Source organism: Pyxidicoccus trucidator, assembly GCF_010894435.1.
Taxonomy (GTDB): Bacteria; Myxococcota; Myxococcia; order Myxococcales; family Myxococcaceae; genus Myxococcus; species Myxococcus trucidator.
In genome coordinates this window covers 346,029-402,609 of the sequence record NZ_JAAIXZ010000006.1, presented here as the reverse complement: position 1 = coordinate 402,609, position 56,581 = coordinate 346,029, and the positions used below count along the sequence as shown (strand labels likewise).

50 protein-coding genes (2 of these 50 only partly in view) are annotated in these 56,581 nt (G+C 70.3%); 27 read left to right on the top strand and 23 right to left on the bottom strand.

From position 1 onward, the window contains the following. The 4 genes from G4D85_RS19755 to G4D85_RS19740 all read left to right on the top strand — a co-directional run. On the top strand, positions 1–190 hold the end of the coding sequence (locus tag G4D85_RS19755) for an RDD family protein (RefSeq protein WP_164014473.1). It extends 428 nt beyond the left edge of the window; the window shows 190 of its 618 coding nt (coding positions 429–618); the start codon falls outside the window, past its left edge; the stop codon is at positions 188–190. Next, entirely contained in the window at positions 175–2,391 is a 2,217-nt protein-coding gene (locus tag G4D85_RS19750; protein WP_164014197.1) for a D-alanine--D-alanine ligase family protein, read from the top strand. Before G4D85_RS19755 ends, G4D85_RS19750 begins: the two co-directional genes overlap by 16 nt. Positions 2,392–2,559: 168 nt before the next feature. Continuing rightward, the gene (locus tag G4D85_RS19745; protein WP_164014195.1) at positions 2,560–3,909 is read left to right on the top strand and encodes a DmpA family aminopeptidase; all 1,350 of its coding nucleotides are present in this window, start codon (positions 2,560–2,562) and stop codon (positions 3,907–3,909) included. Positions 3,910–3,955: 46 nt separating this feature from the next. Then, a complete protein-coding gene (locus G4D85_RS19740) occupies positions 3,956–4,072 on the top strand; it encodes an aminopeptidase (RefSeq protein WP_164014193.1) in 117 nt (38 codons plus the stop codon). Between the two features lie 30 nt (positions 4,073–4,102). Here G4D85_RS19740 and G4D85_RS19735 read toward each other — a convergent pair whose 3' ends face one another. Continuing rightward, positions 4,103–4,591 (bottom strand): hypothetical protein, encoded by a 489-nt coding sequence (locus G4D85_RS19735; RefSeq protein WP_164014190.1) that lies wholly within the window; start codon positions 4,589–4,591, stop codon positions 4,103–4,105. Between the two features lie 101 nt (positions 4,592–4,692). Between G4D85_RS19735 and G4D85_RS19730 the strand changes: the two genes are divergently transcribed. The 4 genes from G4D85_RS19730 to G4D85_RS19715 all read left to right on the top strand — a co-directional run bounded on the left by G4D85_RS19730 (position 4,693) and on the right by G4D85_RS19715 (position 8,735). Next, positions 4,693–5,856, top strand: a complete 1,164-nt coding sequence (locus G4D85_RS19730) for an AI-2E family transporter (RefSeq protein WP_164014188.1) — start codon at positions 4,693–4,695, stop codon at positions 5,854–5,856. A gap of 70 nt (positions 5,857–5,926) precedes the next feature. Continuing rightward, on the top strand, positions 5,927–7,027 hold the full coding sequence (locus G4D85_RS19725; RefSeq protein WP_240359378.1) for a hypothetical protein: 1,101 nt from the start codon (positions 5,927–5,929) through the stop codon (positions 7,025–7,027). Between the two features lie 99 nt (positions 7,028–7,126). Further along, complete coding sequence (locus G4D85_RS19720) at positions 7,127–8,191, top strand: hypothetical protein (protein WP_164014185.1); 1,065 nt, start codon at positions 7,127–7,129, stop codon at positions 8,189–8,191. A gap of 34 nt (positions 8,192–8,225) precedes the next feature. Then, positions 8,226–8,735 carry a hypothetical protein gene (locus G4D85_RS19715; protein ID WP_164014182.1) on the top strand — a complete coding sequence of 170 codons (510 nt, stop codon included), beginning with the start codon at positions 8,226–8,228 and terminating at the stop codon, positions 8,733–8,735. A 10-nt stretch (positions 8,736–8,745) separates the two neighbouring features. Here G4D85_RS19715 and G4D85_RS19710 read toward each other — a convergent pair whose 3' ends face one another. The 14 genes from G4D85_RS19710 to G4D85_RS19645 form a co-directional block, all read right to left on the bottom strand. Continuing rightward, a complete protein-coding gene (locus G4D85_RS19710) occupies positions 8,746–11,403 on the bottom strand; it encodes an ABC transporter permease (protein WP_164014180.1) in 2,658 nt (885 codons plus the stop codon). Positions 11,404–11,411: 8 nt separating this feature from the next. After that, complete coding sequence (locus G4D85_RS19705; protein ID WP_164014178.1) at positions 11,412–11,744, bottom strand: PadR family transcriptional regulator; 333 nt, start codon at positions 11,742–11,744, stop codon at positions 11,412–11,414. 126 nt (positions 11,745–11,870) lie between these two features. Further along, on the bottom strand, positions 11,871–12,311 hold the full coding sequence (locus tag G4D85_RS19700) for a hypothetical protein (RefSeq protein WP_164014176.1): 441 nt from the start codon (positions 12,309–12,311) through the stop codon (positions 11,871–11,873). A gap of 117 nt (positions 12,312–12,428) precedes the next feature. Then, positions 12,429–13,076, bottom strand: coding sequence for a hypothetical protein (locus G4D85_RS19695; RefSeq protein ID WP_164014174.1), 648 nt, complete (start codon positions 13,074–13,076; stop codon positions 12,429–12,431). A gap of 102 nt (positions 13,077–13,178) precedes the next feature. Next, a complete protein-coding gene (locus G4D85_RS19690) occupies positions 13,179–13,976 on the bottom strand; it encodes a nucleotidyl transferase AbiEii/AbiGii toxin family protein (protein WP_164014172.1) in 798 nt (265 codons plus the stop codon). Further along, positions 13,973–15,166: a non-canonical purine NTP pyrophosphatase gene (locus tag G4D85_RS19685; RefSeq protein ID WP_164014170.1), complete on the bottom strand. Its 1,194-nt coding sequence runs from the start codon at positions 15,164–15,166 to the stop codon at positions 13,973–13,975. The genes G4D85_RS19690 and G4D85_RS19685 overlap by 4 nt, the downstream gene beginning before the upstream one ends. A gap of 33 nt (positions 15,167–15,199) precedes the next feature. Then, positions 15,200–15,931: an RNA ligase family protein gene (locus G4D85_RS19680; protein WP_164014168.1), complete on the bottom strand. Its 732-nt coding sequence runs from the start codon at positions 15,929–15,931 to the stop codon at positions 15,200–15,202. A gap of 105 nt (positions 15,932–16,036) precedes the next feature. Next, entirely contained in the window at positions 16,037–17,236 is a 1,200-nt protein-coding gene (locus G4D85_RS19675; RefSeq protein ID WP_164014166.1) for an MXAN_6577-like cysteine-rich protein, read from the bottom strand. A 134-nt stretch (positions 17,237–17,370) separates the two neighbouring features. After that, positions 17,371–20,319, bottom strand: a complete 2,949-nt coding sequence (locus G4D85_RS19670; RefSeq protein ID WP_164014164.1) for a serine/threonine-protein kinase — start codon at positions 20,317–20,319, stop codon at positions 17,371–17,373. 94 nt (positions 20,320–20,413) lie between these two features. Beyond that, entirely contained in the window at positions 20,414–20,836 is a 423-nt protein-coding gene (locus tag G4D85_RS19665) for a hypothetical protein (protein ID WP_164014162.1), read from the bottom strand. Positions 20,837–20,929: 93 nt separating this feature from the next. After that, complete coding sequence (locus tag G4D85_RS19660; protein WP_164014160.1) at positions 20,930–21,265, bottom strand: Carotenogenesis protein CarS; 336 nt, start codon at positions 21,263–21,265, stop codon at positions 20,930–20,932. Next, positions 21,262–21,927, bottom strand: a complete 666-nt coding sequence (locus G4D85_RS19655) for a DUF1109 domain-containing protein (RefSeq protein WP_164014157.1) — start codon at positions 21,925–21,927, stop codon at positions 21,262–21,264. The genes G4D85_RS19660 and G4D85_RS19655 overlap by 4 nt, the downstream gene beginning before the upstream one ends. After that, on the bottom strand, positions 21,924–22,469 hold the full coding sequence (locus G4D85_RS19650; protein ID WP_164014155.1) for an RNA polymerase sigma factor: 546 nt from the start codon (positions 22,467–22,469) through the stop codon (positions 21,924–21,926). Before G4D85_RS19650 ends, G4D85_RS19655 begins: the two co-directional genes overlap by 4 nt. 152 nt (positions 22,470–22,621) lie before the next feature. Continuing rightward, positions 22,622–23,836, bottom strand: a complete 1,215-nt coding sequence (locus G4D85_RS19645) for a metallophosphoesterase (protein WP_164014153.1) — start codon at positions 23,834–23,836, stop codon at positions 22,622–22,624. A 155-nt stretch (positions 23,837–23,991) separates the two neighbouring features. On the opposite strand from G4D85_RS19645, the gene G4D85_RS19640 reads away from it, so the two are divergent. The 8 genes from G4D85_RS19640 (at position 23,992) to G4D85_RS19605 (ending at position 34,814) form a co-directional block, all read left to right on the top strand. Further along, positions 23,992–24,465, top strand: a complete 474-nt coding sequence (locus tag G4D85_RS19640; RefSeq protein WP_205525613.1) for an FKBP-type peptidyl-prolyl cis-trans isomerase — start codon at positions 23,992–23,994, stop codon at positions 24,463–24,465. A 187-nt stretch (positions 24,466–24,652) separates the two neighbouring features. After that, positions 24,653–25,843, top strand: coding sequence for a cyclic nucleotide-binding domain-containing protein (locus tag G4D85_RS19635; RefSeq protein ID WP_164014151.1), 1,191 nt, complete (start codon positions 24,653–24,655; stop codon positions 25,841–25,843). 51 nt (positions 25,844–25,894) lie between these two features. After that, positions 25,895–27,772 (top strand): tetratricopeptide repeat protein, encoded by a 1,878-nt coding sequence (locus G4D85_RS19630; RefSeq protein ID WP_164014150.1) that lies wholly within the window; start codon positions 25,895–25,897, stop codon positions 27,770–27,772. A gap of 361 nt (positions 27,773–28,133) precedes the next feature. After that, the gene (fusA, locus tag G4D85_RS19625) at positions 28,134–30,236 is read left to right on the top strand and encodes an elongation factor G (protein WP_164014148.1); all 2,103 of its coding nucleotides are present in this window, start codon (positions 28,134–28,136) and stop codon (positions 30,234–30,236) included. A 401-nt stretch (positions 30,237–30,637) separates the two neighbouring features. Then, a complete protein-coding gene (locus G4D85_RS19620) occupies positions 30,638–32,122 on the top strand; it encodes a DEAD/DEAH box helicase (protein WP_164014146.1) in 1,485 nt (494 codons plus the stop codon). 253 nt (positions 32,123–32,375) lie between these two features. Further along, positions 32,376–33,128: a VOC family protein gene (locus G4D85_RS19615; RefSeq protein WP_164014145.1), complete on the top strand. Its 753-nt coding sequence runs from the start codon at positions 32,376–32,378 to the stop codon at positions 33,126–33,128. A gap of 210 nt (positions 33,129–33,338) precedes the next feature. Continuing rightward, complete coding sequence (locus G4D85_RS19610) at positions 33,339–34,208, top strand: AraC family transcriptional regulator (RefSeq protein ID WP_164014143.1); 870 nt, start codon at positions 33,339–33,341, stop codon at positions 34,206–34,208. A 72-nt stretch (positions 34,209–34,280) separates the two neighbouring features. Next, entirely contained in the window at positions 34,281–34,814 is a 534-nt protein-coding gene (locus G4D85_RS19605; RefSeq protein ID WP_164014141.1) for a DUF2378 family protein, read from the top strand. A 39-nt stretch (positions 34,815–34,853) separates the two neighbouring features. On the opposite strand, the gene G4D85_RS19600 is transcribed toward G4D85_RS19605, so the two are convergent. Both G4D85_RS19600 and G4D85_RS19595 read right to left on the bottom strand, forming a co-directional pair. Further along, positions 34,854–38,456 (bottom strand): ABC transporter permease/M1 family aminopeptidase, encoded by a 3,603-nt coding sequence (locus G4D85_RS19600; RefSeq protein WP_164014140.1) that lies wholly within the window; start codon positions 38,454–38,456, stop codon positions 34,854–34,856. Between the two features lie 12 nt (positions 38,457–38,468). Then, the gene (locus G4D85_RS19595; RefSeq protein ID WP_164014138.1) at positions 38,469–39,350 is read right to left on the bottom strand and encodes an ABC transporter ATP-binding protein; all 882 of its coding nucleotides are present in this window, start codon (positions 39,348–39,350) and stop codon (positions 38,469–38,471) included. A gap of 66 nt (positions 39,351–39,416) precedes the next feature. Between G4D85_RS19595 and G4D85_RS19590 the strand changes: the two genes are divergently transcribed. After that, positions 39,417–40,655, top strand: coding sequence for a glycoside hydrolase 5 family protein (locus G4D85_RS19590; RefSeq protein WP_164014136.1), 1,239 nt, complete (start codon positions 39,417–39,419; stop codon positions 40,653–40,655). Between the two features lie 360 nt (positions 40,656–41,015). Here G4D85_RS19590 and G4D85_RS19585 read toward each other — a convergent pair whose 3' ends face one another. From G4D85_RS19585 to G4D85_RS19575, 3 genes are all read right to left on the bottom strand, one after another. After that, entirely contained in the window at positions 41,016–41,771 is a 756-nt protein-coding gene (locus tag G4D85_RS19585) for a response regulator (RefSeq protein ID WP_164014134.1), read from the bottom strand. After that, positions 41,768–43,051 (bottom strand): sensor histidine kinase, encoded by a 1,284-nt coding sequence (locus G4D85_RS19580; protein ID WP_164014132.1) that lies wholly within the window; start codon positions 43,049–43,051, stop codon positions 41,768–41,770. Before G4D85_RS19580 ends, G4D85_RS19585 begins: the two co-directional genes overlap by 4 nt. 110 nt (positions 43,052–43,161) lie before the next feature. Then, positions 43,162–43,644, bottom strand: a complete 483-nt coding sequence (locus G4D85_RS19575) for a hypothetical protein (protein WP_205525612.1) — start codon at positions 43,642–43,644, stop codon at positions 43,162–43,164. 125 nt (positions 43,645–43,769) lie between these two features. Between G4D85_RS19575 and G4D85_RS19570 the strand changes: the two genes are divergently transcribed. From G4D85_RS19570 to G4D85_RS19535, 8 genes are all read left to right on the top strand, one after another. Further along, positions 43,770–44,546: a HesA/MoeB/ThiF family protein gene (locus G4D85_RS19570; protein WP_164014129.1), complete on the top strand. Its 777-nt coding sequence runs from the start codon at positions 43,770–43,772 to the stop codon at positions 44,544–44,546. An 82-nt stretch (positions 44,547–44,628) separates the two neighbouring features. Beyond that, positions 44,629–44,868, top strand: coding sequence for a sulfurtransferase TusA family protein (locus G4D85_RS19565; RefSeq protein ID WP_164014127.1), 240 nt, complete (start codon positions 44,629–44,631; stop codon positions 44,866–44,868). Positions 44,869–44,871: 3 nt separating this feature from the next. Next, on the top strand, positions 44,872–45,144 hold the full coding sequence (locus tag G4D85_RS19560; protein ID WP_164014125.1) for a ubiquitin-like small modifier protein 1: 273 nt from the start codon (positions 44,872–44,874) through the stop codon (positions 45,142–45,144). Between the two features lie 8 nt (positions 45,145–45,152). Next, positions 45,153–45,794 (top strand): ThiF family adenylyltransferase, encoded by a 642-nt coding sequence (locus G4D85_RS19555; protein ID WP_164014123.1) that lies wholly within the window; start codon positions 45,153–45,155, stop codon positions 45,792–45,794. Continuing rightward, a complete protein-coding gene (locus tag G4D85_RS19550; RefSeq protein WP_164014121.1) occupies positions 45,791–46,219 on the top strand; it encodes a M67 family metallopeptidase in 429 nt (142 codons plus the stop codon). Before G4D85_RS19555 ends, G4D85_RS19550 begins: the two co-directional genes overlap by 4 nt. A 193-nt stretch (positions 46,220–46,412) precedes the next feature. Further along, complete coding sequence (gene cysC, locus G4D85_RS19545) at positions 46,413–47,213, top strand: adenylyl-sulfate kinase (protein ID WP_164014119.1); 801 nt, start codon at positions 46,413–46,415, stop codon at positions 47,211–47,213. A 99-nt stretch (positions 47,214–47,312) separates the two neighbouring features. Further along, on the top strand, positions 47,313–48,206 hold the full coding sequence (larE, locus tag G4D85_RS19540; protein ID WP_164014117.1) for an ATP-dependent sacrificial sulfur transferase LarE: 894 nt from the start codon (positions 47,313–47,315) through the stop codon (positions 48,204–48,206). 140 nt (positions 48,207–48,346) lie between these two features. Next, positions 48,347–51,064 carry a CARDB domain-containing protein gene (locus G4D85_RS19535; protein WP_164014115.1) on the top strand — a complete coding sequence of 906 codons (2,718 nt, stop codon included), beginning with the start codon at positions 48,347–48,349 and terminating at the stop codon, positions 51,062–51,064. Positions 51,065–51,148: 84 nt separating this feature from the next. On the opposite strand, the gene G4D85_RS19530 is transcribed toward G4D85_RS19535, so the two are convergent. After that, complete coding sequence (locus G4D85_RS19530) at positions 51,149–51,433, bottom strand: hypothetical protein (protein ID WP_164014113.1); 285 nt, start codon at positions 51,431–51,433, stop codon at positions 51,149–51,151. Between the two features lie 212 nt (positions 51,434–51,645). On the opposite strand from G4D85_RS19530, the gene G4D85_RS19525 reads away from it, so the two are divergent. Beyond that, positions 51,646–53,595 carry a peptidoglycan DD-metalloendopeptidase family protein gene (locus tag G4D85_RS19525; protein ID WP_164014111.1) on the top strand — a complete coding sequence of 650 codons (1,950 nt, stop codon included), beginning with the start codon at positions 51,646–51,648 and terminating at the stop codon, positions 53,593–53,595. Between the two features lie 136 nt (positions 53,596–53,731). Here the strand turns inward: G4D85_RS19525 and G4D85_RS19520 are convergent, their stop codons facing one another. Continuing rightward, positions 53,732–54,751 carry a DUF1801 domain-containing protein gene (locus G4D85_RS19520; RefSeq protein ID WP_164014109.1) on the bottom strand — a complete coding sequence of 340 codons (1,020 nt, stop codon included), beginning with the start codon at positions 54,749–54,751 and terminating at the stop codon, positions 53,732–53,734. A gap of 305 nt (positions 54,752–55,056) precedes the next feature. Between G4D85_RS19520 and G4D85_RS19515 the strand changes: the two genes are divergently transcribed. Beyond that, positions 55,057–55,803 (top strand): carboxylesterase family protein, encoded by a 747-nt coding sequence (locus G4D85_RS19515; protein WP_164014107.1) that lies wholly within the window; start codon positions 55,057–55,059, stop codon positions 55,801–55,803. 65 nt (positions 55,804–55,868) lie between these two features. Here G4D85_RS19515 and G4D85_RS19510 read toward each other — a convergent pair whose 3' ends face one another. Next, positions 55,869–56,581, bottom strand: the 3' portion of a protein-coding gene (locus tag G4D85_RS19510) for a hypothetical protein (RefSeq protein ID WP_164014105.1). The gene runs 10 nt beyond the window's last position; only the last 713 of its 723 coding nucleotides appear in the window; its start codon lies off the right edge, out of view — the gene reads right to left on this strand; its stop codon occupies positions 55,869–55,871.

Genomic DNA, 56,581 nt, shown 5'->3' with positions numbered 1-56,581 from the left:
CGGCTGGCGGCTTGGCGATACCTGGGCGCAGACGCAGGTGGTGGACGGGAAGGTTGTCGCGGGCGCAACCGTTGCAGCCCGCACGCCGGTGGCTCATCAGCGAGCTCCGGGGCGAATCATGTCCGCGGCGAAGGTGCGCCGTGGTCGCTTGCTGAAGAAGAGAAAGGGGCAATCGTGCGCATCGCGCTGACCCACAACCTCAGGCTGTCTGATTCGGAAGAAGAAGCGGAGTTCGACACCCAGGAGACGGTCAACGCACTGGCCGCGGCCATCGAGCGGCTCGGCCACCGGCTGGAGCGCTTCGAGGTCAGCGGCCCCGCCTCGCGCACCGTGGCGCGGCTGGAGGCGTACAGCCCGGACCTCATCTTCAACACCGCCGAGGGGCGCCGAGGCCGCTTCCGTGAGGCCTTCTACCCGGCCCTCTTCGACGAGCTCGGCTTCCCGTACACGGGCTCGGACGCGTACGCGCTCGCGGTGACGCTGGACAAGCAGCTCACCAAGCTCGTCCTCACCAAGCAGGGCATCCGCACCCCGGGCTGGCAGTACGTGGAGAAGCTCAGCGAGCTGACCGCGGAGAACCTGCGCTTCCCCGTCATCGTGAAGCCCAACTTCGAGGGCTCCTCGAAGGGCATCACCCAGGACTCCATCGCGGAGACGCTGGACGAGGTGCGCACCAAGGTGGCCGCCGCGCTGGAGAAGTACCCCGCCGGCGTGCTGGTGGAGGAGTACATCTCCGGCAGGGACCTCACGGTGCCCTTCCTGGCCGCCGTGGACAACGACTACGACGGCGTGCTCACGCCGGTGGAGTACGTCGTCGACCCGGCCATGACCGCCGGACGCAAGTACGCCATCTATGACTACGAGCTGAAGACGAAGAAGGAGAACGCCGTCAGCGTGCGGGCTCCGGCCCTGATTCCGCCCCGCACGGCGGAGGACGTCCGGAAGATGGCGCAGAAGATCTACCAGGCGCTCGACTGCCGTGACCTCGGCCGCATCGACTTCCGCTTGAGCGACGCGGGCGTGCCGTACTTCCTGGAGATCAACGCGCTGCCCAGCCTGGAGCCGGGCGCGGGCATCTACGCCTCCGCGGAGCTGGACGGGCTGCACCTGGACGGGGTCATCAACTCCATCATCCAGAGCGCGGCGAAGCGCTACAAGATCAAGGACGGCAAGCGCCAGGGCAAGCCGGCGCGCAAGACGGGCCCGCTGCGCGTGGGCTTCACCTACAACGTCAAGCGCGTGAAGCCCATGGCCAACGCCGAGTCGGTGGAGGACAGCGAGGCCGAGTACGACTCGCCCAACACGCTGCAGGCCATCCGCGAGGCGATTGCGTCCTGGGGCCACGAGGTCATCGACCTGGAGGCCACCGCGGAGCTGCCCACGGTGCTGTCCAGCACGCCGCTGGACATCGTCTTCAACATCGCCGAGGGCTTCAAGGGCCGCAACCGCGAGAGCCAGGTCCCGGCCATGCTGGAGCTGCTGGACATCCCGTACACGGGCTCCGACCCGGCGACGCTGTCCATTGCCCTGGACAAGGCGCTGGCGAAGAAGATCGTCCGCCAGGCCGGCATCCTCACGCCCAACTTCCAGCTCATGGCCACGGGCAAGGAGCGCCTCAACAAGGAGTTCACCTCCTTCCCGCTCATCGTGAAGCCGGTGGCCGAGGGCAGCTCCAAGGGCGTCGTCACCAAGAGCGTCTGCTACAGCGAGGCGGAATTGCGCGAGGTGGTGCGCGAGATCGCCGGCAAGTACCAGCAGCCCGCGCTCATCGAGGAGTACATCGGCGGGCGTGAGTTCACCGTGGGCCTGCTGGGCGAGCGCCGCCCTCGCGTGCTGCCGCCGATGGAGATCGTCTTCCTCGACAAGGCGGAGAAGAACCCCGTCTACAGCTTCCAGCACAAGCTCGACTGGACGGACCGCATCCGCTACGACGCGCCGGCCAAGCTCGAGCCCGCGCTGCTGGAGAAGCTGCGGACGGCGGCGCGCAACTCGTTCATGGCGCTGGGGTGCCGCGACGTGGCGCGCATCGACTTCCGCATGGACGACAAGGGCCGCATCTACTTCATCGAGTGCAACCCGCTCCCTGGCCTGACGCCGGGCTGGAGCGACCTCGTCCTCATCGCCGCGGGCGCCGGCATGGACTACCGGGGGCTCATCGGCGAAATCATGGCCCCCGCCATCCGCCGCTACAAGGAGCGCGAGGCGCGCCGCGCGGCCGAGCACCCCTCGGCGGTGCTGCGCAAGGGCCTGCCCCAGGACGAGCAGGGCGCTCCGGCCCCCGCGCAGTCCACGGCCCCGGCGTCTCCGGGCGCTGGCGGCGGCTCGGGCACTGGCGGCGGCTCGGGCACTGGCGGCGGCGAGCCGGCCCCGCGCATCGAAGCCAAGGCCTGACGCCCGGGCTGCCTTGCTGACCGACGCCCCGTCCCGTGCCTGCCTTCCTGGCGGCCGGGCCGGGGCTTCGTCTTTTCCTCCGCCGGGCCTCGGGGCCACCGGGCCCGGGGGCGGGGCATGCGCAGGAGTGATTGACGGTGGGAGTGGGTCGGATAGGGTCCGCCGACCATGGTGCACATCCCCGAGGAAACAGGGCCCCGTGTCCGCGCTCGCGAGCTGGGCCTCCCGCTGGGGCGCTTCAAGCCCGGGAAGTTCAACGCCATCACCGACGTGGAAGGCGTCCTCGTCGGCCACAGCACCATCATCAAAGGCGAGGGCCCGCTGCGGCCCGGCCATGGCCCGGTGCGCACCGGCGTCACGGCCATCATGCCCAACAACGGCAACATCTTCATGGAGCGCATGACCGGCGGCGGCTTCGTGCTCAACGGCGCGGGCGAGGTCTCCGGCATGACGCAGTTGATGGAGTGGGGGCTCATCGAGACGCCCATCCTCCTGACCAACACCATGGCGGTGGGCGCGGTGTCGGACGGCGTGGCGCGCCACCTGGTGGAGCGCTACCCCGGCATCGGCGACGAGCACGACGTCATCATCCCCGTGGTGGGCGAGTGCGACGACTCGTGGCTCAACGACATCTCCGGCCGGCACGTGCGCGAGGAGCACGTGCGCGAGGCCATCCTCAAGGCCGCCACCGGCCCCGTGGCCGAGGGCAACGTGGGCGGCGGCACCGGCATGGTGACGTGCGACTTCAAGGCCGGCATCGGCACGTCGTCCCGGAAGCTGCCGGAGGTGCTGGGCGGCTACACGCTGGGCGTGCTGGTGATGTCCAACTTCGGGAAGATGCACAACCTGAGGGTGGGCGGCCTGCCGGTGGGCGAGGTGCTGGCGGAGAAGTTCAAGGGCACGCCCAAGCGCGGCCACACGTACGGCTCCATCATCGCCGTGGTGGCCACGGACGCGCCGCTGCTCAGCCATCAAATCAACCGCCTCTGCAAGCGCGTGGCGCTGGGCATCGGCCGGGTGGGCAGCTACGCGGCGCACGGCTCGGGGGAGATTGTCGTCGGCTTCTCCACCGCCAACATCATCCCCAGGCGCACGCAGAAGATGGTCTACAAGCTGAAGATCCTCCTGGATCAGCGGCTGGACCCCCTCTACGAGGCGGTGATGGAGGCCACCGAGGAGGCCATCCTCAACGCCATGTGCATGGCCACCTCCATGACGGGGGTGAACGGCAACCACAGCCCGGCGCTGCCCCTGGACGAGGTCCGGCGCGCCCTGGACGCCTTCAAGCCGATCTTCGCCTCGGTGAAGAAGCGGCCCCAGCAGAGCAGCGCCCCCGCGTCCCGCGAGCGGCCGAGCGACGAGGACCGGGAGGGGGAGGTGACGGTGTCCACTGCCAGACCCACCCAGGTGAGGGGGGCGGAGGGCATCCCGTACCCCACCCGGCCCGCCCCGGACGAGCCCCAGGAGCCCCCTCCGGAGGGTTCCTCTTCCGGGAGCCCATCCGGTTCTGATAGGTAAGCCCGTCTTTTTTCACGTCTCCCTACCGGGAGCACAGGAGTCAACGATGGCCCGCAGCAAGAGCAAGCACCGCCGCGTGCAGATGAAGATCAAGCAGGCCTGGAAGAAGCGGGCGAAGAAGAACAAGGCCGAGGCCAAGGCGGCCGAGGCGAAGAAGAAGTAGTCCCTTCCCGTCCTCGAGCGGCCCGAACCCTCACGGCCGGGTCGCCGAGAACGGGGTGATGACGTTGCAGCGCTGGGGCCCGTTAGGCCCCGCGCGCGAGAAGTTCCCGCTGTAGTTGCCGGCCAGCCGCGCCGTCCCACCGTCCAGGATGGGGGGCGTGTAGAGGCCGGACAGGCTCAGCGACTGCGTGACGCCCCCATCCGGGGAGCCCGCGGCATTGCCCGACAGGCTGAAGGACCCCTGGCCGGAGACGGTGCCTCGCAGGGACACCCCCTGGAGCGTGCCGGCGAGGTCGGCGCCCGAGCGGGTGATGTCCAGCGGCTGGCCCCGGGGCAGATCCACCCCCAGTGTGCCGCAATCGTCCGGGGCGCCCGCGTCCCCGAAGTCCATCCGGTAGCGGCCTTCGATGGCCGGGCACTCCGTGCACGGCGTGGCCCCATCCCCGCACCCGGAGGTGGCGAGCGTGAGTCCCAGCGTGAGTACCGCGGCGCCCAGGGGCGCGAAACGTCCAGAAGTCATGGTTGTTCCTCTGCGGGGGTGAACCCGGACTTCCCGGTGGGAAGGGGGGTTCCTAGGTTGGGGGTGGTCGGTGGGCTCGTGGGGCGGCGTGGGGTGGGGCGGTGGGTGAAACTCGGCGTTGGTCGAACTTCGTTTTCGCGGGGCTCTTCGCGCTCGCGTTGATTCTCTTCTCCAGGATTCTGCTGCCGTTCCTCATGCCAGTGCTGCTGGGCGGCTTCCTGGTCGTCTTGTTCATGCCAGTCCAGGACTACCTGGGCCAGAAGCTGCGCGGTCGCAAGTCCCTCGCGGCCGGGCTGTCCACCCTCGCGGTGTTCCTCCTCATCCTGGTGCCGCTGGCGCTGGTGGGGTGGATGGTGGCGCGTGAGCTGCTCCAGTTCGTGGGGCAGGCGCAGGACCTGCTGGAGCAGGTGGACCTGCGTCACCAGTTCGCCTCCAGCCTGCCCCGCGGTCTGAGCCGCTACATCCGGTTCGACCCGGAGAGCGCGGAGACGGAGCGGGCGCTGATGACGGCCGTGACGGGCGGGGCGGCGCTGCTCAAGGACGTGGTGAGCGCGGGCGCCGAGCTGGTCATCAACATGTTCATGATGACCGTGGCCATGTTCTACTTCTTCCTCGATGGCCGCCGGCTGGTGTCCGAGGTGATGCGGCTCATCCCCCTGGACAAGCGCTACTTCGAGGCCTTCTCGCGCGAGTTCACGGACGTGGCCTACGCGATTGTCTACGGCAACACGGTGACGGCGCTCATCCAGGGCGCGGTGGGCTTCGCGGGGCTGCTCATCGCCGGGGTGCCGCATGCGGGCGTGTGGGGCGCGGCCATGGTGCTGGTGGCGCTGGTGCCGGTGGGCGGCACGGCGCTGGTGTGGGGGCCCATCGGCGTGGTGCTCATCGCCGCGAACAAGGTGACGGAGGGCGTGTTCCTCCTGTCCTGGGGCACCTTCCTGGTGGGCAGCATCGACAACGTCATCCGGCCCAAGCTGTGCGGGGCGCGCATGGCGCTGCACCCGCTGCTCGTCTTCCTGTCCATGTTCGGCGGGCTGGCGGTGTTCGGGATGATGGGGCTGCTGGTGGGCCCGCTCATCGCCTCCATCTTCATGGCCATGGTGCGCATCTACCGGCGTGACTTCCTCGGCATCGGCCGCGCGGAGCACCTGGCGGCGGCGCAGGCGCAGGCGGCGGCGGACTCGTCGCCGTCCCTGGTTCCGGAGCCGTCGCCGATGTCGGTGGGAGGAGCGTCCCTGGGCGCTCCGGCGACGATGAACGCCTGAGGGTCCGGGCTCCGGCCTCCCGGTCGCGAGCCTGGACATCGCCTGCGGGGTGGGTGAACCTCCCCCGGGAATGATGAACATCGGACACGCGATGGTCCGCTGGGGCAGGTCGCTCGCCCTGGCGGTGGTGCTGGCCTCCCCGTCGGCGCACGCCGACGTCGTGGTGAAGCAGGGGGAGGCCGCGCCCGCGCCCCAGGCCATGTCGCAGCGCGTGGCCCCGAAGTCCGTGGACGCGGCGCTGCGCGGCCCGCGCCAGGTGTCCGGGGGGGCGAACACCCCGACGGCCCCGTTCCTGGAGGTGGCGCTGGACACGGGCTCGGGCGGCACGGTGGGCGACGAGCCGCTGCGCCCTCCGCTGGCGCGGCTCTTCCTGGGCGGCACGACGACGTGGCGCCAGTACTGCGCGCGGCCCGGAGTGAAGTCCTGCGGCGAGTTCGACCGGAAGCCCGAGAGCGAGCAGCTCGGGGACCAGGTGGACTACTCGTCGACGGTGCCGTACCTGGGCTTCTCCGCCGAGCTGGAGCTGCTGCCGCTGGCGCGCAGTCCATCCGCGGTGCGGGGCCTTGGGGCGCTGCTGGGCTACCGGCGCGGGTACTCGTCCACCAACGTGACGCTGCTGAGCGATGCGGGGCAGTCGGTGACGCGCGAGGTGGTGGCGACGGACTCGGTGCTCACCGCGCAGGCGCTGTACCGCTACTTCTTCCCGCTGGGCGAGTCGAAGCAGCTGCTGGGCTACGCGGGGCTGCGGGCCGGCCTGCTGACGCGCGCCTTCGACGTGGACGAGTCCGCGCAGAGCGCGCTCCTGGGCTCGCACCGGCTGTTCCCGGCGGTGGGCCTGGAGGTGTCCGTGCCGCTGCTGCGGGCGGTGCGTCTGGAGGGCGCGGGCCAGGTCTTCATCGGCGCGAAGCCGGGGCAGGGCTTCGACGACGAGGGCGGGGCGCTGGACCTGGAGGTCAGCGACTACGGCACGTCGGTGTCCAGCTTCGGCTGGGAGGCGGAGCTGGGCGTGGCGGGGGAGCTGTGGGGGCCGTTCGGCTACTCCGTGCGCTTCCGCCTGTCGCGCTACCAGGACACCTTCTCCGGCGCGGGGACGCGGACGGGCTGGGAGGCCGGCGGTGTGGCGGAGGAGACCTACTCCAGCCTCCAGTGGGGTCTCACCGCGACGTACTGAGCCCGGCGCCCGGAGGTAAAAAGGGGGCAACCCGGTAAGCCGCATTACCCTGGTAATCGAGAAGTCGTGTAGGAATCCGCCCGAAAGGGAGGACCCTCCATGGTCTCCATGCTCCGTCGTGCCCGTGGCGCGCTTGGACTCGTTGTCATTCCCGCCGCGCTGATGCTGCTGTCCGCCTGCGGACCGGAATCGTTCGAAGACGACACCTTCGGCTCCGCCGAGTTGGCGCTCGCCGGCCCCGGCTCGACGGCGTTCCGCGCCGCGCTGGCGAAGCGGTGGGCGCCCATCCACTACCAGGACGTGGACGTGACGGGCTCGCACGGACTCAACGGCCGGGGCGACTACATCAGCCGGGTGGACTTCGACGGTGACTGGAGCGGGACGAACAACTGGGACAACACCCCGTCCCGGGCGCTCACCGCGCACGCCTACCACTCGCTGGTGGAGACGAGCACGCACTGGTACCTCGTCTACACGTTCTTCCACCCGCGCGACTGGTCCGACAACATCTTCGACTCGGAGCATGAGAACGACGCCGAGGGTGTGCTGCTCATCGTGGAGCGCAATGGCACCGAGTACGGCGCGCTCGTCGGCGCGGTGACGGTGGCGCACAAGGACTTCTTCTCCTTCGTGCCGGATGGCAGCCCGCTCGGCTCGGGGGTGGAGTCCATCGACGGCAAGCTGTCGTATGCGTCCTTCGAGGGCGTGCTCCACCCCATCACCGCGCAGGAGGCCAAGGGCCACGGGCTCAAGGCGTGGCCGGCGTATGACATCGTCGGTGACGGCGTGAAGTACTTCCCTTCGCTGACCACGGCCGAGGAGCCCTCGTCGGCCACGGACTCCGACGTGCGCTACAAGCTCATCGACATCTACGGCTCCGAGGGCCTGTGGCAGCGCCGGGGCCTGAGCACGCTCTTCTCGTCCGAGGGCACGTTCCGGGGCGACACGAGCGGTGGCTGCGGCCACGTGGCGGGGCAGTGCGGGACGAACTCGGCGAATACGTCCTGGGGCTGGGACGACCAGAACGACGGCCCCATCCTGCGCGGCGAATTGGGCAACGACCCGGCGAAGCTCGCGGCGTACTACTTCAGCCCGTCCTCGCGGTTCTCGACGACGTACACGTTCAATCCGTTCAAGGGCATTGGAGATCCGAACTCGCCCTGAGCCATGACGCTCGGCCTGGGCCTAGAGTGCGGGTATGAGCACGCACCTGACGGCCCAGGAGTTGCGAAGGAAGTGGAAGGCGGCGAACGCGGAGCCGGTGGACGGCTCCCGTCGGCTCGACGCCTACCGGGAACTGGCGGAATGCTGTCCGGCGTTCGTTCCCAACCTGCTGTCCTTGAGCCGGACGAGCCTGCTCGGGCGGGAGCAGGCGCCCGAGCCCGCCGCGCGCGTCGACGAGGCCGAGCGGGCGCTGCGCACGGCGGTGGATGTCTCCGCCGGAGCGCCGGAGCCGCTCATCGAGCTGGGGCGGTTCCTGGCCATGGCGCGGACCTCGCCCGTCGACGCGGAGGCCGCGTTCGCCTCCGCCGCCAGCGCGGCGCTGTCGCTGCTGGAAGAGGCGTGGGCCGGGTGGATTCACGCGCTGGGGCAGCAGGACAAGCTGGATGCCGCGCTGGAGGTGGCGGACCAGGCGAGGCGCATCCTCCCGGACTCGGCCGCCATCAGCAGGGCGGTGGATGAGGCCCAGCGCCGCGCCTCGCGCTGAGCGGCGAGGCTCATTCCCCCCGGAGCGTCACCGCCGGGTCCACGCGCATGGCCCGGCGCGCGGGGACGAGACACGCCACCAGCGCCACCCCGAGCAGCAGCGCCATGACTCCGCCGAACGTGAGCGGGTCATGCGGTGCGATGCCGTAGAGGATGCTCCCCATCACCCGTGACAGCCCCAGTGCGCCCGCGACGCCCAGCGCGACGCCGGCTCCCGCGAGGGCCATGCCGCTCTTCAGCACCAGCCGCAGCACGTCCGACGGCTGGGCTCCGAGCGCCAGCCGCACGCCCATCTCCCGCTGCCGCTGGCTCACCGTGTAGGCCAGCACGCCGTAGATGCCCACCGCCGCCAGGGCGAGCCCCAGTCCCGCGAACAGGCCCAGCAGCACGGACAGCAGGCGCGGGCGCGTCACGGCCTCGCTCACCACCGCCTCCAGCGTGGTGATGCGGCTGATGGTCTGCTGCGAATTCACGGACCAGATGGCCTGCCGCGCGGCGGTGGCCAGTGGCAGCAGTGCACCCTGTCCGCGCACCACCAGGTTCAGGGATGAGCGGGTGCTCTGCAGAACGTGCACATAGCTGAGCGGTGGTGCCGCCTCGGCCAGTCCCGCCTGACGCACGTCGCCCACCACGCCGACGATGCGGAGCTCCGTCGTGCCCACCTTGATTGTCTTGTCCACCGCGTCCTCGCCCGGGAAGTACCGGCGGGCGAAGGCCTGGTTCACCACCATCACCTCGGGGGCGTCCACCGTGTCCGTGGTCTCGAAGGCGCGGCCTCCCAGCAGGGGGATGCCCAGCGTGCGGAAGTAGTCGGTGCTCGTGTGCATCAGCAACGTGTGCGGTGGGCTCGCCTCGTCCTCCGGGTGGCCGGGGCGGCTGAAGGCGAGGTCCTCGCCCTTGTGCTCCAGCGGCAGGTACTTCACCAGGGCGGCGGACTGCACGCCCGGGACGGCGCGCACGCGCTCAAGTATCTCCGCGAGGTACTGCCTCCGCTGCGGCCGCTTCTCCTGGGGGACGGAGAAGCTCACCACCGCGGCGCCCTTCGCGCGGAAGCCCGGGTCCTCGGCGAGCATCTTCCCCAGGCTGCGCGTGGCCAGTCCCGCGCCCGTGACGAGCACCACGGCGATGGCCACCTCCGCGACGACGAGCATTCCGCGCAGCCGCGCCCCGCCCGCGCCCACCGTGCCGCGCCCGGCCTTGAGCATGGGCTCCAGCCGCGTGGAGCTGGCCCGGAGCGCCGGCAGCAGTCCGAACAGCAGGCCCGTGAGCAGGGTGGCGCCCGCGGCGAAGGCCAGCACCTCGCCGTCCACGCCCACCTCGCGCAGCCGGGGGAGCTGCTGCACGGAGGCGCCCACCAGGGCCTCCGTGCCCCACACCGCCAGCAACAGGCCGAGTGTCCCGCCCAGCGCCGCGAGCACGACGCTCTCCGTGAGCAGCTGGCGCACCAGCCGCCCCGGCCCCGCGCCCAGGGCCGCGCGCACCGCCAGCTCCCGCTCGCGCAGCGTGGCCCGGGCAAGCTGCAAGTTGGCCACGTTGGCGCAGGCGATGAGCAGCAGCAGGCCCACCGCGCCCAGCACCACCAGCAGGCCCGCGCGCACGTCGCCGGTGATGGCCTCGTGCAGGGGAATGGCGGTGACGGCGGGGTACTGGGCGTTGCTCTCCGGGTGCGCCTCCGCGAGCTGCGCGGCGATGCCGCCCAGCTCCAGGCGCGCCGTCTCCAGCGTCACGCCCGGCTTGAGGCGGCCGGCCGCGGCGAGGAAGCGGTTGAAGCGGACGCGGGGGATGCCGCTCTCGGGGATGCGGGACAGGGGCAGCCACACATCCATCTGCTCGGCGGGGAAGGTGAAGGACGGCGGCATGATGCCCACCACCGTGTGGGGCACGCCTTCCAGGGTGAGGGTGCGCCCGACGAGCGCCGGGTCCGCGCCGAACCTGCGCGTCCAGAAGCCGTGGCTGAGCACCACCACCGCGTCCTGGCCCGGCACGTTCTCCTCCGGCAGGAGCGCCCGGCCGAGCTGCGGCGCCATGCCGAGCGTGGAGAAGAAGCCGTCCGTCACGAAGGTGGCCTCGAGCTCCTCGGGGTCTCCCAGGCCGCTCAGGTCCACGCCCGACATCTTCTCGACGTGCCACCACGCGCCCACGTCCGAGAACGACTGCTGCCGGGCCTTCCAGTCCTCGAAGTCGTTCTGGGAGAGGGCACTGCGCGGCGAGTCCAGCACGGGGCTCGCCTGCCACAGGCGGACGAGCCGCTCGGGAGCGGGGAAGGGGAGCGGCTTGAGCAACACGCCCCGCACCACGCTGAACAGGGCGGTGGTGGCGCCGATGCCCAGCGCCAGCGTGAGGATGGCCACCAGCGTGAAGGCGGGCGCCTTGCGTAGCGTCCGCAGCGCGTACCGTACGTCCTGCGCCAGCGCGTCCAGGAAGAGGCTGCGCTTCAGCTCTCGCTCCCTCTCCTGGCCCAGGCGCACGCACTCGGAGCGCACGCGCTCCAGGTCCCCGAACTCCTGCCGGGCGAGCTCCCGGGCCTGGGTGGGCGGAAGGCCCTCGCGCTGGAGCTTCTCCGCGCGCTGCTCCAGGTGGAACCGCAATTCGTCATCCACGTCCTGCTCCACCGCGCGCGGGCGCACGGCGAGCTTGAGCAGGCGCTTGAAGCCAGGCGGCATTCGCATGGCGGGCCTCAGGCGACCTCGAGGATGCGAGACACGGCTGCGGCGTAGCGCGTCCACGTCTGGGCTTCCGCGCGCAGGTGGGCACGGCCGGCGGAGGTGAGCTTGTAGAACTTCGCCCGCCGGTTGTTCTCGGACAGGCCCCACTCGGCCTCCAGCAGGCCCCGCTTCTCCAGCCGGTGCAGCGCGGGGTAGAGCGCGCCTTCCTCCACCTTGAGCACCTGGCCGCTGCGCTCGCCGATGGCCTCCGCCACCGCGTAGCCGTGCAGCGCGCCCCACGACAGGCTCTTCAGGATGAGCACGTCCAGCGTGCCCTGCACCAGCTCCAGCGACGTGTCCGCCATGCGCCCGGCTCTCCCCTTAGCTTTTTAGGGGAGAGTGCCCGGGCTCCCCTAAGGTGTCAAGGGGAGGGGCCCCGGTGCCAGGCCTCACGCAAGGACTGGCACCAGGGGTGTGAGTTGTATCGCCTGTCAGGGCTTGGGCATGACCAGCTCGGGAGCGGGTCCGTCCACCGGCGCGGGAGGCGCTTCCTGCTTGTCTTCCAGCAGCCCTTCCTCGGCGCCGCGAGGGCCCACGGGGAAGATGTTCTGGTTTGCCTTGAGCCAGATGGACTTGGAGGCAAGCGCGTCGAACCAGTTGTTGGGCATCCAGTTGGTCGACGGGGGCGGCATCGAGCAGCCGAAGGCCGTGAGGATGTGATACGTCGCATCCATGCAGTTCTCGAAGACGAGCGCGTAGCCCTTCTGGGACCACTCGTCGACCATCCGGAACGCGGCGCCTTCGTCGCCTCGGCCCCTCAGAATCTTGTACTCGTCATAGCCCTGGCCGAGCAGCTGGTTCATCACCTGGGCCTCTGTCGCGGTCCGCTTCCAGGTGATGTTGAGCTGGGGCGGCGACCAGGGCATGCCCATGAAGCCCTCGGTCGAGCCGAAGCAGGCCGAGCCCGGCCACCGCTGGAAACAGTAGGCGACGTGGCCCCGGTGACCCGCGCCTTCGCGTCTGACAAAGACTGCTCCGTAGATGCCCATTTAGCGACCCCAGACGCGGCAGGAGAACATGTGCATGTTGCCGAAGAACCCGTCGTTGCCCTTGAACATGAAGCGCGTGAGGAAGCGGCGCGAGCGCTCCTCGTAGACGTCCACCCAGACGCCCCAGTCGAAGTAGCCGCGGTTGTCGACGGCCACGATGAGCACGTTCAACCCGGGTTTGACGGCGTGCATGGAGACATGTGTCGTGGGCGGCTCGCGCAGGTTCTTGGAGGCGACGCGCTCACCGTTGAAGACAATCGTTGCTTCATCGTCGGCGTGGTTGAACACGAAGACCAGCCGCTCGCCCGGACGCGCCACGACGTCAGACACATTGCTGTAGGTGGTCGCGGCCTTGGCCCAGGCCTTGACCCAATCCGCGACGTCCTTGTAGCCAAGCTGGAGCACCGTCCCCGCCAGGCCGAGCAGTCCGCCTCCGATATCGAAGCCTCCCCCCGTAGGAGCTGTCTGGGCGGCGTTTTCAGCGGCAGGCCCTGCCGAGCCGCCCGCCGCCGAGCCGCCCGCCTTCTGGGCATCGCCGGGCATCTTCAGGGTGGGCGCCCGCGCGTTGCTTCGGGGTACAGCGCCAAGCTGCTCATCACTCAGCAGCTCCGCGGGACGCGGCGCGAGTGGTTCAGGTCTTGATTTCATACTCCCCCTCTCTGATGTTGCCATCAGGTTGCCCAAGTGAAGGATTTTAAACAAGGTGTGAAATTTCACCCAGGCTGTTGCCGGGGAGGCAACCCGCAGCAGCTATCGGGCAGCCGTGGTCGGCTCGCGCGCGGCCTCCCACACGGGGCGGAGCGCCAGGGCGACTGCCGCCACCACGTCGGCCAGCGCCTCGGGACGCCCGGCAGGCTGGCTGTTCCGATAGCGGGCCCACTTCTCGTTGCTCCACGGGCTCCGGCCGAACTCGCCCACCATCAGCCGCTCCATCAGCTCCAGCGAGTCTCCGCGCGACTGGAACGCGAGTCGCAGCGCATTGGGTAGCAGTTCCGTTTCCAGCGGCGCGTATCGGGTGAGCAGATACACGTCGAACAGGTCCTTGGGGCGGAAGCGACCCTTTCCGCGCTCGAACAGGCCGTGCATCTTCCAGCCCAGCAGTGTCTCAGGCCGGCATGCCAGCACTCGCGCCGCGCCTTCTCCGACGTCGTACTCCGTCCACGCGGGCCCGGGGTCCATCGGGTCGCCGAAGCCCGTGTCGATGCGCAGCTCGAACGCCCCCTCGACACCGGGCAGCCGCGTCTCCACGAAGACGCGCACGCCAGGGAACGCGGTCTCCGCCCAGATGACCTCGGACCTCATCGCCCCGAAGGAGAACCCGTCCTCCACCGCCACACGGAGCACCGCCTCCAGCCGCCTCACGGTGTCCGCGGCGTCGAAGGGAAAGCGTGCGAGGAAGTCCAGGTCCTCCACCGGACGGGGCACCGGGCCGCTCCACAGCCGCATCATCAACCCGCCACGGAGGACCAGGGCCTCGACCTCGGGGGAACGCGCGAGGCGGCGCAGCACCGCCGCCCCCGCGCGCAATGGCAACTCGTGGGCGCTCACTTCGCCTCCTCCAGCCAGCCACGGTCCAACGCGTGATTGGAGTCGTACACCGTCCACTCGCGCAGCCGCTGCGTCAGCGTCAGTCCCGACCCCGCCAGGTCCTCCAGCAGCGCCGTGAAGCGCGCATCCGCGTTCGCCCGGCCCAGCCCGTACACCCGGAGCGTGACGAAGCGCTCGGAGGCGCCGTCCTCCCGGACCTTGCGCGCGTTGCGCGACAGATGCGCGCCATGCTTCTCACACCGGACCCGCAGCGCCTCCACGCCCGTGCCGCCGGAGGGCACCAGCGCCTTCACGTGGAACTCGAAGTAGTTCGCGGGCTGTGCCTTCGCCGTCGCGTCGTCCTCGGGGATGTCGCGATTCTTGCCCAGCGCCTCCAGCTTCAGGCGCGTCACGTCGAAGCCCTGTGCCGCGAGGGAGCGCGCCATGGCCTGCACCTCCTCGCGTGCCTGCCGGAGCGTGCCGTGGTGGTACGAGGCCGTCATGGGCTGGAAGAGCTCCGCGCCCCGGCCCAGCTCGATGAAGATGCACTTCACCGACACCGCCTCGCAGAACGCGCGGAAGCGCTGGAGGTCCTCCTCCGAGCGCGCGGAGACGGTGATGTGCGCCTCGAAGGCGCCACCCTGTGACTGCGCCCGCAGGCGGTCCGCCAGCTCCAGGTAGGGCCGGTGTCGCATGTTGAGGAAGAACTTGTTCCTCGGCATCTCCCCGAGCGTGCGCGAGTAGCCATCCGGCAGCCACGCGCGGTCCCAGCCAAAGCCGCCATCGCCACGAGGCTCCGCCAGCAGCGTGCCCTCCATGGAGTCCTCGAAGACGGCAACGCGCTCCGGATTCCCGTCCTCCGAATACGCCACCGCCACGCGCGTGCGGCCCCGGCGGCCGCCATGGGTCGCGAGGAAGCCGCGCTCGCCCAGCGCGAGCAGTTGCTTCTTGAACCGCGCGCCCGTGAGCGCGGGCCCGCCATCCAGCTCCAGCGCCGTCGTCTCCACGAAGCAGGGCGTGCCGAGCTCGCGGTACGCCGCCAGCACCTTGCGCTTCGCCAGTCCCGCCAGGTCGATGGGGCCGCCCTCGGGCGCCGCCTCCTCGAGCCCCGGCAAGGGAAGCTTCCGCCACGTGACGTCGAGCCCCGCGAGCAGCCGGGCGACCTCGTCGGCCTTGTATTGGTTCCCGGTGACGAAGAGCGCACGTGTCACGGCTGGTACTCCCTGCGGTTGCGGCCTCCCACCTTAGGGGCGCCAGTTCCACACGGCGGCCTGCCCGGTGTTCTCCGGCAGGAGGCTGCCATCCACCTTGTCCGGCCGTACATACTTGGCGAGGAACTCCACCCTGACACCCGCGCCCTCCCGCCGCTCCACCCGCCAGACGGCCCCCTCCACCGGGTCCACGGCCCCGTGGAATCCGCCCGTCTGGAGCCGCGCCAGCGCCCCGTCGATGCCCAGCGGCCCACCCTCATGGAGCACGCCCGGAGTCACGAAGCCTCCCGCGCGGATGCGCGAGGTGACCTCGGCCCAGGGCAGTCGCTCGCCGTCCCGCATCAGGTCGAAGGCGACGAAGGGCTCATGCGACAGCGTGTAGCGGGTGCCGTGCGCCAGGGCGAGCCACTCTCCGACAAGTCGCTCTCCTGGCTGCAGCACGGCGAGGAAGCGCTCCACCTGCGTGGTCACCCACGCGGCCCAGAGCCGGCGTGACTCGTTGGGTGACTGCGACGCGAGACGTCCCTCACGGCCCAGCGCCAGCACCGAGTCCCCCACGCGCGCCGCGGCCACGCAGGAGCCGTCGAGCTTCTCCAGCACCACCACGTGGTCTCTCGCGTCGCGGACCCGCTCGGTGCACACGCGCGCCAGCGCGGGCGAGAGGTGCCGGTCCGCCGGGCCGGTGCGCGAGCCCGGGAGGTGGGGAATGGAGCCATAGGCCTTGCGGCCCAGCGGACGGAAGTCCGGGGTGGGGAGGGGTTGCACCAGTGGGAGGGTATCACCGACACCGTGAGCCCTCCTGCTCCGTGTCACCTGCTCGCGTACCGGGTGACCTGGAGCCCATGGTGAGGGGCCCGCGGCCCGGGCTGCTCACTTCGGCTGCACGCCCGACGCGCACAGCTTCGAGCACATCGCGTTGGAGATGCACGTGCCCGTGCAAGGACAGAGGATCTGCCCGAGTCCACAGGGCGCGGGAAGGGACGTGACGCACGCGCCGCTCTTGCAGACCCTGCCCGTGGCGCAGCTGGTGCCGCAGCGGCCACAGTTCCTCTCGTCGGTCTGCATGTTGACGCAGGAGCCTCCGCAGAGCGTCAGTCCCGTGCCGCACTTGCATGTCCCATCCAGACATTGCTGCGTCGGACCACAGCGGACGCCGCAGGTCCGGCAGTTCTGCTCGTCCGTGTCGGTCTCCACGCACCGGCCTCCGCAGAGCGTGAGGCTCCCGGTGCAGATGCAGCGTCCGTCCTCGCAGACCTGGTTCGCGCCGCAGCGCGTGTTGCACCCGCCGCAGCTCTGGACGTCCTTGTTCGTGTCCACACAGCGCCCGCCGCAGAGTGTCAGGTTGGAGGGGCACTGGCAGCGTCCGTCACGGCAGAACAGCCCCGCGCCACAGGTCGCACCGCAGGCCCCGCAGTTCCGGTCATCCTTCGCCGTGTCGAGGCAGACGTCTCCACACCGCGTCTTTCCCTCCGGGCAGGCTCCCCGGACGCACTGCCCCGCGCTGCAGTCCTGGTCTTCGCCGCACGCGTTGCCACACGCGCCGCAGTGCTTCGGGTCCGCCTGGACGTCGACGCACCGGTCCTCGCAAGCCAGCTGTCCGGCGGGACACGTCTCGGGAACGGGGCCGTCGCCGCGCAGGCCGAAGAAGAGCGCCAGGGCGCCTCCGACAATCACCAGCCCTCCCACCACGAGCCACCACCAGGGGAAGGGCTTCGCGGGGAGCGGCGCGGCGCGCGCCTCGACGGCGATGGTCGGCCCCTCCGCGAAGCGCTCGTCGGGCAGGTCCACATCCGCCACCACCAGCTGGAAGGTGTACGGGCCCGGGGGCGTGCCGGGCGGCACGTGGACGTCCACCGTGAAGACCTCGGTGGCGCCCGGTGGCATGTCGCGGAGCTCCTTGCCCCGGATGCTCAGCCACTCGGGCTTCAGTGGGGGCGCGGGCAGCAGCCTGGCCCCCGCGTGCATGGCGCGGTCGGTGACGTTGGAGACCGTGAAGGCAATCTCACCGCGCCCGTCCGACTCCAGCGAGAGCGTCGGGGTGGGGGAGGTGATGGCGAACTCGCGCGGCATGTCGGGCGGCGTCCTCCGCGCAGGGGATTCGGCGTTCGGCAAGGGTAGGCAGCCGCACTCGCCGCGGAAGGAGCACCCGGGGGCATGTGGGTGCCACCTGTTCCACACCTCCGCGAGTCATGGACGCGCGCGGCTCAGCGCTGGCCGTGCGTCGCCAGCCACTGCGAGGTCTCGGCGGCCTTCGGGTGGTGGAGCCGCTGCCATTGCTCCCGGGCCTGGGTGGCCAGCTCCACCGCGCGCGGGCGCTCCTTCTCGCCCAGCTCCCAGAGCGTCTGCGCCAGGACGAGCCGCACGCTGGCGCGGGCCCCTACCGGCGCGAGCACGAGGGCCCGCTCCAGCAGGGGGCGCGCCTGGGCCGGCCTGTCCCGGCCCAGCCACACCTGCCCGAGCCCCATCAGCGGATAGGCCAGCTCGGGGTGCTCCTTCCCCAGCGCCTTCTCCATGACGGTGAGCGCGCGCTCGAGCCGGGCCTCCGCCTCCACGTAACGCTTCAGCTTGAAGAGCGCGTTACCCAGGTAGGTGAGTGCGTTGCTCACGAGCGCATGGTCGGGGCCCAGCTCCTTCTCCCACATTCCCAGGGCGCGCTCGTGCAGGGCACGGGCCTCCTCGTAGCGTCCCAGTTCATGGAGCGCGATGCCCATGTTGATGAGGATGGCGGCCACGTCCGGGTGCTCCGGGCCCTGTATCTTCTGTCGCAGCGCCATGGCGCGATCGGCGGTCTCCAGGGCCTCCGCGTATCGGCCCACGTCATACAGCGCGATGCTCAGGTTGCTCAGCGCGGTGGCCACGGCGGGGTGCTCGGGGCCGAGCAGCTCCTGCTGGAGCCTGGCGATGTGCTCGAAGTGCTCCAGCGCCTCGTCGGTGCGCCCCAGTTCCTTGAGCACGGCGCCCACGGCCGCCAGTGAATGGACGACCTCCGGGTGCTTGGGGCCCAGCACCTTCCGCCGCAGCGTCAGCGCGCGCTCGGTCTTGTCCAGGGCGTCCTCGTAGTCGCCCAGCCACCAGGACACGAGGCCCAGGTTCGCGGTGGAGTCCCCCACGGTGGGGTCCTCGGGCCCCAATGCCTTCACCCGCAGGGCGAGCGCCTGCTCATGTCGCGACCTCGCCTCCGCGTAGCGCCCCATCTCCATCAGCACCGACCCCAGTGCGCTGTGCGCGATGGCCCGTACCGGGTCGTCCCCGGTGGCCTCCGCGAGCGCGTCCATCGCGGGCTCCAGGGCCAGGGCCTCCTGGAAGCGCGAGTGCCGCTTGCTCAGCGTGTAGGCCAGGTAGCTCAGCGTGCGTGACATCAGCACCGGCTCCCGGCCCCGGGACGCCACCGCGAGCGCCTCGCGCGTCAGCGCCTCCGAGCCCTTGTAGTCGCCCGCGATGTCGCGCAGCCGCGCCACCAGGAAGAGGACCTGCGCATGCAGCGGCGCGTGGCCCACCGCCTCCACCTCCTTCAGCATCACCTCCCCCAGGGGCAGGCCCTGCTTGTGCTGGCCGGCGGCGAGCAGCGCGTCCAGCCCGTCCACCCGCTCCAGCAACGTGTCCACCTTCGCGCGTGTCGCCGGGTCCTCGGGCGGGGGCACCGCCGCCGTGAGCGACCGGACGTCCGCGCAGTCCTCCACCAGCGGGAGTCCCTGCACCGCCTGCACGGACCTGTCCAGCATCGCCCGGTCCGCGCCCCCCGCCAGCACCTCCGTGGTGGCGCGCAGGCGGGCCCGCCTGCGCTCCAGGCAGGACTCGCGCAGTTGCATCAGCCGCAGCGGGCCCGCCGTCTCCGCGCGCGCGGCCTCGCAGACCTCGGTGCTCTGCTTCGCCCAGCGGCTGGCGTAGCCGTCCAGCGCCGCGCTCACGCGCTCGGCGGTGTCCGGGGCGTGGGGCGCGCCCGTGCCGAGGAGTGATTGCCGCACGCGCTCCTTCATCGCCGTGTCCCAGATGCCGGCCAGCCGCGCCTCCTGGCCACCGCAGCCCGGCTCCCTCGCGCGCTGGATGAACCAGCCTCCCACGGCGAGCCCGGTGAGCAGCACGCCTCCCGCCGCCAGCGCGAGGCTCCGGCGCCAGGTCCGTCTCCGCAGCTCCGGGTCGTCCTCCAGCGCGGTCAGCAGCTCCGCCATCGACGCGGGGCGCTCCTCCGGCGATGCACGCAGCCCGCGCAGCACGGCGCGCGCCACCCAGGCGGGCACCTCCGAGCGGGTCGGGGGCGTGGGCGGCCCGGCGCGCCGCGAGCGCAGCAGCTCCGACAGGCTCTGTCCCTCGAAGGGGGAGACTCCGTAAAGCGAGTGGTACAGGGCCACGCAGAAGGCGAACACGTCACTGCGCACGTCGGCGGGCTGGCCCTCCAGCAGCTCGGGCGCCATGTAGAAGGGCGTGCCCATCAGCGCGCCGGGCACCGTGAGCGAGCCGCTCAGCGTGGCGTCCGTGGGCAGCGCCGTGGTGGGGGAGATGTCGATGGGCGCGGCCGTCCCCGAGCGCGCGAGGCCGAAGTCCGTCACGCGCACCCGGCCGTCACTGCCCATGAGCACGTTGTCGGGCTTGAAGTCCCGGTGGACGAGGCCGGCCGTGTGCGCCGCCGCCAGTCCCCGGCCCGCGGCGACATACGCGGCGAGCAGCTCGCGCCAGGCGCGCGGCTGGGACTCCTGCCAGCCTCGCAGCGTCTGCCCCTCCACGTACTCCATGGCCAGGAAGACCGAGCCGTCCTCCAGCGCGCCCGCGTCATAGGCCGCCACCACGTTCGGATGGGACAGGCGGGCCATGGCCTGCGCCTCGCGAACGAGCCGGGCCTCACCCGCCGTGGCACCGGGCGAGCTGCTCCGGTAGCGCAGCAGCTTGAGCGCCACGCGCCGGTCGAGCCGGGAGTCGTACGCGGCCAGCACCATGCCCATGCCGCCCTGGCCCACCTGCTCCAGCACCGTGTAGCGCCCGGCCAGCACGTGTCCGGGCTCCGGCATGGGGTGCGCGGCCTGTCTCGCGGAGGACGAGGACCAGGTGGCCGTCGCGGCCCCGCCAGAGGAGGGCAGGGGGACGAAGGTGGGGGCTGACGCGTCCGCCTCCTCCGGTGGGGGTGGCTGGCCACGTCCACCCCGCGCCTCATCGCTCATCCGCGTGCCTCCACGTCCCGGGTACCACCACCGGACGTCCGCCCTGGCCCCGCACCGTAGCGGGGGAGTCACCCCGACTTCCAGACCCCCCGGGTCAGCGGTCCGCCGCGTCGCTCTGCTTCTTGTGCCACAGCCGGGCTTTCTCTGGACTGTCGACGAACTCGATGGCGAAGCGCTGGTTGCCCGACAGCAGCATGGCCAACGCGAGCCCCTTGGCGGTGATCCTCTGGAGGAGCCCGCCACCGACGAAGATCATGCTCTTGAACCAGTCGGAGCTGCTGTGCTTCGCGAGGTACTGGCGCGCCGCCTGCGACAGCCTCGGCTGGGGGAAGTCCTTCATTTCCTCCATCTGCACCACGCAGTTCACCGACCCTTTGGCGGTGACCTCGAGGATGATCTCCACCCACTTCGGGGCGTCCTCCGCGGTGATCCACCCGCGCACCGTGGCCCAGAGCACGTCTGGCGGCTCAAAGCGGATGTGGTGGTTGCCCACGGTCCATTCCCGCGACTCTTCCATCGGCTACCTCCCGTCATCCCTGGACGGCGGAAGGCGGAGGCTTGTGATTCCGGGTGTCGGCGCGAAGGCGTCGCCGGCCCCGGGCGCCTCACTTCAGGACAGCCGCTCCGCGCCGGGCCTGCCCACCTCGCGCGCCGCCTGCCGGTGCTGGGCAATCCGGTTGCGGGCCCAGGCGGGCGCCAGCTCCAGCTCCTCGGGGAAGAAGAGGTCCTCTCCCAGCCCGTCGACGTGGACCTGGATGAGCGGGTCCTCCGGGTACTGGGTGGCCGGGTCGTCGAACACGAGCCCTACCACCACGCCCGTCTGTCCGAGAAACCGCTGGCTGATGGTGCCATCCTCCGAGCGGCTGACGATCTTCACGGACTCGCCGATTCTCACCGGCGCGCCGTCCACGTCACTGCAGATGATGAGAGAGGGGTCCTGGATCATGGCGCATGGGAACGGGGTTTGAGCGACTTGGAGATGACCAGTGACGCAACGGTGACGAGTCCCCACGCCAGCAGGTGGTAGCCGGCGACGTGACGCCAGCCCTGCTCGCACGCGAGCTCTCCCAGGAAGGCGCCCGTTGTCCCCACCGCCAGGCCCGCCACCACGGCGCGCAGGGGCTGGAAGACGGCGCTTCGCAGCGCGAGCACCGCCACCACCAGGGGCACCAGTCCCACCCCGAGGTGGCTCGCCGTGCACACCCAATCGGGCAGGGTGGAGGCCGCATGCGGCGTGTCCCGCGCGAGCACGAGCATGGCCGCGCTCACCATCGCCAGGACGACGCCCACGCGCCGCAGCCCGCGTCCTCGCGGAGACAGCGCGCCCCAGGAACACACCGCGCAGGTGACGAGCAGTAGCGCCATCAGGTGCGCGCGGCCCAGCAGCAGTTGGCTCGACGTGACGTCCACGGCCCGCAGGACTCCGGCGATGAGGAGCGCCACCCCGCCCGAGGCCGCCATCAGCCAGGCCGCCTGCGTGCGCCAGCTCCGCGACGGACGCCGCAGCGCCAGCTCTTCCCGGGCCGCCGCGAGCGCGCGCCCCGCCGCGGCCTCGTCCCGCGGAGGTGTCTGGGAGAGCAATCCATCGAGGTCGACGGGCGGGCTCATTGCGCCTCCTCCATCGAGCCCAGCAGCTCCCGCAGCCGCTCATAGCCCCGGTGCGCGCGCAGGCGGGCCGCGCCCGGGCTGATGCCGCGCAGCGCGGCAATCTCCTCGAAGGACCAGCCCTCCACCTTGCTCAGCACCACCGCCTCGCGGTGGTCCGGGTGGAGCTGTTGCAGCGCGTCCAGCAGGTGCCTGCGCATGCCGGGGTCGCCGGCTGGAGGCTGCACGGACAGGGGCGTGCCCACGTCCTCTCGCGAGGCGTACGCGTCCACGTGGCGCTGGTGCCGCAGCGCATCCCGCGCGGCATTGGCGGCGATGGTCATCAGCCACGGCACGAAGCGGGTGCCCGGCTCGTACCGGCCCCGGGAGCGGATGACGGACAGGAAGGTGGATTGCAGGAGGTCCTCCGCGAGCGGTCCGCTTCGCACCATCCGCGCGAGGAAGCCCTGCACCCGGCCGGAGTGCCGGGCGAAGAGGGCCTCGAAGGCGTCTTGTGCTCCGTTTCGAAACCGTTCCATGAGCTCTTCGTCCGTCGGACTCCCCATCACCCGTCTCCCGTACGGCCCAATTCCAAAAGTGTTTCCGGAGCTCCGCGCATGACGGTGCGCGTCGCCAAGCTGCCGGAAACACGGGGGGAGTCAGGGGGCGCTGGCTCTCCCGGCTGGAGGGCGGGCGAGCGGCTCCAGCGGGGTAGAGACTACCCGGGGAGGAGCACGAGGCGGGCAATCTCTGGTGGGGCCCCCACGCGCATGGGCGGGCCGACGAAGCCGCAGCCCCGGCTGACGTAGAGCTGGGACTGGCCCGTCTGGCTCAGCCCCGCGTTGCGGTCGCCCCAGATGAGGTCTCCCACAATCGTGCCAGGGAACATCTGCCCGCCGTGGGTGTGCCCGGAGAGTTGCAGGCCCACGCCGCGCCGGGCGACCTCGTCGAAGTTGGAGGGCTGGTGCGCCAGCAGCACCGACGCACGGTCGGGCCGCACGTCGCGCAGCGCCCGGTCCAGGTCATAGCCGGGCTCGCCGAACCGCTCCGCGCTCCAGTCGTCCACGCCCGCCAGTTGGAAGGACGCCGCGCCGTCGCCAATGGACACCGAGCGGTTGCGCAGCACCTGGAGGCCCTGGCGCTCCAGGAAGGCGACCCAGGCGTCCGCGCCCGAGTAGTAGTCGTGGTTGCCGGTGACGAAGAAGGTGCCATGCCGGGCGCGCAGGCCGCCGAAGCCCGCGACGAAGGGCCCCAGCCCCTCGACGGAGCCGTCCACCAGGTCCCCGGTGATGGCGATGAGGTCCGGCTTCAGCGCGTTGGTGCGCGACACCAACTCGTCCACGAAGCCGCGCTGGAGCACTCCGCCGATGTGGATGTCCGTGAGCTGCACCAGCGTGAAGCCCTCCAGCGCCTTCGGCAGTCCGGGCAGGCGCACCGGGATGTCGCGGACGTCGGGCGGGTGGAAGGCGCGCCAGCCCCCGTACGTGCTGACCGCCGCGCCCGCCACCCCGGCACCCAGGGCCAGCCCCCGGCTCAGCAGCGCCCGTCGCTCGGGAGAGGGCGGCGCCGAGGCGGCCTCCGAAGCCGGCTCCGGCGTCGCGGGGGCGGGGGCCCGGCGGCGGGCACGCCACCGCACCGCCCTGAGCACCAGGTCCACCCCGAGGGTGAACATGAGCAGGTAGAGGACGAGGCCCGTCCACACGAGGAAGCCGATTCCCACAAGGCGGGTCGCCTCCGACGGGAGGAGGGCGCCCACGGCCCGGGCGCCGACGGCCCCCGAGAAGCCCACCGCGAAGAGCACCCGCGCCGCGCGGCGGAGCCCCTGGCGCTCCGTCACGTCCCGGACGAGCCGGCGGTACAGGTACACGTGCCCGGCGGCCAGCAGCACGAGCACCGGGATGAAGAAGAGGAGGAAGCTGACCCAGCGTGGCATCGCGGCCCTGCATAACGGAATGGCGTCTGGCGCGCCCCTGTATTCCAGGGTGGCAGGCGACCCCTGGCAGCAGCCTCTTTCGCGCGGTGCCGGTCCGGGGCAGGCTTCAGCTATTCGCGAGGTCGACTTCCGGCTCGCTCGCTTCAGAGGACTTCATGCTCCGCTCGCTGCTCGTCTGTGCCCTGCTCGTCCCGCTGTTCGGGTGTGGGGAGGACTCCCAGGCCAACCCGGACAATGGCGACCCGACCAAGGTGACGTATGCGGAGTCCCTGAACGTGAGCCTGGAGGCCATGACGCTCCTGCCGAGCGGCCTCTACATCCAGGACCTGGGAGACCCGGGCACCGGCACGGAGGCCGTGGCGCTGAAGCGGGTGCAGGTGCACTACACCGGGTATCTGCCGGACGGGACGCGGTTCGACTCCAGCGCGGGCGGGCCGCCCTTCGCCTTCACCCTGGGCGCGAACGAGGTCATCGAGGGGTGGGACGAGGGCATCGTCGGCATGAAGGTCGGCGGCTCGCGCCGGCTCGTCATCCCCGCGTCGCTCGGCTATGGCGAGGACGGCGTGCCCGGGGCCATCCCCCCGTACTCGGTGCTCATCTTCGACACGGAATTGATGTTCGTTCGCTGAGCGCCCGGCGGCCTCCAGCGTCGGCCGGCGGGCGGGCGTCCACGTGCCGACACCCCTGCCCGCGTCCCGGCTTCGGGTCGCTCGCGAGGGTGGTATAGCCTCGCCCCTGTCTTCCGGGGCGTCAGGGCCGGGCACCTCCCGGCCCCTGCATGCGGTAGTCACATACCCGGAATCGGGGGGACGAGAGATGTCACGGTCCGAGGCGGAGATGCTCAAGGATGGCGGCGCGGCGGGTGAGGGCGCCTTCCAGGCGCTGCAGGCGCTGATGATGCTGGCGGAGCCGGACCGGGCCGCGCAGCTCTACGAGGAATTGGGCTCCGCGCAGCGCGAGCGACTCCAGAAGGAGGCGGCGCAGGCGGCGGTGGCGGAGCGCCAGCGGCTGGCGGAGGTGATGCGGCTGGCGCGTGACTTCTCCGGCGCCGCGCGGCTGCTGGATGGCTGCGGCACGGACGCCCTGGTGGCGGAGCTGTACGTCCAGGGCGGGCAGTACGTGGAAGCGGCCGAGGCCTACCTGCGCGCCGGTCAGGTGGAGCGCGCGGCGGCGGCCTTCGAGCGCGGGGGCGCGCTGGAGCGGGCACTGGAGGTGTATCGCGGCCTGGGCTCGCGCGAGCCGATGGCGCAGTGCCTGGTCCGGCTGGGGCGGCCCTACGAGGCGGCGGTGCTCTACCGCGACCTGGGCCAGTCCCATGCGGAGGTGGAGGCCCTGGGCAGCGTGCCCGCGGGCGACCCCCGGCACCTGGAGTCCGTGCTGCGCATGTGCAAGCTGCTGGATGGCGAGGGCTTCACGCGGCGGGCGCTGGCGCTGCTGGCGGACACGATGCGCGGCGCGGAGCAGGCGCGCGCGGACCCGGCGCTGGCGGCGGAGAAGGCGCGGCTGTTGCGCCGCATGGGCATGGACGCCGAGGCGGAGGCCGTCATCGCGCGGCTGCCCGCGAGCGCCGCCGCGCCCGAGGCCAACGGCTACGGCTACCTCAAGGCCATTCCCATCTTCGGCGAGCTGTCCCTGGAGGACATGAAGGACCTCTACCGCGTGGCGCGGCAGGTGCTCATCCCCGCGGGTGCGGTGCTGCTGGAGAAGGGCGCGCAGGGCGTGGGCCTCTTCGTGCTGCTGGAGGGCACGGTGGAGGTGTTCAACGGCTCGGAGCCGGAGGCGCGGCGCCTGAACACGCTGGGGCCCGGCGCGTACCTCGGGGAAATCTCCCTGGTGCAGGACGCGCCCGTGTCCGCGCAGGTGAAGGCGCGCACGGCCGTGCGCGCGCTGCGCATCACCCGTGCCGGCTTCCAGCACTACCTGGACACCCACGAGGCCGCCGCGCTGCGCATCTTCCGGCTCTTCACCCAGAACCTCGCCGCGCGGGTGCGGGCCCTGAGCACGTGAGCCCTCGCGGGCTCGCGGGTAGGACGTAGGTCATCCCTGGAGGGGGAGCTCATGAACCGCCGTGATTCCTCGCGGAGCGCGGGCCGCGCCGCCGCGCTGTGCCTGCTGCTGGCCGTCGCGAGCCTGGCCTGTGTGAAGCGGCCCATCGACTACGAGCGCGAGTACGCGAAGCAGCTCGCGCCCAGCAAGCTGGAGACGGGCTCCAAGTCCGCGTCCGGCCCGGTGCGGAAGCTGCGCGTCAGGGTGTACGCCGATTCCGACTATCGGGATCAGGTGATGCGCTGGAGGAGCAGCATCGTGGATCAGCTCCGGCGCGCCAGCGCGGTCGTGCGCGGCCCGCTCGGGGTGACGTTCGAGCTGGAGTCGACGCACCTGTGGGAGCGGAGGAGCTCGGAGTCCGAGCTGGACTCCTCGCTGACGGAGCTCGAGGCGCTGGATCCTGGCGAGGGCGTGGACCTCGTCATCGGCCTGGTGTCCCGGATGAAGGTCTTCAGCGCCGCACAGCACCAGCTCGGCATCGGGCGGATGTTCGGCCGTCACTGCGTGCTCCGCGAGATGGGGAACCCGGAGGAGGTGCAGAACATCATGAACATGCTCCTCCACCTGCCGGCGGACGAGCGCGAGGCGCTCTACCACGAGCGCAGGCTGCACAAGGAGACCTCCGTCTTCCTCCACGAGTGGGCCCACACCCTGGGCGCATTCCACGTCCAGAACTCCGCGTGGATGATGTACCCGAACTATGGGACGGAGCAGGCGGCCTTCGCCCCACGGACGCTGGAGATGCTCGCCGTCAGCCTCCGCCACCTGCCCCAGGCGCACAGGACGCCCGAAGCGCGGGTTGCCTGGGCTCGTGAGCTGAAGGAGAAGCTCGCCGCCACCGTGTGGTCCGACTGGGAGGGGCCCGACAAGGAAGAGGTGGTTGCATGGCTCGAGCACATGGCCTCTGCTCAGGCGAGCGTGGCGAAGGGCCCCGCGCCGCTCCCGTCCGCGGACCGCCAGCGGCTCGACGAAATCCTGGCGCTGGACCGTGAGGGGCGCTCCGAGGTCGCCGCGCAGCAGATGGAGTCCCTGTCCCGCTTCTACCCGGACCACGAGCAGGTGCAGTCGCTGGCGTGCTACCTGGGCACGCGCGCCGCGCCCCGGCTGCCCGCCACGCGGGAGCGCTGCGAGGCCACCGCCGCGCGCTTCCCGCGGGAGGCCGCGCCGCTGATGTACCTGGCCGTCCTCCAGCTCCAACTGGGCAGCCCCACCGAGGCCCAGGCCCACCTCGCCCAGGCCCGGCAACGCCTGGAGGCCCGCCCCGACACGGGCCCGGACCTCTGGGCCGACCTGTCGGGCCTCTTCAAGCAGACCGCGAGCCTCACCTGGGCCGAGGAGACCGCGCGGAAGGCGGCCGGAGTGAAGGATGCCGGGAAGGTGCTCTCCTGGGCCCTGCAGACGCGGCGCTGGGTGGCGCTGCCGGTGGACCCGAAGCTGAGCGGCGTGGACGTGGCGAGAGAGGGTGAGCTCATCCGCGCGGCGAAGGAGGTGGAGACCTCGCTCGACAAGGGGAGCATGGCGAAGGCGCAGTCCCGCCTGTCCTGGCTGTCGCGCGAGTTCCCCCGCGCCGCCGTCGGACACGTGCTCCAGTGCGAGCTCCACGTGCGCTCGGGCCGCGCGAGCCCCGCGCGCACGGCCTGCCGCAAGGCGGTGGCCACGCATGACGAGGCGGTCCAGGCGCACTTCATCCTCGGCTGGCTGGCGGTGAACGCGGGCTCGCGTCAGGAGGCACGGACGCACCTGGAGCGCGTCGTCACGCTGGAGCCGCTCCATGCGGAGGCATGGCGGCTGCTCGCGGAGCAGTACCGCGCCGCGGGGATGCGCGAGGCGCTGGATGGGCTGAAAGGTCGCTACCGCGAGCAGTTCGCGCGCGAGCTGCCGGCGGGTTGACAACACGGCTCGGGTGCTTTAACTCATACGCATCATGAGGCCCGTCTCCAACATTGCCCTGCTGATTGCGCGCATCACCGCGCCGGCGGCGGACGTGTGCCTCGCCCCCCGTCACGAGGTTCTGCTCGACATTTGAGCAGGCGGACCGGTGTCCTCCGGCTCGCGGGTTGGCTGGTTCCCGCGAGTCGTGAGTCCCGGCTCCGCCCTCGCTCACGTGGTGTCCTCGTGTGCCCTCATGCGTCCCTGAGCGGGCCCTTCGTGCCCTCCGGCGTGTCGCGCGTGCGTGCGTTTATTCATTCCAACCGGTGTCTGTCTATTCGCCACCCGCGGGCCTCGCTGCCCGACGGGATTGGGAGTCTTTATGTCTCGCAGCACGCGCATCGAGCGGTACCGCAACATCGGCATCATGGCCCACATCGACGCGGGCAAGACGACGCTCACCGAGCGCGTCCTCTACTTCACCGGCCGCATCCACTCCACGGGTGAGGTGCACACCGGCTCCACGGAGATGGACTGGATGCCGGAGGAGAAGAAGCGCGGCATCACCATTACGTCCGCGGCCACCACCGCGTTCTGGAAGCCCACGCAGGGACATGCGGCGGGACAGCCCCACCGCATCAACATCCTGGACACGCCGGGACACGTGGACTTCACCATTGAAGTGGAGCGCTCGCTGCGCGTGCTCGACGGCGCGGTGGCGGTGTTCGACGGCAGCCAGGGCGTGGAGCCCCAGTCGGAGGCGGTGTGGCGTCAGGCGGACAGGTACGGCGTGCCGCGCATCGCCTTCCTCAACAAGATGGACAAGGTGGGCGCGGACTTCGCCATGAGCGTCGCGTCCATCGAAGAGCGGCTCGGTGCGCGTCCGGTGGCGGTGCAGTCGCCCATCGGTGAGGGCTCGGACTTCCGGGGCCTCGTGGACGTGGTGCGGATGGTGGCCATCTTCTTCGAGGGAGAGGACGGCCAGTACCGCGAGGAGCCTCTCACTGGGGCGCTGCGCGAGGAGGCGGAGGCGCTGCGGCTGCGCCTCATCGAGGCGTGTGCGGACGTGGACGCCACGGTGCTGGAGAAGTTCGTGGAGGGACGGCTGGAAGAAGTCACCGCGGAGGACCTGGAGCGCGCGCTGCGCGCGGGCACCCTCTCGCGGACCCTGGTGCCGGTGCTGTGCGGGTCGGCCTTCAAGAAGAAGGGAGTGCAGATGTTGCTGGATGCCGTCGTCAACTACCTGCCCGCGCCTTCGGACCTGCCCGCCGTCGAGGGCTGTGTTCCTGGCCGGGAAGAGCGTGTCTCCCGTCCCGCGTCGGATGCGGGTCCTCCTACCGCCCTGGCGTTCAAGATGATGAGCGACAAGGCCGTGGGCGGAATCGTCTTCCTGCGCGTCTACTCGGGCACGCTGCGCGCGGGCACCGTCCTGCTCAATCCCGTCACCGGGAAGCGCGAGCGGGTAGGCCGCCTGATGTTCATGCATGCCAACCGCCGCGAGGAGGTGGCGGAGGTACACGCGGGAGACATCTGCGCGGCGCTCGGCCTGAAGGGCGTGCGCACGGGCGACACGCTGTGCGACCCGGAGGCTCCGGTGGTGCTGGAGTCGCTGGGCGTCCTGGAGCCCGTGGTGCAGCTCGCCGTGGAGGCGCGCTCGCCCGCGGAGCTGACGAAGCTGGAAGACGGCCTGCACCGGCTGGCGGCGGAGGACCCGTCGCTACGGGTGGGCGTGGATCCGGAGAGCGGCCAGGTGCTGCTGTCCGGCATGGGTGAGCTGCACCTGGAGGTGGTCGTGTCTCGGTTGCTGACGGAGTACGGAGTGGAGGCGCGCGTGGGACAGCCCAAGGTGGCGTACCGCGACACGATCCGGCGCGGCGTGCGCCAGGAGTACCGCCATGTCCGTCAGACGGGCGGGCCCGGACAGTACGCGCACGTGGTGCTGGACGTGGGTCCCGCGCCGCGAGGGGCGGGGCTCGTCTTCGTGGACGACACGCGGGGCGGCAGCATTCCGAGGGAGCTGGTCCCCGCCATCGAAAAGGGCGTGGCCGGCGCCATGGGACGCGGCGTGCGGGACGGCATCCCGCTGGTGGACGTGGAGGTGCGACTGGTGGATGGCGGCACGCACGTGAAGGACTCCACGCCGCAGGCGTTCTCCATGGCGGGTTCGCTGGCGCTGCAGGAGGCGGTGCACAGCGCGGGCGTGCTGGCGCTGGAGCCGGTGATGGCGGTGGAGGTGACGACGCCCGAGGAGTACCTGGGCGAGGTGCTCGGGGACCTGTCCGCGCGGCGCGGGCGGGTGCTGGGGATGGAGGCGCGTGGCTCCGTGCGGGTGGTCTCCGCCCGGGTGCCCATGGCCAACCTCTTCGGCTACGTGAACGGCCTGCGCAGCCGCACGCAGGGACGGGCCCAGGCCAGCATGCGTCTGGGCTCGTACGAGCCGGTGCCGGAGTCGCTCCAGACGGCGCAGGCTGAAGCGCGGGTGTGAGGTGAGGTGAGGGCCTCGGGACTGCGGTAGTCGGTCCCGGGGCCCGCTCCCCGGCACGGCGCTTCCTTCCCCATGCCAGAGCGCATGGCCGGTCCTTCGTCCTCCAACGAGCAGCCAGCTTTCCGGGCGCTCCCTGGTGGCGAATGCCTGCTCTGGAAAACGCATGTCAAGCTATTGATTTCACGCGACTTTGGAGCCGGGAGCGTGCAGGGTCCCCCGCCGAAGCTCCGGAATGGGGGGGGCACCCCTCCTGTTCCACCACGTTCCCAAAGCGGTTCGGCCATTCGGGCCCGACCGCGCACCGCCAGGCGCCCTGGGCATGAGCCCGAACGGGTGCGCTGCGCGGGCCTCCTCCTTCTCTGGGAGGAGGCGGGTTTACCGAATCCGTTTCCCAGGACGACATGACTTTCGACGAACTTCAGCTTCACGACACCCTGCTGCGCGCGGTCAAGGCCGAGGGCTACACGACGCCCACTCCCATCCAGGCGAAGGCCATCCCGCATGCGCTGGAGGGCAAGGACATCCTCGGCGTGGCGCAGACGGGTACCGGCAAGACGGCCGCCTTCGCGCTCCCCATCCTCCAGCGGCTCTCCGCCAAGGCGCCCGCGGCCGGCGCGCGGCCCGTGCGCTGCCTCGTGCTCACCCCCACCCGCGAACTGGCGGGGCAGGTGGGTGAGAGCTTCGTCACGTACGGCAAGAACCTCCCCCTGCGCCATGCCGTCGTCTTCGGCGGCGTGGGCCAGAATCCGCAGGTGCAGGCGCTCCGCAGCGGCGTGGACGTGCTGGTCGCCACGCCGGGCCGCCTGCTCGACCTGATGGACCAGGGCTTCGTGTCCCTGCGCTCGCTCGAGGTCTTCGTGCTCGACGAGGCGGACCGCATGCTCGACATGGGCTTCATCCATGACGTGCGCAAGGTCATCAAGGCGCTGCCCCAGAAGCGGCAGACGCTCTTCTTCAGCGCCACGATGCCGCCCGAAATCGTGGACCTGTCGCGCAACATCCTCACCAACCCCATCCGGGTGGAGGTGACGCCCGTCTCCAGCACCGCGGAGACGGTCAGCCAGCAGGTGTACTTCGTGGAGCGCGAGCAGAAGCGCGGCCTGCTGACGCACTTGCTGAAGGAGGGCCGCATCGCCCGCGCGCTCGTCTTCACTCGTACGAAGCACGGCGCCAACCGCGTGGCGAAGCAGTTGGAGGGCGCGGGGGTGAATGCCGCCGCCATCCACGGCAACAAGAGCCAGAACGCCCGCGAGCGTGCGCTGGATGACTTCCGCGCCGGCTCGCTCCGCGTGCTGGTGGCGACGGACATCGCCGCGCGCGGCATCGACATCGACGGGCTGAGCCACGTCATCAACTACGACCTGCCCAACGTGCCCGAGCAGTACGTGCACCGCATCGGCCGCACCGGCCGCGCGGGCGCCAGCGGCACGGCCGTGTCGTTCTGCGACGGCGAGGAGCGCGCGTACCTGCGTGACATCGAGCGCACCATCCGCCGCAGCGTGCCGGTGGTGGAAGACCATCCGTACCGCGCCGGCAAGACGGGGCCCCGTCCCGCCGACTACACGGCTCCCGCCGAGCCGGACCGTCCTCCGATGAGCCGGGGCGGTGGCCGTGGCCAGTCGCGTGGCGGTGGCGGCGGTGGTGGAGCGCATCCCTCCGGGCCGGCGCGGCGCCGTGGCGGTGGCGGCCGGGGTGAAGGGCGTTCCGAGGGCGGTCGCTCGGCCCAGGGCGGTGGCAGGGGCTCCAGCTCCGGCCGGAGTGGCCCGCAGGCCGCTCGGAGCTCGGGGGGCGCGCAGTCGCGTCCGGCCGGCGCCGTGTCGCAGGCGCAGGGCAAGGCTCCCGAGGCTCCGCCGCGTCCGCCGCGCCCGTCGCCGAAGTGGTTCTAAGCCGCTTCAGTGTGGTCGGTTGAGACAGCCTCCTCGGAGGGGGCATTGGCCACCCTCCGAGCACGGTTCACCGACCTGGCTGAAACGGGTCGAGGGGTTTCAGGTCAGTCCCTGACGCCTTCCGGAGGGCACTTCTCCGGGCTCTCGAGCGGGTAGGCGCCGGGGCTCGCGAGCCTCCGGCGACTCCTCGTCACGTCCGTTCACGGTCGGTCTGGCGGTCGCTCACCGCGAGGCAGCGAGTTAGCCTCGCGCGATGGCGACTTCCGGCGCGTTCGTTTCGTATGACTTGAGGACCACGGACGTGGATGGGGCCCAGGCGTTCTACGTGGGCCTCATGGGCTGGCAGGTGCAACGCTCGGGAGACTCCCGGGTGTTGTGCGCGGGTGAGCAGCGCGTGGGCGAGCTCATGGCCCTTCCCGAGCGGGCGCGGGCCCAGGGCGCTCCGGCGCACTGGCTCGGCCACATCGGGGTGGACGACGTCGAGGCTTCGGCGCGGCGCTTCGTGGCGCTCGGTGGCCAGGTGCTGGGCCCCGTGCAGCAGCCCGCGCCGGGCCAGCGCGTCGCCGTGATTCGTGACGCGCAGGGCGCGGTCTTCGCGATGAGCTCCGGAAGGTCTGGCGTGGGACTCGGTGCTGTCGGCTGGCACGAACTCAACACGACCGACCGTGAGCACGCGGCGTCCTGCTACTCGGAGCTTTTCGGCTGGCGGATGACCGGGACGCTGGAGCTGGGGCCCGAGGTGGGCACGTACCAGTTGTTCACCTGGGAATGCGCCGGGCGGGACGTGGGCGGCCTGGTCAATACGGCGCGCCTTCCGTCCATCCACACCCACTGGCTCTTCTACCTGACGGTGGCTGACCTCGAGGCCTCGGTCGAGAAGGTGCGGGCGCTCGGTGGCCGGGTGCTGAACGGGCCGATGCAGGTCCCCGGCGGAGACCGCGTCGCCCAGTGCGAGGACGCGCAGGGCGCTGCCTTCGCCCTGCATCAGTCCACCCGAAGGTCCTGAGGCAACGGATCCCTCAACCCAGGGGCCACGTGCATCCCAGGTGGAACGAACGTTCCTTCCTGCCGTGGGCGTGCCGAGCCGTGCCTCACCCGCGCCGCGCGCATCCCAAGTGGAACGAACGTTCCTTCCTGCCGTGGGCCGGCACCCCGTTCGCCTGCCGGTCAGCCGTGGTAGACCCGGAACCGCCCGGTGCCCGGAGGTTTCCACGCCATGCACGTTCCCCGCGCCCACGCCACGCGCCATGAGTCGGCCGAAGGCTCGTGGGAGCTGGTGTCCGGCGCTCCGGACCCACGGCTCCGCGAGTACGTCCTCGGTTCCTACATGGGCTACAGCGAGCGCACGCCAGGACCCATGCGCCGCCGGGAGCTGCCCTCGCCGCAGGTGGTGCTCATCATCGACTTCGGCCCAGCGCTGCGCGTCTTCGACTCGCGCGACCCGAGCCGGTCCGCGCGTCATGCCTCCGGCTTCGTCGCCGGCCTGGACGACGCGTTCTCCCTCACCGAGACACCGGGCGCGATGAGCGGCGTGCAGGTCAACTTCACGCCCGTGGGCGCGCGGCTGTTCTTCGGCCTGCCCATGCGTCACCTGGCGCGCAGGGTGGTGGGACTCGACGAGGTCTTCGGCGCCGAGGGCCCGCTGCTGACGGAGCAACTCCACGACGCTCCCGGCTGGGAGGCCCGTTTCGTGTTGCTCGACAGGCTGCTCCTCCGCCGCATCCTCGAGGCCCGCGCCATCTCCGACTGCGTGACGTGGGCCTGGCAACGGCTCCAGGCGAGTGGGGGCGTGGTGGAGATTGGCGCGCTCGCGGACGAGCTGGGCTACAGCCAGAAGCACCTCATCAGCCGCTTCAACGAGGAGCTGGGCCTGCCGCCCAAGCTGTTGGCGCGGCTCGTCCGCTTCGACCGCGTCATCCAACGGCTCAAGGCTGGCAGCCCTGAGAGCTGGGCCAGCATCGCGTACGCGCACGGCTACTACGACCAGGCCCACCTGATACGCGACTTCCGCCAGTTTGCCGGAAGCCCTCCGGGTGAGTTCCTCCGGCGTCAGCTTCCAGGCATGGGCGGCACGCGAGGCGACTGAGCAGGTGCGTCATGGCAGGGCCTCGCCGCCAACTTCCCAGGTCGCCCCGAGTCCCATACCGTGTCCCTACGCATGTCGACCGAGGTCACCGTCCAGTCCACGTTGTTCGAGTCCCTCGTCCGCTACACGAAGCCCGGCACGAAGCTGCGCGCCGACTTCCTGGCGGCGGGGTACGACGTGGACAAGCCTCGCGCCACCTATCCGGCCTCCGTGTACCTCGCCTGCCAGGAGGCGGCGGTGTGTCACCTCTTCCCGGACCGCGAGCGCAAGGAATCGCTGCGGGAGCTGGGCCGGGAGATGGTGCGCGCCTACTTCGACACGCTCGTGGGGCGCGTGGTGGGCATGGCCCTGAAGATGGCCGGCCCCGAGCGGGCGATGAAGCGCGTGGCGCTGAGCTTCAGCTCGGTGGTCTCTCCCGTGGACATCCAGACCGAGCAGCTGGCCCCCGCCGACTGGCGCGTGCGGTTTCGCGGCTACCCCTTCCCGGCGGATGCCGCCGCGGGCACGTGCGAGGGCGCCCTGCGGCAGGCCGGCGCCACCGCGCCCCGCGTGGAAGTGGAGCGCCAAGAGTCGCCCAACGGCTTCGACCTGCGCATCCGCTGGTGACGGCCCCCGGCGGAGGACTCCGCCGGGAGCAGCCCCCGCTCAGCGCGTGGGAGGCGGGCCCATCGCCACCGGCTCTCCCTCGGTGGGCTCCGTCACGTTGTCGTTGCCCGTGCGGTCGATGAGCACGTTGAGCGGATCGACTCCCACCTCCGCGGGCTTCACGGGGACGGTGAACGTAATCTCCGACTCGCCCTTGGGCACCTTGCGCTTCTCCAGGAAGAGGGCCTCGCCCTTCTCGTCGAGCGCGCCCACGTCCATCCAGTCGTTGAAGTCGAGCTCCGTCTGGGTGCCCTTGTCGTCGCTCCGGTACTTCTTCGCCATCACCTTGACGGTGACGTCCCATGTCCCCTGGGCGTTCTTCCGCATTGTCGCGGACACGGCGCGGTTGTCGTAGAGGGTGATGGTCTCGAAGAGGTCCTCGAGGAGGTACTGGTACTCCGGGGGCGTCTCCTCGCGGAGGAAGCCGAGCAGCTCGCTGGAGCCCGTGTACGGCGGACCCCGGAAGCGCACCTTCTCCACGTAGCGCTTGAGGGCGCGGTTGACGCGCTCCTCGCCGATGAAGTCCTGCAGCGCGTACATGACGAGGCTGCCCTTCTGGTAGTGGATGTAGGGCTGGTTCTCCACGCGTGACAGGGGCACCTCCTTCTTCCGCTCCATGGCGCGGCCCATGAGGTAGCGGTCGAGCTCGAACTTGAGGAAGCGCTTCATCTTCTTCGCCCCGTACCGGTGCTTCATCACCATCAGCGCCGAGTACTGCGCCATCGTCTCGGACGTCATGGTGGCGCCCTGCGCGCGGCCGCCGACCACCTGGTGGGCCCACCACTGGTGGGCGATTTCGTGCGCGGTGACGTAGTACGGGTAGTCCACGTCGTCGGCCTCGCCCTCGCGCACCCGGGCGATGAAGCCGATGGCCTCCGAGTAGGGGATGGTGTTGGGGAAGGCCTGGGCGAACGTCGCGTACCGGGGAAACTCGAGGATGCGCGCCTGCCGGTGCTGGTAGGGCCCGAAGCTCGCGCTGCAGTACTCCAGCGCGTCCTTCATGCCGTGCATCATCCGGTCCAGCGCGTAGGTGTGCGTGGGGTGGTGGTAGATCTCCAGCTTCACGTCCCGCCACGTGTCGCGCATCACCTCGTAGCGCGCGGACAGCACGGAGAAGAAGTTGAGGATGGGCTGGTCCATCTTGTAGCGGAAGAAGCGCCGGTCACCCTCGGTCCACTCCTTCTCCAGGTAGCCCGGAGCAATGGCAAGCTGATCCGCGGACGTGCTCACCGTGGCCTGGAAGGAGATGAAGTCCGAGTCCGTGCGGATGTAGTTGTTCTCCAGCGCCTTCGGGTCATCGCGGTCCGGCCAGCCCGGCCTGGCAGCGAGGCCGTACTCCTTGCGGTCTCCGTCCTCGTCCAGCTCCGCGTCCTCCACGTAGCCGAGCACCGGCAGGTTGTTGTTGTTGAAGAACGTGCCGTTGCCGGCGATGTCCGTGCGCTGCTGGCCATGCGTGAAGCCGCGCGTGCCGAACTCCAGGTCGAAGGCGAGGTCGGCCTCGGCGCCGGGAGCCAGGGGCGTGGGCAGCTCGTAGACGAAGAGGCCCAGCCGCTCGTCATGGGACGTGGCCTTGTCCACACCGGCGAGGGACAGCCTCCGCACCCGCGCCTCCCTCGGGAGGCTGAGGAGCACCTTGGAGATGGGCGCCTGCGTCTTGTTGCGCACGCGGTAGGTGCCGAGCGACTCCAGCCGCAGCTCCTCCGGGTAGATGTGGAAGGTGACGTCCGCGGCGATGATGCGCGGGTGGGGGAGCGCCGCGAAGGACTTGAACTCCTTCTCGTAGCGGGCCGTCTCGCGCTCCGTGTCCTTCGCCGTGACGTACGGGTTGAGGACATGGGTGTTGTAGAAGATGAACGCCCCGGCCCCCACGAAGACGAGCAGCGACACCGCGGCGGTCAGCGTCCACGCCGTGGAGCGCCGGGCCTTCGCCGTGGCCCATCGCTCCCGCCAGCGGGCCTCGCGTCCGCGCACGGTGAGCAGGTAGCCCGTGAGGACGAGCAGCATCGCCAGCCCGTACCAGTACAGCCGGTGCCAGAAGACCACCGGCAGGAAGTTGGCGTAGCGGTTCAGGTCCGAGTACCGCACCGTGGGCTCGGAGGCGTAGCGGACGAGGTTGTCCTCGATGCCCAGCAGGCCCAGCGCGGCCTGGGCCACGAAGTAGAGCACCATCACCAGGTACGCGAGGTACTTCTGGTGGATGAGCACCTGGGCGAAGAACGCGAGCACGCACAGCAGCACGTCGCGCAGGTAGTCCAGGACGATGAGCTGGGTGAAGTAGAGGCTCCAGTCGATGTCGAAGAAGCCGCGGCCCACCTGCGTCAGGAGCGCGGCGGCGGCCACCACCCCCTTGAGCGAGAGCGCGACCAGCAGCAGCGCCCCCAGCTTGCCGGCGTAGGCCACCCACGTCGGGGCGCGCGTGGCGTCCACGATGTCGCCGAGCCCCGCGTCGCGCTCCTTCCACACCAGCTCCCCCGCGTAGAAGGTGATGGTGATGAGGGAGAAGGGGCGGAAGGTGCCCATCGCCAGCTCCAGCACCTGCCAGGTGACGGGGTACGTCGGCGTGCCGAAGATCTGGGTGGAGAGGACCACTCCCAGGATGACGAAGGTGAGCCCTGCCACGACGAAGGACCAGAACACCGGCGAGCGGAGGATGTCGCGGAACGCCAGCCACGCGGAGGACGCGGCGGTGAGCAGCCAGCTTCCCGTCGTGGGCGCGGCACGGGTGGAGGGCAGGGCGATGGGCGCCGGAGTGGCCGGCTCGCGAGCGGCGCTCCGGCCGCTGTGCTCTTCCACGGTGGTGCTGAAGCGCGCCACGGCCAGCCCCAGCAGCGCGGCGCCGACCGCGAGCCAGAGCAGGCGGTTGGCGAGCATCGGCCCGAGCAGGGGCACCAGGTCCTGGTTGCGCTCGGCGGGCGTCCAGTACCGCGTCACGGTGTCGAAGGTGATGAAGCCGAACGGGTCCAGCAGCGAGCCCAGGGCCTGGTACTGCACGTCCGCGATGGCGGCGGTGATGACGCTATGGCCCATCACCAGGACGACGACGCCCACGTACACCGGGGCCATGCGCCGGGTGATGGCGGCCAGCGCGAAGAAGAGGGCGCCTGCGAAGAAGAGCGTGGGCCACACCCCCAGGACGTAGGGCCACAGGTACGCGGCCGTCTGGTGCGTGGTGATCTGGGACGGATCCTTGATCCACGCCACCAGCAAGCCAACCGCGAGGCCGGGGAGGATGGCCAGCAGCAGCAGCGCGCTGAAGACGTAGGCACCCAGGAACCGGCCGAGGAGGTACGGCGCCTTCTTCACGTTCTTCGTGAAGATGAGCATCCACGTGCCGTGGCCGAAGTCCTGGTACGCGGCCTGACCGAAGACGGCGCCCAGCATGAGCAGGCCGAACAAGGCCACCGCGATGATGGTGGAGAAGAGGGTGTGGGGGCTGTTGGCGGCGACGCGCTCGGCGCCCGAGGACGCCGAGAGGCCCTTGAATACGCCACCCAGGGCCAGCGCCAGCAGGAGCCCGGCGCTGGCAAGCACCGCGGCGTAGACCCAGGTGGAGATCATCTTCACCCGGCGCCGCAGCTCGAAGAACACGAGGGCTGAGAACATGGTGTGCCCTCCTCAGGCCTGCTTCTGAGCGCGGGAGAGGGCGTGGAAGTAGACGTCCTCCAGGTCGGGGCTCGCGGGTTCGAAGCCCGGAGGCTGGGTGTCCGCGTAGACGTGGACGAGCCGCTGGCCGGCCACGCGGCGCACGGCGATGACCTCCAGCACCTTCATCAGCGCGTCCAGCTCCTCCTGCTGGGTGATGAAGCGCTTCCACACGCGCTGCTGGAGCGAGTCCACGAGCTTCAGCGGGTGCCCGCTGAGGACGACGTTGCCCTGGGCGAGGATGGCCATGTTCTGGCAGAGGTCCGCGACGTCCGAGACGATGTGCGTGGACAGCAGCACGACGACGTCGGTGCTGATTTCGGCGAGCAGGTTGTGGAAGCGGAAGCGCTCGGCGGGGTCGAGGCCGGCGGTGGGCTCGTCGACGATGAGCAGCTTGGGGTTGCCGAGCAGCGCCTGGGCGATGCCGAAGCGTTGCTTCATGCCGCCGGAGAAGCCGCCGAGCCGCCTGTCGCGGTGCTCCCAGAGGTTGGTCTTCTGGAGGAGGGCCTTCACCGCGTCATGGCGGGGGCCTCGCTGGGCCAGGCCCTTGAGCTGGGCGAGGTGGTCGAGCATGTCCCAGGCTGTCACCTTGGGGTACACGCCGAAGTCCTGGGGCAGGTAGCCGAGCACCTCGCGCAGCTTGTCCTTGTCGCGGCGCACGTCGATGCCGTCGAACGTCAGGGTGCCCGTGTCCACGTCCTGCAGTGTGGCGATGCTGCGCATCAGCGTGGACTTGCCGGCGCCATTGGGCCCGAGCAGGCCGAACATGCCGCGGGGAATGGTGAGATTCACACCCTGCAACGCGCGGGTGCCGTTGGGGTAGGTCTTCGACACGCCTTCCAGTCTGAGCTCCATGTCGGGTGAACCTAGCGGATCCACGGGGCCGGTGCGCAAGGTGCGCGAGGCCGGTAGCATGGGACCATGGCCTCCCATTTCCGGAGCACCTCTGCGGTGCTGGCTCTGACGCTCAGTGCGTGTGGCGAGGGCGAGCCGGTGATGCTGGAGGCGGTGGCGGCCGACTGCGTGGGAGGCCCGGCGCAGCAGTTGGACCGGCTGCCTTCGGGCAGCATGGTGCTCAACGCGTACTTCCTCCAGGAAGAGGCCACGCGCGACGTGCGGCGCGGCCTGCCGGAGTCTCCCGTCGTGGAGGAGGTGCTGGCCAAGGCGGCGGCGCTGGGCGTGCGCGCGGTGCGGACCAACGGCCACAACGACGCGGTGGACAAGGTGGGGGACAGCGCCATCCAGGTGGCACCGCTCCAGTACGACGAGGCGGCATTCATCGGGTTGGACCGGGTGCTCGCGCGGGCGCGGGTGCACGGGGTGCGGCTGGTGCTCACGCTGGGGAACTACTGGGACGCGTACGGCGGCGCGCGGCAGTACGTGGAGTGGGCGGGGCTGCCCGGGGCGGTGGAGGGGGACTCGCGCTTCTTCACGGAGCCGTCGGTGGTGGCGCACTACAAGGCGCACGTGGTGGGGGTGTTGAACCGGGTGAACACGGTGGACGGCATCCGCTACGGAGACCACCCGGCGGTGCTCGCGTGGGAATTGCTCAACGAGCCGCGCGGGCGGGGGTTGGACAGGGAGGGCGTGAAGCTGCGTGCGTGGATTGACGACGTGGCGCGGGAGGTGAAGGCGCACGCGCCCGGGCACCTGGTGGGCACGGGGGAGGAGGGCTTCGAGCCGTCTCCAGAGGGCTACGACGCGGCGTTCTGGGCGGTGGTGGGCACGACGATGCTGCGGACACCGGGCTCGAGCTTCGCGCGGAACACGGCGTCACCGTTCATCGACTTCGCGTCGGTGCACTTCTACCCAGAGGCATGGGGGCTGGACGGACCGGGGACCGCGCTGGCGGGGGCGAAGTGGATCATGGAGCACGCCGCGATTGCGCGGAGCCTGGGCAAGCCGCTGTTCGTCGGGGAGCTCGGGCTGCGCAACGAGGGCGACATGGACCTGTCGCAGCGCCGCGCGCTGTATCGCGGCTGGCTGGAGTGCATGCGCGAGGAGGGCGTGGGCGGCGGGGCGCTGTGGATGTTCGCCAATGACGCGCGGCCCGACGCGTGGGACTCGCACACGTTCTACTTCCGCGACGGCACCACTCCGGATGACCCGGCGAATCGGTACGCGGACCTCGTCATCGAGGCGGCAGCCGAGGCTCGGTGAAAGGATGACACTCATCAACTGGCTCGCCATCGTTCCTGTTCTCCTGCTCTCGGAGGCACCAGCATCTTCGGCTGTGGTCCAAGAGCCGAAGCCGAAGACGGCGGTCGTGGAGAAGTGCACGCCGCAGGTATGGTTCTCTGGAGGACCGGACGGCGGTACCGAGTGCTTCGTGGACACGCCTGCTGGCCGGATGGACTGCGAACGTTGCGCGGCTCTACTCAAGAAACGTTCGCGCAACGCGAAGCCAAAGCAAGGCAAGTAGGAGGGGCATGCCAGCCTCCAGTGCTGGCCGGCCTGGAGACGCTTCACATCCGAACCGCGCGAACCGACCTGGAGCAAAGGTAGGACAACGCTTCCGATTCACACGGAAATCAGGCCCTTGCGGATGCCCTCGGTGACGGCCTCGACGCGGTTGGTCACCTCCAGCTTCCGGTAGATGTGCTCCAGGTGGGTCCGGATGGTGGCCTTGCTGAGGGTGAGGAGGCGGGCCGCCTCGCTGTTCGACACGCCCTTGGCGATGAGCTGGAGGATTTCCCGCTCGCGGTCCGACAGGGGCTTGAGCGGGGGCTCCTGCTGGGACGGGGCCTCCGGCGGGGGCTCGGGGGCGGCCACGGGCTCGGTGGGCACGGGGCCGCTGTCCGGGTCCACGCGGAAGTGGCGCAGCAGCCGGCGGGCGAGGTTGGGCTGGATGACGGTGCCGCCCGCGCGGACCTCCTTGATGGCCTCGATGATCTTGTCCACCGGGGCGCCCTTGAGGAGGTAGCCGGACGCGCCGGCCTTCACCGCCTCCAGCACTTTGTCCTCCTCGTCGAAGATGGTGAAGATGAGGATTTCAATCTGCGGGAAGCGCGCCTTCACCTCGCGCGTCACGTCGATACCGCTCATGCGCGGCAGCCCCAGGTCCAGCAGGAGCACGTCCGGCATCAGCTTCGGCACCTCGTCCAGCGCGGCCTCGCCGGACAGCGCGGTGCCGACGATGTCGATGTCCTGGTGGCCCTCGAAGAGGCGGAGCTGGTTCTTGAGGATCTTCGTCTGGTCTTCCACCACGAAGACGCGGATGGGCGTCGTAGGGGGCGCGGCGGGAGGCTGCGGGGCGTCCACGGGGACTCCGGTCATGAGGGCGTGCAGGGAAGGGAGAAGGCCACCTGGGCTCCAGCGCCCGGCGCCGAGTCCACGATGAGCTGGCCGCCGAGCTTCATGGCGCGCTCGCGCATGTTCAGCAGGCCGTAGTGGCCGCGCGGCGTACGGGCCGGGTCGAAGCCCTTGCCGTCGTCGCGGACGATGAGGTGCACGCGGTCCTCGCTGAAGTCGAGCCGCACATTCACGGTCTTGGCCTCCGCGTGTTTCACCGCGTTGGACAGCGACTCCTGGAGGATGCGGAACAGCGCCAGCTGCGCGTCCGGGGACAGCTTGCGCTGCAGGCCGGTGCGCTCGAAGCGGATGTCCAGGCCGGTGCGCTCGCGGAACGTCTTCGCGTAGTCCTCCAGGCCCTGATCCAGCTCGAAGTCCTCGCGCATCATCCGCAGGTTGCGGCGCAGCTCTTCGATGGACTCCTCCGCGGTGAGCTTCAGCTCGCGGATCTCCGAGCGCAGGCCGTCCTCACGCGTGAGGTTCAGGATGTACTCGGCCTGGATGATCATCGACGAGAGCGACGCGCCCAGGCCATCGTGGATCTCGCGCGCCAGCCGGTTGCGCTCCTCCACCACCGCCAGCTCCTTCAGGTCGCCCTGGAGGGACACCACCTCGCGGTGGGCGGTGGCCTCGCGCTCGTTCAGGTACACCAGCACGTAGACGATGATGAAGTTGAGCGCGAGGTACCAGAGCAGCGTCAGCAGCTCCACCGCCGTCACCGAGCGGTTGAGGAGCAAGTCGAGGCGCGTCGTAATCGGCAGCGCCAGCAGCGGCGGGAGGATGGCCAGCGGCTTGGGGTAGAGGATGGAGAACAGCGTGGTGAAGAGCAGCTGGGTGGCCAGCAGCGGGCTCTGCAGACCGCCGCCCACCACGGGCTTGGCGATGAGCACGACCATGATGGTCAGGTCGAGGCAGAGCGTGGTGTACGTCACCCAGCGGCCGGCCTTCGGGTGGTCGATGACCAGCAGGTTCGCGACGCTGTAGAGCAGCATCGTGAAGTAGCCCACGAAGGCGAACGGGCCGGTGAGGCCGAAGTAGCCGCTCCACGCGGGCACGGCGAGGATGAGCAGGCCCAGGGTGAGGAACATCATCCGCGCGTAGAAGAGCGCGCGGGCGCGGGCCACGAAGCGGTCCTGTTCCCAGGAGGCGGTGGCCTGCTCGGCGGACACGCTGTCCGTCAGCTTGCGGCGTTCCAGCACCTCCCGCACGCGGGCGCGCAGGTCATTGGCGGGTGTCTCCTCGCCCAGAGCGGGATGGGTGTTCATCGGACAGGCAGCTTACGGGAGCCGCCGGGTGTGCGGGAATCCCGGGGGTAGCCCGCTCCCTTCCAGGGGGAGGGAGGGGGCACGCCCGGGCCCCACTCCCCGGCGCGGCTCTACTTGGGGGACGCGCCGCCCGCGCAGGCCTTGCGGGCGTCGGGCTGGCGCTGGAAGACGTAGTCCAGCCTGTCTCGCCGCTCGCCGGTGCGCTCGTCGAAGAGGGGCGTGCCACCCGCGTACATGGTGCCCTCGGCGTTTCCGTACGTGTCCAGCCCCTTGGACTTGAGCCAGCGGTCCACGCAGGCCTCCTGCGCCTGACGGTCCCCGCCGGAGCTCTTGCCCATCCCGGCGCCGTCCTTCGTCGCGGCGCCCGCGTCGCCCGAGCCCGCGTCGTCCGAGGCGGTCAGCGCGTCGCGCGAGGTGCCTGTCTGGGCGCCCTCCGAGGGGACGCCCGCGTCCTTCACGGCCTCCATGGCGTCGCGAGGGTCGGCGCTGGAGGCGGCGTCGGTGGGACCGGGGCCTTCGCCGGTGTTCTTGTGGCAGCCGACCGCGAGGAGGAGGGCGGTGGAAAAGACGAGCACGCCGGGCAGGTTTCTCATATGTCCTGGCAGGTGAGGTCCGCGTCGAAGCGGCACGGTGGGTGGGCGCCTGCGCCCTTACTTCATCGGTGGACGCAGGGGCTCGAACCTTATTCGCTTCCGACCCCTCGCGAAGGGGCATTCCGATGCACGGGCACGACACCGACCATCACCCTCGCATCCCCCACGCCTCGCGCCTGGAGCGCGCGCGGGTGCTCCTGGTGGGTGCCGGCGGCCTGGGCTGCCCGGCGTCGCTGGCGCTGGCGCAGGCGGGTGTTGGCCACCTGACGCTCGCGGACCCGGACCGGGTGGACGTGACGAACCTGCCGCGCCAGCTCTGGCACCGGCCCTCGGACGTGGGCCGCAACAAGGCGGAGTCCGCGGCGGCCGGCCTGGCGCGCGCCTTCCCCGCGCTGTCCACCGAGGCCCTCGCCGAGCGCGTGGACGCGGGCAACGCCGAGGCCCTCTTCCGCGCGCATGACGCCGTCATCGACGCCACGGATGGGGTGGCCACCAAGTTCTTCCTCTCGGACGTGGCCGTGCTGACGGGTGTACCGCTCGTCTACGGCGGCGTGCTGCGCATGCAGGGGCAGGCGATGCGGGTGGACCCGCGCGGGCCCTGCCTGCGCTGTCTCTACGAGGCGCCGCCTCCGCCGGACGCGGTGCCCACGTGCGCGCAGGCGGGGGTGCTCGGCTCGCTCGCGGGGCTGGTGGGCGCGGTGCAGGCGCTGCTCGCGCTGGAGCTGCTGTCCGGTGCCGCGCGCCCCGCTCCCGGCGAGGCCACCCTCCACGTGCTGGACGGCGTGTCCCTGCTGGGCCGCCGCGTCCGCGTGGAGCGCGCGCCGGACTGCCCGGGCTGCCGCGTCACCGCGGTTCCGGAGTACCCGGAGGCCGCTCGGGAGGGCGGGGCCTGTGCGTCATGACGGCGACTCCGAAGCCGCACCCACGGGCCCGTGCGCGCGTGTCCCCGGACACCATCGCCCGAGCCAGCCAGGAGACCGCGTCATGTCCGAGGTAGGGGCCACGCTCGACATCACCCGCGAGGTCTGCCCGATGACCTACGTGCGAACCAAGCTGAAGCTGGAGTCGCTGGAGCCGGGGACGCTGCTGGAGGTCCTCCTCCGGGGCGCCGAGCCGCTGAAGAACGTGCCCCGCAACGCGCGCGACGAGGGACACGAAGTCGTCTCCCTGGAGGCGCGCCCCGACGGGACGCACGTGTTGCTGCTCCGCAAGCAGGGGAGGTGAGCCATGGCGACCATCCGCATTCCCAGCACGATGCGCGCCCTCACGCGCAACCAGTCCGAGGTGACGGCCTCCGGCGCCACCGTGCGCGAGGTGCTGAAGGACTTGGACGCGCGCTACCCCGGCCTCGGCGCGCGCCTGTTCGACGAGCGCGGAGCCGTGCGCCGCTACGTCAACGTCTTCCTCAACGACGAGGACATCCGCGCCCTGGGCGAGTTGGACACGCCGGTGAAGGACGCGGACCGGCTCACCCTCATCCCCGCCATGGCGGGAGGCTGAGGCCCGTCATGGCGCTGCGCGAAGACCAGATTGTCCGCTACTCCCGGCAGATCCTCCTGCGCGAGGTGGGCGGACGCGGGCAGGAGGCGCTGCTGGCGGGGGCCGCGCGCGTGGATGCCACGGGCGCCTCGGGATTGACGGCCGCGGCGTACCTCGCCGGGAGCGGCACGCCGGTGGTGGGCACGGGCTCGCTGACGCTGGGCCCCTGGGCGCCGGGCTTCCTCGTGTCGGCGGAGGACGTGGGCCGCCCCGCGGTGGAGTCGCTGGCCCGGGCCGTCCCCGAGCTGAACCCGGACGCGGCTGGAGCCGGGCGGGGTGGGGGACTGGTGGCGGAGCTGCCCTCGGGCTGGAGCGGCGAGGCCCCCTGGGTGGCCCTGGGCGGCGATGGCATGCGGGCCGCCGTCGTCTTCCGAGGCGCGGACGGCTGCGTGTGGTGCTTCGGCGAGACGGTGCGGCACCTGGCCCAGCCTCCGGATGGAGCGCTGGGCGTGGCGCTGGGGGCCCTGGGCGCCCTCGTCTTCCAGCGGCTGCGCCTGGGCCTGGGGCCGGCGCTGGGCGGCCGGTGGCTGGTGGCCCCGGGCGTCGTGGAGGAACTGGAGGTCCGCCAGTGCGCCCGCTGTGCCGGGAGCGCGGAGCCGGCCCGGCCGTGAGCCGCTGGCCCGAGCCCGGCTGGCCGGAAGGCGTGCGCGACGCCGTCCTCCGCCACCTGGAGGCCGCCTGGCCACACGAGGGCTGCGGCGTCATCCTCCAGGAGGGGACGGCCGGCCCCTGTCGGGTGCGCCCCCTGGCCAACGTGTCCCCCAGGCCCCGCACCGCCTACGCCTTCTCCCCCGAGGAGTGGCTGGCCGTGTGCATGGAGGCTGACGCACGGGGAGAGCGGGTGGTGTGCGTGTTCCACTCGCATGTGGAGGCCCCCGCCACCTTTTCTTCGGAGGACCACGCCCAGGCCGCCCCGGGAGGTCAGCCGCTGCTACCCGGAGTTTCCTACCTCATCGGATCCGTACATCGGGGCTGTGTGCTCTGGGTGTCCGAGTACGAGTGGAGGGGGGATGTTTTCAGGCTCCGAGAGACCTGAAAAAGTCATTTCATAAACGAAAAACCCATGTATCGGCAGGCACTTGACTGCTCGCTCACCCCACCTGCGGAAAGGTGTGTGCGAATTGTCAAGTGAGGGGGTTTTCGTCTATAACCTCCCGCATCTTCTGGATCTGCGGCGTCCTCACGCAGCTTGCAAGAAGCGCTCCGGACGCAGGGAGTTGAACAGGCTTATGGCCCCCAACACTGGTTTCACCCTCTGGCTGACCGGCATGTCCGGGACCGGGAAGAGCACGACGGCCGCCTACATCGCGGCGCGCCTCCGGCAGGTAGGCCGCAACGTGGAGATTCTCGACGAAGGCGAGCTCGGCGAGGCGCTCTGGGCCGGGCTGAGCGATGCCAAGGAGGACCGCACCACGGTGGTGCGCCGCCTGGGCTTCGTGGCGAACCTCCTGACCCGCAACGGCGTCGCCGCGCTGGTTCCCTGCGTGAGCCCGTACAAGACGGGCCGCGAGGAGAACCGTCGCGCCATCGGCCGCTACGTCGAGGTCTACGTCGACTGCCCGACCGAGAAGCTCATCGAGCGCGACTCCACGGGTCGCTACAAGAAGGCGCTCAACGGGGAGATCCCCAACTTCATCGGCATCACCGAGCCGTATGAGCCGCCCAACTCGCCGGAGGTCACCATCCACTCCGACACCGAGTCGGTGGAGGACGGCGCCGCGAAGATCTTCCAGTCGCTCCTGGACCTCGGCTACATGAACACCGAGGAGCTGAAGACCATCACCGGCAAGAAGATGAAGGCCAACCCGCTGCCGGCGAAGGGCGAGAAGGCCGACAAGGGCGAGAAGGCCGACAAGGGCGCCGCCAAGGCGGACAAGGGTGCCAAGGCCCGCCGCGCTGAAGAGGCCCGTCCGGTGGCGAAGCCCGCCAAGGCGGACAAGGGCGCCAAGGCGCGTCCGGCCACGCGCGCGGCCCGGGTGGCGAAGCCCGCCGCCGCGGCCAAGAAGCCCGCGAAGCACAAGGCCCGCTGAGCGACGGGCCCTCGGGCCCCCGCTTCCCACCTCGAAGGGCTCCAGGTTGCCGCTCGTTGAGCGTGCAATCCGGAGCCCTTCCGTTTTAGGAGTTGCCCCATGCTGAGCCCCGAGCGGATCCAGAGCCTGTGTGAGTCCTCGCGCCCGAAGCTGGAGGCGATGCGTGCGGCGCTGCGCGCCCATGGCAGCGCGCTGGTGGCCTTCTCCGGCGGGGTGGACTCCACCTTCGTGCTGAAGGTGGCGGTGGAGGAATTGGGCGAGCGCGCCCTGGCGCTCACCGCGCTGTCCGCGTCCGTGGCGCCGGAGGAGGCGCAGGAGGCGCGGGAGCTGGCGGAGCGCATGGGGGCCCGGCACGTGGTGGTGGGCAGCAACGAGCTGGCCAACCCGCAGTACGCGGCCAACCCCACCAACCGCTGCTACTTCTGCAAGACGGAGCTGTACGACATCTGCGAGGCCCGGCGGAGCGAGCTGGGGCTGGCGGTGGTGCTGGACGGCTTCAACGCGGACGACTTCAAGGACCACCGGCCCGGCCACAAGGCGGCGCAGGAGCACAAGGTGGTGTCCCCGCTGGCGCAGGCGGGGCTGACGAAGGACGAGATTCGCGCCTGGAGCCAGTCGCTGGGGCTGCCCACATGGGACAAGCCGCAGATGGCGTGCCTGGCGTCGCGCATTCCGTATGGCACGGCGGTGACGCGGGACAGGCTCATCCAGATTGCGTCCGCCGAGTCCGAGATGCGCAAGCTCGGCTTCCGCCAGTTCCGCGTGCGCTACCACCAGGAGGTGGCGCGGCTGGAGGTGGCGGCCGAGGAGTACGAGCGGTTCCTTTCCGCCGACGTGCGCCAGAAGGTCAACGCGGCCTTCCTGGCGCTGGGCTTCAAGTTCGTGTCGTTGGATCTGGAGCCGTTCCGCTCCGGCCGCATGAACGAAGCCGCCGGTGTGGCCCGTCCGGACGCCGGCAAGGTCGCCGGCTTCTCGCTGCCCGTGGTGAGCTGAGCACGGCGATAACAGGTTTTGCGTTAAATCTGTTTCTTTACGCTTCGCTTTGAATTCCGGACATTCGAGTTCGTCCGTTCTCTTCCCGCGCAGGCCGAATCCACGGCTCTTCGCGAGGTCGAGAAATGCATTTCCGAAGTGTGAGAAGCAGATGTGTCACGGGGCTCGGGGCCTGGCTGGCGCTGGCCGCGTGTGGTGAGGCACCCCAGGCGTCCCAGGCTCCCGAGGCGGTGTCTCCTGGAGTCACGGCGCAGGCCCTGGCCAAGGGGCCGGACTTCGTCGTTGCATCGGTGACGGGGCCCACGAGCGTGCAGTCCGGCCAGCCCACGTACGTGGCGGTGCGGGCCTGCAACCAGGGCGGGTTTACCGGCAGCGCGAACGTGGAGCTGTACCTGTCGAGCGACAACATCATCACCCCCAACACCCCTACCAGTCCCACGCCCGACCTGATGGTGGGCTACGTCGTCATGTCTCTCAAGGCGGGCGAGTGCCGGACGGAGCAGGCGCAGGTCGTCGCCTCGGTGAGTGTCCAGGGGGCGTACTTCCTGGGCGCCGCCGCGGACCCCATGAACCAGCTCATGGAGACCAACGAGGCCAACAACCTCCAACTGGGCAGCCGCATTGGCGTGGGCGACAAGCCGGACCTGGTGGTGTCCTCCATCACCGCCCCCATCAGCACGCCGCCCAGTCAGCCGTTCACCGTCTCCGTGTCGGTGTGCAACCAGGGCACGCAGTCCGGCGGCGGGCTGCTGGAGCTGTACCTGTCCGGGGACGCGAACATCGTCTCGCGCAGTCCTCCCAGTCCCCTCAGCGACCTGCTCGTGGGAAGCCTGTACTTCCAATCGCTGGCTCCGGGGCAGTGCCGGACGGAGCAGGTGCGGTCGGCGGGCGGAGGGTTCGGCGAGGGCCTCTGGTACGTGGGCGCCATCGTGGACCCCGGCAACTCCACCCCCGAGCTCATCGAGGACAACAACACCCGCCTGGGCAGCCGCATCGGCGTGGGCAACATGCCGGAGCTGGTCGTCACCGCCGTCAGCGGGCCCGCGAGCTTGCCGTCGGGCGGCTACCTCTCCATCACCGCGACGGTGTGCAACCAGGGCACGCAGCCTGGATCCGCACGTTTGGAGTGGTACGTGTCCCAGGACGCCGTCATCACCCCCCGAGGCACCTCGGCGGACCTGCCGATTGCCTACGACTCCATCGAGCAGCTTGCCCCGGGGCAGTGCGTGACGCGCACCTATGAGGGCTACCCGGGTTGGATCCAGGGTCAGTACTACCTGGGCGCCATGGTGGACCCGCTCAACGGCACCCCGGAGTTCTTCGAGGACAACAACACCCGCGTGGGCAGCCGCATGGGGTTCGGCGACGGCCCTGACTTCGTGGTGTCGTCCGTCTCCGGCACTTCCAGTGCAATGCCCGGTGCCTCCATCAGCGCGGCGGTCCGGGTATGCAACCAGGGAACGGCGAGCGGCGGTGCCGACGTGGAGCTGTACCTGTCGCAGGACGTCATCATCACCCCGACGACGACGCCGGGTCCGAACACGGACCGGCCCGTGGGCCTGGGCCACGTGGACCTCGCGGCGGGCGCGTGCCGCACCTTGACGGTGACGGGCTCCGCGAGCGTGCCGGAGCAGGCGTACTACCTGGGCGCCGTGGTGGACCCGCGCGGCGTCCGGGCGGAGCTGCTCGAGGACAACAACACCCACGCGGGCAACCTCATCGGCGTGGGGTTCAGGGCGGACTTCGTGGTGACGGCCCTCAGTGGCCCCAAGAGCGCGCCGTCCGGCCAGTCCTTCAACGTCACGGCGACGGTGTGCAACCAGGGCACTCGCGAAGACAGTTCCCACGTGGAAATCGTCCTGTCGCAGGACTCCGTCATCACCCCGAACCACATGTACGGCCCTCACGTCGACACGCGCATCGGCTACGGCCGCTCGAACCCGCTGGCTCCGGGCGCGTGCCAGACGCTGACCATCACCACCTACGGCTATGGACCGGCGGACGGCATGTACTACCTGGGCGCCGCCGCGGACCCGGTCCTCTGGGTCTCCGAGCTCATCGAGGACAACAACACCCTCACGGGCAGCCTCTTCGGCTGGGGCTACCGGCCGGACTTCGTGGTGACGACCCTCAGCGGCCCCACGAGCGTGCTGCCGTACGAGTCATTCAATGTCTCGGCGCAGGTATGCAACCAGGGGACGCAGACGGAGCGGGCCCACGCCGTGGAGATCTACCTGTCCGAGGACACGGTCATCACCCCGAACCGGAATGGCTCCGGGCCGGACGTCCTCGTGGGCTTGGCTCCCGTCGACATGCTCACCCCGGGCCAGTGCCAGACGGTGACGGTCTCCGTGTTCGCGGGCAGCTCGGAGGGCGCGTGGTACCTCGGCGCCGTGGTGGACCCGCTCGGCATGGCAATGGAGTTCATCGAGGACAACAACACCCGCGCGGGCAGCCGCATCGGCGTCGGTGCCGAGTCGGACTTCGTGGTGACGTCCGTCACCGCGCCCTCGAGCGTGCAGGTGGGCCAGTCCTTCACAGCCTCGGCGACGGTGTGCAACCAGGGCACGTGGGACGGGAGCACCGACATGGCCGTGTACCTGTCCGAGGACACGGTCATCACTCCGTACGCGTACTCTCCGTACCCTCCGTCGCCCGACTACTTCGTGGGCTCCGTGTATGTCGATTACCTCGCCCCGGGGCAGTGCCAGACGGTGAGCATCTACGCGTACGCGAGCGGAGTCCCGGCTGGCTCATACAACGTGGGCGCCGTCGTGGACGTGAATGGCGGCACCAGCAACGAGTTGATTGAGGACAACAACACCCGCGTGGGTGGCCTCACCAACGTCCTGCCCTGAGTCGGGACGCGGGCGCGTGGAAGGACCGTTCCTTCCACGCGCCTGCTGCTGCTCGCGCGAGGTGTCCTCAGTCGCCTGGAGCGACTACCGCGCGAAGCATCCGTAGATCTTCTCGTAGTACTGCGACTTGGAGCCATGGACGACAGTCTCCGGTTCGCTGCAGCCGCAGAGGAGCTCCCCGACCCAGGTGAGCCGCGCCGGCTCCTTGTAGTACGTGATGACGTAGTCGTTGCCCGTCACGTCGCGACAGCTGGGAAGCGCGTCACTCCGCGACTCGAGTTCGGAGGAGCCCTCTTCTTCGACGGCGGCCCCACCACACCCCGCCATCAGCCCGACCAGCAGCAGTCCGCCCACCATTCCTGCTCGCATGCTCTTTCTCCTGGAGTTCAGGTAAGTACTGCTTTGCCAGAATATCAGAAGCCGAGAGTCAGTCGTGCCGCGGGGATGGGTGCTGGCCCGGAGCGCCACTGCTGGCTTCGCGACGTGCCTGGCCTGGGTAGGACTTCGAGGACCGGCTCACTGAGGAATTTCCCGCGCGAGTTCCGTTGTGCCGGCATCACGTCTGATTCCTGGAGCTCGCGATGTCGAACAGAACCTTTCATGCCCCGATGCGGGCCGTGCTGAGCGCGGCCTTGAAGTGGACCCTGTTGGGCGCCGGCCTGACGCTCGTGACGAGCGGCTGCGGGGCGCCTCCGGACGCGCAGACCGGGCCCGCGGAGACCTCCGTGGCGCAGGAGGCGCCGCAAGGGGACGAGGACGCTCCCCGCCAGGCCCTGTCGCCGGCGAACGAGGACTGGTCCGCTCCCCACTCCGAGGACCCCCACGCGTACGACGCGCAGCTGGCCGCGAGCACCCCCAGGGGACGCAGGAGCGCGCTGGCGGTTCCGTCCTGTAACGCCAATGACCTGACCCTGTCGTGGTGGCCCATGAGCGGCGCCAACGGCCGGGCGTGGATGGTGAACAACTACGTGGACCTGGACCCGGCCAGCAGCCTGCTGGAGGACTACCTGGGCTTCACCGGCAGCCTGGCGCGCACCTACGATGGGCACGGTGGCATCGACATCGACATCTCCTCGTTCCGGGAGATGGACTCGGGCTCCGCGCTGGTGCGCGCGGCGGCCCCTGGCACGGTCACCTTCGTCGAGGAGGGCCAGTTCGACCGCAACACCAGCTGCACGGGCAACTGGAACGTGGTGCGCATCGAGCACGCCAACGGCTACGACACGCTCTACGGCCACCTGAAGCGCAACTCGGTGGTGGTCAACGTGGGGGATACCGTGACGGCGGGCCAGGTGCTCGGGGTGGCGGGCAGCGCGGGCTGCTCCACCCAGCCGCACCTGCACTTCGAGCTCCGGGACTGCTCGAACATGGCGGTGGAGTCCTTCTCGCTGGGCATGTGGGCGTCTCCGCCGGCCTACAACGCCACGTCGGACGTGATGGACGTCATGCTGCGGAAGAGTTCCTTCACCAGCGCCCAGCAGATCAAGGACCCGGTGCCCAACCCCACCCTGTACGCGCCGGGCGACGCGCTGGGCATCGGCCTGTCGATGAGCGGGAAGGGTGGTGACGTGGTGGACATGTCCCTCACCGCGCCGAACGGCGTCGTGGATGCCTGGACGTGGAATGTCACGGGCGCGGCGCGCTACCGGCACATGTACCCCTACTGGAACAAGGTGGCGGGCTCCACGCCGGGCACCTGGACGCTGCGCGTGCGCATCAACGGCAGCCTGCGCGCCACGCGCACGTACAACGTGAGCACCCTCCAGCCCGGCTACACCGAGGTGGCCCGGCACGGGGTGTCCGCCGCCAGCTACGACACGGTCTTCGATGACATCGCCGCGGCCGGCTACCGGCCGGTCTGGGTGGATGGCTACGAGGACGGCAGCAGCACCTACTACAACGCCGTGTTCCGTCCCGCGGACGGCTACGCCTGGGTGGCCCGCCACGGGATGACCAGCGCGCAGTACCAGAGCGAGAGCGACACGCGGGAGGCGGAGGGCTACCGGCTGCTGCAGGTGGACAGCTACCTGACGGGCGGCGCCGTCCGCTACGCGGCCATCTTCACGAAGAAGCCGGGCCCGACCTGGGCGTCCTACCACGGCAAGACCGCGGCGGAGCACCAGTCCCTGTTCACCACGTATGCCAACAGCGGCTACCGGCTGGTGAATGCGTCGGTGGTGTCGGTGTCCGGGCAGCGCTACTTCACCGCGCTGTATGACAAGGCCAGCGTGGGCGGCTGGGTGGCGCTGCAGGCCATTCCCGCCTCGCAGTACCAGGACGAGGTCGAGACGCAGCGGGACGCGGGGCGCTACCTGCAGTACCTGAACACCTACGTGCACGGCGGCGTCGTGTACTACTCGGCGGTGTGGGACTCGATGCCCTACGGCGGCTGGGTGGCGCGCCATGACCGCACCGCGGCCCAGTACCAGTCGGAGTACAGCACCTGGACCGGCGCCGGCTACCTCACCCGGCTGGTGACGGGCGTCACCGTCAACGGCTCCCACCGCTTCGCGGGCCTCTGGACACACTGAGGTTCGGGACGCACGCGGCGCCGAGGCGAGAATGGCCTCGGCGCCGGAGCTGTCCTGGCGCAGTCGATGCCGGAGCGCTCGAAGCCAGGCTCACAGGCCTCCCGGAGCGGCAATGGCAGCTCTCGGGACTTCGTCGTCACTCCTTCGCGAGTCCTTCGAGCACCCCGGACCAGTGCTCGCGCATCGCCTCGCGGGCCTTCGCGTCCGGCAGCTTCTCCATGTGCACGTTGACGGCGACGCCTCGCGCCTTCGGCATCAGCGTGAGCTGCAGCGTCGCGGGCTTCTTCCATCCGTCTGGCTGCCAGGTCATGCGGAGGCGCTGCCCGGACTTCACCACCCGGACTTCGCCGCGGACGCCGGGTGACCCACGGCGCTTGGGGACCTCGTAGTCCTCCCCCGGTTTGAGTATCAGCGTCGCCCCGGCACCGAGCCATCGCTCCGCCTGGGTTGCAATCAGCTCCCACAGCTCCTCGGCACCCATCGGCAGCGTGCGCACCACGCCCACCTGGAAGCCCGTGGCCGCCGTCTCGCCGACGACTCGCTTGCCGCGGGCCTGCTCATACGCCACGGCAATGGACTGCTGCCACCACGTGGACTCCACCTCCCGGGCCAGGTGCGCGACGAGCTGCTTGTGGTTCAGCTCGCCTGCCTTTGCCGTGTCCAGCGCGCGCATCCACCCCTTCCAGTCCCGCCCGGTCGCCTCCTTCACGGCGCTGTCAGTCACCCGGTCGGTGATGAGCGCCTTCTTCGCGGCTGCCTTCTTCTTCGTGGCCGAGGGCTTCTTCCCGCTCGCGGCAATCTCCGCGAGCCGCGCCTGCACGAGCGTCTTCACCAGCTTCGCAGGGAGCGGCTTGTCGGGCGGGAAGGTGATGCCGCTCTTTGACGTGGTGTAGCCGGCCAGCTGCGCCTTCAGTGGCGGTACCACGCTGCCGCTGAAGGGGTAGTAGCCGCAGTGGGTCTTGAAGAAGGCGAAGCCGGCCACGGCGTTGCCGTCGACCTTGAAGGTGGGCATCCGGTAGCTGATGGTCTCCGTGGCTCCTGGAAGCAGCTTCCGGAGCTGCATGCGCAGCGCCCCCAGCGTCTTCTTCGCCGCCGGGTCCTCCAGGCTCGCCAGATACGCGTCGATAGGCTGCGATTCTCCAGGATTCTTCGCCATGGTCTTCGGGCCCCTGTGGTGCGCTCAGCACGCGGTACGCAGCCATTCAACTACCGAAGCGCGCTCCCCACCACTGGCTCGCGGTCGACAATGGCGCCGTCGCGTTACGGCGAGCCCGCGTCCTTTCACGGGGCCGAACGGTCAACACGGAGTCTGGGTTGCCACGCCCGCTCACCCGGCCAGGGCGCCGCTGTCTCCACCGGCTCTCCATTTATCTGCCTGGGCTGCAAATCAAGCAATTCATGGTGTTCATGCAACCAGGTAACTAAAGTATCGACTCCCACCATGGTTGGAGAGGAGTCGCTATGTCGACATCGCAGCGCATCTTGTTGGGTTGGGTCCTGCTCTTCGCGCAGGGCGCGTTGGCCGCGCAGGGGCAGATCCTGGCCCGTCCCAGGACCACCGTGCCGGGCATCAACTACGGCTATTGGGAGTACCTGCCGCAGGACTACGACGACAACCCCGAGGCGACCTATCCGCTGGTGATCTTCCTGGGAGGCCAGGGGCAGGAGGGCGATGGGACGGCCGCCGGCCTCGAGAAGCTCATGGGGGTCACCGCTCCGCCCCGCCTCATCCGGAATGGACGCCACTTCCCGTTCATCCTCATTTCTCCCCAGCGGTTCAATGCCTGGTGGGGGAACAGTGAGGTCGACGGCATCCTCGAGTTCGCCAAGAGCCGCTATCGCGTCGACCCGAACCGCGTCTATCTGACGGGACTCTCGGCGGGGGCCATCGTCACCTGGTCCTACGCGGTGGCCTTTCCGCAGAAGCTCGCGGCCATCGTTCCCATCGCGGGGAATGGCAACGGGATTGCCATCTGCAACATGTGGAACGTCCCGGTGTGGGCCTTCCATGGCACGGCGGATGGAACCGTGTCTCAGTGGGGGTCCATCGACCCTGTCAACAAGCTCAACAACGTCTGCAATCCGGCGGCGAACCCGCCGGCCCAGCTCACGCTGTATCAGGGCGTGGGGCATGACTCCTGGTCCCGGACCTACAGCGGTTCAGCGGGCCATGACATCTACACGTGGATGTTGAGCCACTCGCTCTGAATCAAGCCCTCGCGGGTGGGGGCATTTCCCCACCCCGGGTCTCAACACGACACGCACCGAGCGATTCATCGCGTGGGTGGGACGCAGCGATTCAAGTCATACGGCCGGCTCCGCGCGCACCAGTCAGGCCGTCCCGAGGGCGACCAGGAGAGGACGAGGTCCGAGGGGTCTCCACCCTCGATGGGCCCGGGCCAGGTCTCCACGAGCTGGAGTCCCTCGGCCTGGCTCCAGCGGTACAGCTCCGGGGCCCCGTCCCGCTTTTCGGCCTCCAGCGCGAACGCCATCGTGTGCCCGGGCCCGCACAGGACGCGGGGCACGTTGCGCAGGCCCTTGTGGACGACGGCACGGCGGATCTCCGTGTCGCTCTCGAACCACACCAGCTCCAGGGTGGTGCCCTTGTAGCCGTCCCCCTCGAACAGCGCCAAGGGCGAGGTGACAATCAGCTCCGAGTCACCGCACCATTCCCGGGCCTGCGCGAACACGGGGAAGCGACTGTGAATCTCTCCGGTCCCGGTGTCGACGAGGATGGCGGTGCCGTCTCGCATGCCCACCAACGCCCGCTTTCCGGTGGGGCTGGGGGAGGGGTTGCCGACCTCCGGGATGCGCACCGAGCCGACCGTCATGACGGAGTCCGTCCGACAGGAGCCGCTCTCCCAGTCGAGCATCTCGCAGGTCCGCACGTGGGTGATGACCGCGGAGCCCACCGTCTCACTGCGCACGGACTCGGTCCGTCTGCACCTGCATCCGGCAGCCATCAGGACGACGAGCACGAAAGCCG

Coding starts and splice junctions, on each gene's coding strand:
- G4D85_RS19745 (WP_164014195.1), top strand. CDS start 2,560: ATGGTGCACATCCCCGAGGAAACAGGGCCCCGTGTCCGCGCTCGCGAG.
- G4D85_RS19740 (WP_164014193.1), top strand. CDS start 3,956: ATGGCCCGCAGCAAGAGCAAGCACCGCCGCGTGCAGATGAAGATCAAG.
- G4D85_RS19735 (WP_164014190.1), bottom strand. CDS start 4,591: ATGACTTCTGGACGTTTCGCGCCCCTGGGCGCCGCGGTACTCACGCTG.
- G4D85_RS19725 (WP_240359378.1), top strand. CDS start 5,927: ATGATGAACATCGGACACGCGATGGTCCGCTGGGGCAGGTCGCTCGCC.
- G4D85_RS19720 (WP_164014185.1), top strand. CDS start 7,127: ATGGTCTCCATGCTCCGTCGTGCCCGTGGCGCGCTTGGACTCGTTGTC.
- G4D85_RS19715 (WP_164014182.1), top strand. CDS start 8,226: ATGAGCACGCACCTGACGGCCCAGGAGTTGCGAAGGAAGTGGAAGGCG.
- G4D85_RS19710 (WP_164014180.1), bottom strand. CDS start 11,403: ATGCGAATGCCGCCTGGCTTCAAGCGCCTGCTCAAGCTCGCCGTGCGC.
- G4D85_RS19705 (WP_164014178.1), bottom strand. CDS start 11,744: ATGGCGGACACGTCGCTGGAGCTGGTGCAGGGCACGCTGGACGTGCTC.
- G4D85_RS19700 (WP_164014176.1), bottom strand. CDS start 12,311: ATGGGCATGCCCTGGTCGCCGCCCCAGCTCAACATCACCTGGAAGCGG.
- G4D85_RS19695 (WP_164014174.1), bottom strand. CDS start 13,076: ATGAAATCAAGACCTGAACCACTCGCGCCGCGTCCCGCGGAGCTGCTG.
- G4D85_RS19675 (WP_164014166.1), bottom strand. CDS start 17,236: ATGCCGCGCGAGTTCGCCATCACCTCCCCCACCCCGACGCTCTCGCTG.
- G4D85_RS19670 (WP_164014164.1), bottom strand. CDS start 20,319: ATGAGCGATGAGGCGCGGGGTGGACGTGGCCAGCCACCCCCACCGGAG.
- G4D85_RS19665 (WP_164014162.1), bottom strand. CDS start 20,836: ATGGAAGAGTCGCGGGAATGGACCGTGGGCAACCACCACATCCGCTTT.
- G4D85_RS19660 (WP_164014160.1), bottom strand. CDS start 21,265: ATGATCCAGGACCCCTCTCTCATCATCTGCAGTGACGTGGACGGCGCG.
- G4D85_RS19655 (WP_164014157.1), bottom strand. CDS start 21,927: ATGAGCCCGCCCGTCGACCTCGATGGATTGCTCTCCCAGACACCTCCG.
- G4D85_RS19650 (WP_164014155.1), bottom strand. CDS start 22,469: ATGGGGAGTCCGACGGACGAAGAGCTCATGGAACGGTTTCGAAACGGA.
- G4D85_RS19645 (WP_164014153.1), bottom strand. CDS start 23,836: ATGCCACGCTGGGTCAGCTTCCTCCTCTTCTTCATCCCGGTGCTCGTG.
- G4D85_RS19640 (WP_205525613.1), top strand. CDS start 23,992: ATGCTCCGCTCGCTGCTCGTCTGTGCCCTGCTCGTCCCGCTGTTCGGG.
- G4D85_RS19635 (WP_164014151.1), top strand. CDS start 24,653: ATGTCACGGTCCGAGGCGGAGATGCTCAAGGATGGCGGCGCGGCGGGT.
- G4D85_RS19630 (WP_164014150.1), top strand. CDS start 25,895: ATGAACCGCCGTGATTCCTCGCGGAGCGCGGGCCGCGCCGCCGCGCTG.
- fusA (WP_164014148.1), top strand. CDS start 28,134: ATGTCTCGCAGCACGCGCATCGAGCGGTACCGCAACATCGGCATCATG.
- G4D85_RS19620 (WP_164014146.1), top strand. CDS start 30,638: ATGACTTTCGACGAACTTCAGCTTCACGACACCCTGCTGCGCGCGGTC.
- G4D85_RS19615 (WP_164014145.1), top strand. CDS start 32,376: ATGGCGACTTCCGGCGCGTTCGTTTCGTATGACTTGAGGACCACGGAC.
- G4D85_RS19610 (WP_164014143.1), top strand. CDS start 33,339: ATGCACGTTCCCCGCGCCCACGCCACGCGCCATGAGTCGGCCGAAGGC.
- G4D85_RS19605 (WP_164014141.1), top strand. CDS start 34,281: ATGTCGACCGAGGTCACCGTCCAGTCCACGTTGTTCGAGTCCCTCGTC.
- G4D85_RS19600 (WP_164014140.1), bottom strand. CDS start 38,456: ATGTTCTCAGCCCTCGTGTTCTTCGAGCTGCGGCGCCGGGTGAAGATG.
- G4D85_RS19595 (WP_164014138.1), bottom strand. CDS start 39,350: ATGGAGCTCAGACTGGAAGGCGTGTCGAAGACCTACCCCAACGGCACC.
- G4D85_RS19590 (WP_164014136.1), top strand. CDS start 39,417: ATGGCCTCCCATTTCCGGAGCACCTCTGCGGTGCTGGCTCTGACGCTC.
- G4D85_RS19585 (WP_164014134.1), bottom strand. CDS start 41,771: ATGACCGGAGTCCCCGTGGACGCCCCGCAGCCTCCCGCCGCGCCCCCT.
- G4D85_RS19580 (WP_164014132.1), bottom strand. CDS start 43,051: ATGAACACCCATCCCGCTCTGGGCGAGGAGACACCCGCCAATGACCTG.
- G4D85_RS19575 (WP_205525612.1), bottom strand. CDS start 43,644: ATGAGAAACCTGCCCGGCGTGCTCGTCTTTTCCACCGCCCTCCTCCTC.
- G4D85_RS19570 (WP_164014129.1), top strand. CDS start 43,770: ATGCACGGGCACGACACCGACCATCACCCTCGCATCCCCCACGCCTCG.
- G4D85_RS19565 (WP_164014127.1), top strand. CDS start 44,629: ATGTCCGAGGTAGGGGCCACGCTCGACATCACCCGCGAGGTCTGCCCG.
- G4D85_RS19560 (WP_164014125.1), top strand. CDS start 44,872: ATGGCGACCATCCGCATTCCCAGCACGATGCGCGCCCTCACGCGCAAC.
- G4D85_RS19555 (WP_164014123.1), top strand. CDS start 45,153: ATGGCGCTGCGCGAAGACCAGATTGTCCGCTACTCCCGGCAGATCCTC.
- cysC (WP_164014119.1), top strand. CDS start 46,413: ATGGCCCCCAACACTGGTTTCACCCTCTGGCTGACCGGCATGTCCGGG.
- larE (WP_164014117.1), top strand. CDS start 47,313: ATGCTGAGCCCCGAGCGGATCCAGAGCCTGTGTGAGTCCTCGCGCCCG.
- G4D85_RS19530 (WP_164014113.1), bottom strand. CDS start 51,433: ATGCGAGCAGGAATGGTGGGCGGACTGCTGCTGGTCGGGCTGATGGCG.
- G4D85_RS19525 (WP_164014111.1), top strand. CDS start 51,646: ATGTCGAACAGAACCTTTCATGCCCCGATGCGGGCCGTGCTGAGCGCG.
- G4D85_RS19520 (WP_164014109.1), bottom strand. CDS start 54,751: ATGGCGAAGAATCCTGGAGAATCGCAGCCTATCGACGCGTATCTGGCG.
- G4D85_RS19515 (WP_164014107.1), top strand. CDS start 55,057: ATGTCGACATCGCAGCGCATCTTGTTGGGTTGGGTCCTGCTCTTCGCG.